General features: G+C 56.6%; 58 protein-coding genes (2 of these 58 cut by a window edge). 34 read left to right on the top strand and 24 right to left on the bottom strand.

Annotated elements, in window-relative coordinates:
- The 3 genes from DFP90_RS05705 to DFP90_RS05695 form a co-directional block, all read left to right on the top strand.
- Window positions 1-2097 carry the 3' portion of an aminotransferase class III-fold pyridoxal phosphate-dependent enzyme gene (locus tag DFP90_RS05705; RefSeq protein WP_115935408.1) on the top strand. The gene continues 939 nt to the left of window position 1, outside the view, so only the last 2097 of its 3036 coding nucleotides appear in the window; the start codon falls outside the window, past its left edge; the stop codon is at window positions 2095-2097.
- 37 nt (window positions 2098-2134) lie between these two features.
- On the top strand, window positions 2135-2821 hold the full coding sequence (locus DFP90_RS05700; RefSeq protein ID WP_115935407.1) for a fumarylacetoacetate hydrolase family protein: 687 nt from the start codon (window positions 2135-2137) through the stop codon (window positions 2819-2821).
- Window positions 2822-2894: 73 nt separating this feature from the next.
- Window positions 2895-4316 carry an MATE family efflux transporter gene (locus DFP90_RS05695; RefSeq protein ID WP_115935406.1) on the top strand — a complete coding sequence of 474 codons (1422 nt, stop codon included), beginning with the start codon at window positions 2895-2897 and terminating at the stop codon, window positions 4314-4316.
- Between the two features lie 19 nt (window positions 4317-4335).
- Here the strand turns inward: DFP90_RS05695 and DFP90_RS05690 are convergent, their stop codons facing one another.
- The 3 genes from DFP90_RS05690 to DFP90_RS05680 all read right to left on the bottom strand — a co-directional run bounded on the left by DFP90_RS05690 (window position 4336) and on the right by DFP90_RS05680 (window position 7328).
- A complete protein-coding gene (locus DFP90_RS05690; RefSeq protein WP_115935405.1) occupies window positions 4336-4989 on the bottom strand; it encodes a PAS domain-containing protein in 654 nt (217 codons plus the stop codon).
- Window positions 4990-5078: 89 nt separating this feature from the next.
- The gene (gene msrP, locus DFP90_RS05685) at window positions 5079-6047 is read right to left on the bottom strand and encodes a protein-methionine-sulfoxide reductase catalytic subunit MsrP (RefSeq protein WP_115935404.1); all 969 of its coding nucleotides are present in this window, start codon (window positions 6045-6047) and stop codon (window positions 5079-5081) included.
- 108 nt (window positions 6048-6155) lie between these two features.
- Window positions 6156-7328 (bottom strand): MFS transporter, encoded by a 1173-nt coding sequence (locus DFP90_RS05680; protein WP_181905205.1) that lies wholly within the window; start codon window positions 7326-7328, stop codon window positions 6156-6158.
- Between the two features lie 126 nt (window positions 7329-7454).
- Between DFP90_RS05680 and DFP90_RS05675 the strand changes: the two genes are divergently transcribed.
- The 5 genes from DFP90_RS05675 (at window position 7455) to DFP90_RS05655 (ending at window position 10821) form a co-directional block, all read left to right on the top strand.
- Entirely contained in the window at window positions 7455-7943 is a 489-nt protein-coding gene (locus DFP90_RS05675; protein ID WP_115935402.1) for an Lrp/AsnC family transcriptional regulator, read from the top strand.
- Window positions 7944-8059: 116 nt separating this feature from the next.
- The gene (locus DFP90_RS05670; RefSeq protein WP_218044574.1) at window positions 8060-9160 is read left to right on the top strand and encodes a class I SAM-dependent methyltransferase; all 1101 of its coding nucleotides are present in this window, start codon (window positions 8060-8062) and stop codon (window positions 9158-9160) included.
- 55 nt (window positions 9161-9215) lie between these two features.
- Window positions 9216-9812, top strand: coding sequence for a hypothetical protein (locus DFP90_RS05665; RefSeq protein ID WP_115935400.1), 597 nt, complete (start codon window positions 9216-9218; stop codon window positions 9810-9812).
- Window positions 9813-9836: 24 nt separating this feature from the next.
- On the top strand, window positions 9837-10361 hold the full coding sequence (locus DFP90_RS05660) for a DUF4269 domain-containing protein (RefSeq protein WP_115935399.1): 525 nt from the start codon (window positions 9837-9839) through the stop codon (window positions 10359-10361).
- A 97-nt stretch (window positions 10362-10458) separates the two neighbouring features.
- Entirely contained in the window at window positions 10459-10821 is a 363-nt protein-coding gene (locus DFP90_RS05655; RefSeq protein ID WP_115935398.1) for a DUF4112 domain-containing protein, read from the top strand.
- 6 nt (window positions 10822-10827) lie between these two features.
- On the opposite strand, the gene DFP90_RS05650 is transcribed toward DFP90_RS05655, so the two are convergent.
- From DFP90_RS05650 to DFP90_RS05625, 6 genes are all read right to left on the bottom strand, one after another.
- Window positions 10828-12849, bottom strand: coding sequence for an elongation factor G (locus tag DFP90_RS05650; RefSeq protein WP_115935397.1), 2022 nt, complete (start codon window positions 12847-12849; stop codon window positions 10828-10830).
- Window positions 12850-13168: 319 nt separating this feature from the next.
- Window positions 13169-13378, bottom strand: coding sequence for a hypothetical protein (locus tag DFP90_RS22665; protein ID WP_147300941.1), 210 nt, complete (start codon window positions 13376-13378; stop codon window positions 13169-13171).
- 91 nt (window positions 13379-13469) lie between these two features.
- Window positions 13470-13811 (bottom strand): nuclear transport factor 2 family protein, encoded by a 342-nt coding sequence (locus tag DFP90_RS05640; protein ID WP_181905203.1) that lies wholly within the window; start codon window positions 13809-13811, stop codon window positions 13470-13472.
- Window positions 13812-13825: 14 nt separating this feature from the next.
- Entirely contained in the window at window positions 13826-14722 is an 897-nt protein-coding gene (locus DFP90_RS05635) for a trypsin-like peptidase domain-containing protein (protein ID WP_115935394.1), read from the bottom strand.
- A 31-nt stretch (window positions 14723-14753) separates the two neighbouring features.
- Window positions 14754-15170: a DUF350 domain-containing protein gene (locus tag DFP90_RS05630; RefSeq protein WP_115935393.1), complete on the bottom strand. Its 417-nt coding sequence runs from the start codon at window positions 15168-15170 to the stop codon at window positions 14754-14756.
- Window positions 15171-15282: 112 nt separating this feature from the next.
- A complete protein-coding gene (locus DFP90_RS05625) occupies window positions 15283-16491 on the bottom strand; it encodes a pyridoxal phosphate-dependent aminotransferase (RefSeq protein ID WP_115935392.1) in 1209 nt (402 codons plus the stop codon).
- A gap of 168 nt (window positions 16492-16659) precedes the next feature.
- Here DFP90_RS05625 and DFP90_RS05620 point away from each other — a divergent pair, with 168 nt between their 5' ends.
- Complete coding sequence (locus DFP90_RS05620; RefSeq protein WP_115935391.1) at window positions 16660-17496, top strand: EamA family transporter; 837 nt, start codon at window positions 16660-16662, stop codon at window positions 17494-17496.
- Window positions 17497-17566: 70 nt separating this feature from the next.
- On the opposite strand, the gene DFP90_RS05615 is transcribed toward DFP90_RS05620, so the two are convergent.
- Both DFP90_RS05615 and DFP90_RS05610 read right to left on the bottom strand, forming a co-directional pair.
- Window positions 17567-20311, bottom strand: a complete 2745-nt coding sequence (locus DFP90_RS05615; protein ID WP_115935390.1) for a methyl-accepting chemotaxis protein — start codon at window positions 20309-20311, stop codon at window positions 17567-17569.
- A gap of 217 nt (window positions 20312-20528) precedes the next feature.
- Entirely contained in the window at window positions 20529-21248 is a 720-nt protein-coding gene (locus tag DFP90_RS05610; protein WP_115935389.1) for a sulfite exporter TauE/SafE family protein, read from the bottom strand.
- 120 nt (window positions 21249-21368) lie between these two features.
- On the opposite strand from DFP90_RS05610, the gene uvrB reads away from it, so the two are divergent.
- The 9 genes from uvrB to DFP90_RS05565 all read left to right on the top strand — a co-directional run bounded on the left by uvrB (window position 21369) and on the right by DFP90_RS05565 (window position 30327).
- Window positions 21369-23540 carry an excinuclease ABC subunit UvrB gene (gene uvrB, locus DFP90_RS05605; protein WP_115935388.1) on the top strand — a complete coding sequence of 724 codons (2172 nt, stop codon included), beginning with the start codon at window positions 21369-21371 and terminating at the stop codon, window positions 23538-23540.
- A gap of 80 nt (window positions 23541-23620) precedes the next feature.
- Window positions 23621-24385, top strand: a complete 765-nt coding sequence (locus DFP90_RS05600) for an SDR family oxidoreductase (protein WP_115935387.1) — start codon at window positions 23621-23623, stop codon at window positions 24383-24385.
- A gap of 418 nt (window positions 24386-24803) precedes the next feature.
- Window positions 24804-26693: an excinuclease ABC subunit UvrC gene (gene uvrC, locus DFP90_RS05595; protein WP_181905202.1), complete on the top strand. Its 1890-nt coding sequence runs from the start codon at window positions 24804-24806 to the stop codon at window positions 26691-26693.
- Window positions 26694-26764: 71 nt separating this feature from the next.
- Window positions 26765-27316 (top strand): CDP-diacylglycerol--glycerol-3-phosphate 3-phosphatidyltransferase, encoded by a 552-nt coding sequence (gene pgsA / locus DFP90_RS05590; protein WP_115935385.1) that lies wholly within the window; start codon window positions 26765-26767, stop codon window positions 27314-27316.
- A 47-nt stretch (window positions 27317-27363) separates the two neighbouring features.
- Window positions 27364-27891, top strand: a complete 528-nt coding sequence (gene mobB / locus DFP90_RS05585) for a molybdopterin-guanine dinucleotide biosynthesis protein B (protein ID WP_115935384.1) — start codon at window positions 27364-27366, stop codon at window positions 27889-27891.
- Window positions 27875-29149: a molybdopterin molybdotransferase MoeA gene (locus tag DFP90_RS05580; protein WP_115935383.1), complete on the top strand. Its 1275-nt coding sequence runs from the start codon at window positions 27875-27877 to the stop codon at window positions 29147-29149. The genes mobB and DFP90_RS05580 overlap by 17 nt, the downstream gene beginning before the upstream one ends.
- Window positions 29146-29397, top strand: coding sequence for a molybdopterin converting factor subunit 1 (gene moaD, locus DFP90_RS05575; RefSeq protein ID WP_115935382.1), 252 nt, complete (start codon window positions 29146-29148; stop codon window positions 29395-29397). Before DFP90_RS05580 ends, moaD begins: the two co-directional genes overlap by 4 nt.
- A gap of 7 nt (window positions 29398-29404) precedes the next feature.
- Window positions 29405-29860 carry a molybdenum cofactor biosynthesis protein MoaE gene (locus DFP90_RS05570; protein WP_115935381.1) on the top strand — a complete coding sequence of 152 codons (456 nt, stop codon included), beginning with the start codon at window positions 29405-29407 and terminating at the stop codon, window positions 29858-29860.
- A gap of 2 nt (window positions 29861-29862) precedes the next feature.
- The gene (locus DFP90_RS05565; RefSeq protein WP_115935380.1) at window positions 29863-30327 is read left to right on the top strand and encodes a GNAT family N-acetyltransferase; all 465 of its coding nucleotides are present in this window, start codon (window positions 29863-29865) and stop codon (window positions 30325-30327) included.
- Between the two features lie 2 nt (window positions 30328-30329).
- Here DFP90_RS05565 and DFP90_RS05560 read toward each other — a convergent pair whose 3' ends face one another.
- A complete protein-coding gene (locus DFP90_RS05560; protein WP_115935379.1) occupies window positions 30330-31214 on the bottom strand; it encodes a LysR family transcriptional regulator in 885 nt (294 codons plus the stop codon).
- Between the two features lie 101 nt (window positions 31215-31315).
- Here DFP90_RS05560 and DFP90_RS05555 point away from each other — a divergent pair, with 101 nt between their 5' ends.
- Window positions 31316-31792, top strand: a complete 477-nt coding sequence (locus DFP90_RS05555; protein WP_115935378.1) for an OsmC family protein — start codon at window positions 31316-31318, stop codon at window positions 31790-31792.
- Here DFP90_RS05555 and DFP90_RS05550 read toward each other — a convergent pair.
- Window positions 31789-32280, bottom strand: coding sequence for a YqhA family protein (locus tag DFP90_RS05550; protein ID WP_115935377.1), 492 nt, complete (start codon window positions 32278-32280; stop codon window positions 31789-31791). The two genes, DFP90_RS05555 and DFP90_RS05550, sit on opposite strands and share 4 nt — an antisense overlap.
- A gap of 85 nt (window positions 32281-32365) precedes the next feature.
- Complete coding sequence (locus DFP90_RS05545; protein ID WP_115935376.1) at window positions 32366-33268, bottom strand: branched-chain amino acid aminotransferase; 903 nt, start codon at window positions 33266-33268, stop codon at window positions 32366-32368.
- 250 nt (window positions 33269-33518) lie between these two features.
- Between DFP90_RS05545 and DFP90_RS05540 the strand changes: the two genes are divergently transcribed.
- The 4 genes from DFP90_RS05540 to DFP90_RS05525 all read left to right on the top strand — a co-directional run bounded on the left by DFP90_RS05540 (window position 33519) and on the right by DFP90_RS05525 (window position 37808).
- Complete coding sequence (locus tag DFP90_RS05540; RefSeq protein ID WP_115935375.1) at window positions 33519-34019, top strand: MarR family winged helix-turn-helix transcriptional regulator; 501 nt, start codon at window positions 33519-33521, stop codon at window positions 34017-34019.
- A 62-nt stretch (window positions 34020-34081) separates the two neighbouring features.
- The gene (locus tag DFP90_RS05535; RefSeq protein WP_115935374.1) at window positions 34082-34774 is read left to right on the top strand and encodes a response regulator; all 693 of its coding nucleotides are present in this window, start codon (window positions 34082-34084) and stop codon (window positions 34772-34774) included.
- 12 nt (window positions 34775-34786) lie between these two features.
- Window positions 34787-36103 carry a sensor histidine kinase gene (locus tag DFP90_RS05530; RefSeq protein ID WP_115935373.1) on the top strand — a complete coding sequence of 439 codons (1317 nt, stop codon included), beginning with the start codon at window positions 34787-34789 and terminating at the stop codon, window positions 36101-36103.
- Window positions 36104-36374: 271 nt separating this feature from the next.
- Window positions 36375-37808 carry a TIGR03013 family XrtA/PEP-CTERM system glycosyltransferase gene (locus DFP90_RS05525; protein WP_181905201.1) on the top strand — a complete coding sequence of 478 codons (1434 nt, stop codon included), beginning with the start codon at window positions 36375-36377 and terminating at the stop codon, window positions 37806-37808.
- Window positions 37809-37858: 50 nt separating this feature from the next.
- Here DFP90_RS05525 and DFP90_RS05520 read toward each other — a convergent pair whose 3' ends face one another.
- From DFP90_RS05520 to DFP90_RS05500, 5 genes are all read right to left on the bottom strand, one after another.
- On the bottom strand, window positions 37859-38194 hold the full coding sequence (locus DFP90_RS05520; RefSeq protein ID WP_115935371.1) for a tRNA-binding protein: 336 nt from the start codon (window positions 38192-38194) through the stop codon (window positions 37859-37861).
- Window positions 38195-38382: 188 nt separating this feature from the next.
- On the bottom strand, window positions 38383-38856 hold the full coding sequence (locus tag DFP90_RS05515) for a phasin family protein (RefSeq protein ID WP_115935370.1): 474 nt from the start codon (window positions 38854-38856) through the stop codon (window positions 38383-38385).
- Between the two features lie 219 nt (window positions 38857-39075).
- Window positions 39076-39903, bottom strand: coding sequence for a pyrroline-5-carboxylate reductase (gene proC / locus DFP90_RS05510; RefSeq protein WP_115935369.1), 828 nt, complete (start codon window positions 39901-39903; stop codon window positions 39076-39078).
- A gap of 46 nt (window positions 39904-39949) precedes the next feature.
- Complete coding sequence (locus DFP90_RS05505) at window positions 39950-40453, bottom strand: type III secretion system chaperone family protein (RefSeq protein WP_115935368.1); 504 nt, start codon at window positions 40451-40453, stop codon at window positions 39950-39952.
- Window positions 40454-40720: 267 nt separating this feature from the next.
- Window positions 40721-41014 (bottom strand): accessory factor UbiK family protein, encoded by a 294-nt coding sequence (locus DFP90_RS05500; protein WP_115935367.1) that lies wholly within the window; start codon window positions 41012-41014, stop codon window positions 40721-40723.
- Between the two features lie 157 nt (window positions 41015-41171).
- Between DFP90_RS05500 and rfaD the strand changes: the two genes are divergently transcribed.
- The 6 genes from rfaD to DFP90_RS05470 all read left to right on the top strand — a co-directional run bounded on the left by rfaD (window position 41172) and on the right by DFP90_RS05470 (window position 47113).
- The gene (rfaD, locus tag DFP90_RS05495; protein WP_115935366.1) at window positions 41172-42155 is read left to right on the top strand and encodes an ADP-glyceromanno-heptose 6-epimerase; all 984 of its coding nucleotides are present in this window, start codon (window positions 41172-41174) and stop codon (window positions 42153-42155) included.
- Window positions 42156-42198: 43 nt separating this feature from the next.
- A complete protein-coding gene (lgt, locus tag DFP90_RS05490; RefSeq protein WP_115935365.1) occupies window positions 42199-43014 on the top strand; it encodes a prolipoprotein diacylglyceryl transferase in 816 nt (271 codons plus the stop codon).
- Window positions 43014-44102 (top strand): class I SAM-dependent methyltransferase, encoded by a 1089-nt coding sequence (locus tag DFP90_RS05485; RefSeq protein WP_115935364.1) that lies wholly within the window; start codon window positions 43014-43016, stop codon window positions 44100-44102. Before lgt ends, DFP90_RS05485 begins: the two co-directional genes overlap by 1 nt.
- A 106-nt stretch (window positions 44103-44208) precedes the next feature.
- Entirely contained in the window at window positions 44209-44997 is a 789-nt protein-coding gene (gene pgeF / locus DFP90_RS05480) for a peptidoglycan editing factor PgeF (RefSeq protein ID WP_115935363.1), read from the top strand.
- A gap of 3 nt (window positions 44998-45000) precedes the next feature.
- On the top strand, window positions 45001-46152 hold the full coding sequence (locus tag DFP90_RS05475; RefSeq protein WP_115935362.1) for a M24 family metallopeptidase: 1152 nt from the start codon (window positions 45001-45003) through the stop codon (window positions 46150-46152).
- 94 nt (window positions 46153-46246) lie between these two features.
- A complete protein-coding gene (locus tag DFP90_RS05470; RefSeq protein ID WP_147300939.1) occupies window positions 46247-47113 on the top strand; it encodes a hypothetical protein in 867 nt (288 codons plus the stop codon).
- Window positions 47114-47142: 29 nt separating this feature from the next.
- Here DFP90_RS05470 and DFP90_RS22790 read toward each other — a convergent pair whose 3' ends face one another.
- Window positions 47143-47310: a hypothetical protein gene (locus tag DFP90_RS22790; RefSeq protein WP_181905200.1), complete on the bottom strand. Its 168-nt coding sequence runs from the start codon at window positions 47308-47310 to the stop codon at window positions 47143-47145.
- 4 nt (window positions 47311-47314) lie between these two features.
- Entirely contained in the window at window positions 47315-47524 is a 210-nt protein-coding gene (locus DFP90_RS05465; protein WP_115935360.1) for a hypothetical protein, read from the bottom strand.
- 172 nt (window positions 47525-47696) lie between these two features.
- Between DFP90_RS05465 and DFP90_RS05460 the strand changes: the two genes are divergently transcribed.
- The 5 genes from DFP90_RS05460 to ychF all read left to right on the top strand — a co-directional run bounded on the left by DFP90_RS05460 (window position 47697) and on the right by ychF (window position 52881).
- Window positions 47697-49070 carry a glutamine synthetase family protein gene (locus DFP90_RS05460; protein ID WP_115935359.1) on the top strand — a complete coding sequence of 458 codons (1374 nt, stop codon included), beginning with the start codon at window positions 47697-47699 and terminating at the stop codon, window positions 49068-49070.
- Window positions 49071-49278: 208 nt separating this feature from the next.
- Window positions 49279-50214, top strand: a complete 936-nt coding sequence (locus DFP90_RS05455) for a ribose-phosphate pyrophosphokinase (RefSeq protein WP_115935358.1) — start codon at window positions 49279-49281, stop codon at window positions 50212-50214.
- Window positions 50215-50337: 123 nt separating this feature from the next.
- Window positions 50338-50994: a 50S ribosomal protein L25/general stress protein Ctc gene (locus DFP90_RS05450; protein ID WP_115935357.1), complete on the top strand. Its 657-nt coding sequence runs from the start codon at window positions 50338-50340 to the stop codon at window positions 50992-50994.
- Between the two features lie 12 nt (window positions 50995-51006).
- Entirely contained in the window at window positions 51007-51726 is a 720-nt protein-coding gene (pth, locus tag DFP90_RS05445; protein WP_115935356.1) for an aminoacyl-tRNA hydrolase, read from the top strand.
- A 54-nt stretch (window positions 51727-51780) separates the two neighbouring features.
- Window positions 51781-52881: a redox-regulated ATPase YchF gene (ychF, locus tag DFP90_RS05440; RefSeq protein ID WP_115935355.1), complete on the top strand. Its 1101-nt coding sequence runs from the start codon at window positions 51781-51783 to the stop codon at window positions 52879-52881.
- A 13-nt stretch (window positions 52882-52894) separates the two neighbouring features.
- Here ychF and DFP90_RS05435 read toward each other — a convergent pair whose 3' ends face one another.
- From DFP90_RS05435 to DFP90_RS05425, 3 genes are all read right to left on the bottom strand, one after another.
- Window positions 52895-53512, bottom strand: a complete 618-nt coding sequence (locus DFP90_RS05435; RefSeq protein ID WP_115935354.1) for an FMN-binding negative transcriptional regulator — start codon at window positions 53510-53512, stop codon at window positions 52895-52897.
- Between the two features lie 115 nt (window positions 53513-53627).
- Complete coding sequence (locus tag DFP90_RS05430) at window positions 53628-55436, bottom strand: bifunctional diguanylate cyclase/phosphodiesterase (protein ID WP_115935353.1); 1809 nt, start codon at window positions 55434-55436, stop codon at window positions 53628-53630.
- Window positions 55437-55627: 191 nt separating this feature from the next.
- Window positions 55628-55727, bottom strand: the final stretch of a protein-coding gene (locus tag DFP90_RS05425; protein ID WP_115935352.1) for a succinate dehydrogenase iron-sulfur subunit. 695 nt of this gene lie beyond the right edge of the window; the window shows 100 of its 795 coding nt (coding positions 696-795); its start codon lies beyond the right edge, outside the window; it ends in the stop codon at window positions 55628-55630.

The following is a 55727-nucleotide window of genomic DNA, read 5'->3' as shown; positions in this document are numbered from 1 at the left end:
TATGAACTGCTGCGCCGCTTGAAAGATGTAAACCCCCATCTGGTGCATTTCCGCCTGCGGGATGCCTGCGGGCTGGAACCGGTACCGGGCAGCCGTGCTGTCCGGGACTGGCTGGAATTGAACGGTGGCGATTGTGCACTGGTCTGTCCGTTGATCCCGGGCAAGGACCCGCTGTGGATCTTTGATTTGGATCCCGGCCAATCATCCACATCCCAGAGCCACGACCCCGCCGGGTGGTGGGCGCAGATTGAACGCGAAATGAAGCTGCGTGGTGCCAAGGCGGCTATTGGTCGCTATCTGGAGGACCGGTCTGTCTATACCTCGGACAATTTTGCCGCCGACGGCAGGGAACGGCGTACCGTCCATATGGGGATCGATATCTTCATGCCGCCCGGCACCCCGGTTTTTGTCCCGCTGGCGGGCAAGGTGGTCCATTTTAATGACAATGTGGAGGAGTTGGATTACGGGCCGGTCATCATTCTGGAGCATGAGACGGATACAGGTGCAAAATTTTGGACCAAATACGGTCATCTCACCCGCGACAGCCTGCCGGGGCTTGCCCTGGGCCAGAGGCTTGAGAAAGGCGAGGCCTTCGCCCGGATCGGGCCGTTCCCGGAAAATGGCAACTGGCCGCCGCATCTGCATTTCCAGATCCTGACTCATCTGTTGGATATGGGCACGGATGTTTTCGGCGTTGCGCCAAAATCCACCCTGGATATCTGGGAGAGCATCGCCCCCGATGCCAACCTGATCCTGGGGATCAGCGAGGATTGTGCCGGACGGGTGGCCCGGGCCGATGATTATCTCATCGACAAGCGCAAACGGCATTTAAGCCGCAATCTCAGCTTATCCTATGCTGATCCGTTGAAAATAGTGAAAGGCCGGGGCCAGTATCTTTACGATGAAGCGGGGAATGAATGGCTGGATATGGTCAACAATGTCTGCCATGTGGGCCATTGCCATCCCCGCGTCGTCAAGGCGGGCCAGGAACAGATGGCTGAATTGAATACCAATACCCGCTATCTGCATGACAATATCGTACGCTATGCCAAGCGATTGACTGCCACCTTCCCGGATCCTTTAAATGTCTGTTTTCTGGTCAATTCCGGCAGCGAGGCCAATGACCTGGCGATCCGCCTGGCACGCAATTACACCGGATCGCGCGAGATGCTGATCGTGGACCATGCCTATCATGGCAACCTGTCATCCCTGATCGATATCAGCCCCTATAAATTCAATGGACGGGGCGGGGAAGGCTGCCCGGATCAGACTCATATCTGCACCATGCCCGATGGTTATCGCGGGGCCTATAAATACAGCGCACCGGGCATGGCGGAAGCATATGCGGCGGACGCCCACCGACATCTGGAAAAATTGCGCGTCCAAGGCAGGAAACCCGCCGCCTTCATCGCGGAATCGATCCTGGGCTGCGGTGGTCAGGTGATGCTGCCCGACGGCTATTTGAAGGACGTATATGCCGCGGTCCGGGCCGAAGGCGGGCTTTGCATCGCCGATGAGGTCCAGGTCGGATTTGGCCGGGTCGGTCATCATATGTGGGGTTTCGAGCTGCAAGGCGTGGTGCCTGATATCGTGACGCTGGGCAAGCCGATCGGCAATGGCCATCCCATGGCGGCTGTGATCACCACCCCGGAGGTGGCCAATGCCTTTGTCACCGGCATGGAATATTTCAACACCTTTGGTGGCAATCCGGTTTCATCCGCCATCGGGCTAGCGGTTTTGGATGTGGTCCGGGACGAGCGGTTGCGCCGCAACGCCCTGGATGTGGGAGAGCAGATGCTTGTCGGAATGCAGGCCATGGCGCAGTCGTTTGATTTGGTGGGCGATGTACGCGGTGTTGGCCTGTTTCAGGGAATGGAGCTGGTGCGCGACCGCGGCAGCCTGGAACCGGCCGACCGGGAAGCCTCCGCTGTGGTGGAAGAGATGAAAAAGCGGGGCATTCTGCTCTCCACTGACGGGCCATTGCATAATGTCGTCAAGATCAAGCCGCCCATCTGTTTCAATGCAGGCGATTGCGATCGCTTCCTGACGGGGCTGGAAGAAAGTTTGCGTCTTGTCTCCGGCCGGTCCTGGTCCTAAACCAAAGGGATCAGATTGTTCAGGCAGGAGTGTTAACATGCAATATGTAGTGGAACCGGCGGAGCCGACTGTTTTGCCGGTGCGCGGCCAGGACGGGATGTTCCCGGTTCATACGGTCTATTGTGTGGGGCGCAATTATGCCGCCCATGCCATTGAAATGGGCCATGACCCGGATCGGGAGCCGCCATTTTTTTTCCTGAAACAGGCCGATTGTATTTTGCTGCCGGGTGAGGATTTTCCCTATCCGCCGCAAAGCGCGGATGTGCATCATGAAATGGAATTAGTGATCGCACTGGATGGCGGCGGCACCGACATTCCGGTTGATGAAGCGCTGGATCATGTTTTTGGCTATGCGGTCGGGCTGGATATGACTCGGCGTGATCTGCAGGGCCAGGCGAAGAAAGCCGGGCGCCCCTGGGAAGCAGGCAAGTCTTTTGCCCATTCCGCCCCCTGTTCCGAGATAGTGCCCGTGGAGATGTGCGATCATCCCGAAGCGGGTGAGATCTGGCTGGATGTCAATGGCGAGCGACGTCAGACCGGTGATCTAAACCAGTTGATCTGGAAACTGCCGGAAGTGATTGCCGAATTGTCCAGCCTGTTCCCGCTGAGGCCGGGGGACCTGATTTTCACGGGTACACCGGCGGGTGTCGGCCCGGTGCAGCCTGGGGATGTCCTGTCTGGCGGGGTGGCGGGGATTGGGACCATCGAGCTCACGGTTGTGTAGAAAAGACAGGCTTGAAGGGGCTGGTTTACGGCCCCATTTACCCGGTCGGGGATGAAACAGGGGACATAACGAGATGGCGGAAAAGAAGACGGATGGAACGCCGGGGGGCGTTTTTGTATCCGGGTCCACCATGGGCCATGTGATCCGGATGACCGGCACAGGGTCGATTGGCATGCTGGCGATCTTTGCCGTTGATTTCATCGACATGTTTTTTCTGAGCCTGTTGGGCGAGGCGGAGTTGGCGGCGGCCATCGGGTTTGCCGGTTCTATCCTGTTCTTCACCATGTCGGTCAGTATCGGCCTGGCCATCGGGGTGAGCGTGATGGTGTCGCGTATGCTCGGCGCGGGAGATAGCGCAAAAGCTGGCCAATATACCGTCAGCGGTTTGGTGCTGGGTGTTCTCCTGTTGGTCCTGCTGGCCATCGTCACCTGGCTGCTGGTGCCGGTCCTGCTGGAGATGCTGGGGGCATCGGGGCGCACAGCCGATTATGCCCGGCGTTATCTGAATATCCTGATCCCGTCCATGCCCCTGATGGTGGCGGCGATGATGGGCGGGGCGTTGCTGCGGTCGTCCGGTCTGCCGAAATTTGCCATGTATTCGACCTTGCTGGGGGCACTGGCCAATGCGGTCCTGGATCCGCTGCTGATCTTCACCGCCGGCTTGGGGATCGAAGGGGCGGCCCTGGCGTCAGCGATTGCTCGCTTTGTCATGTTCGCGGTTGCGATTGTTGCCGTCTGGCGCGCGACCGACCTGATGCGGGCCTGGAACCCCGCGGGATTTTTCGGGGATATGCGTGACATTGCCCGGATTGCGGGGCCGGCTGTTCTGACCAATGTGGCAACACCTATCGGCAATATCTATGTGATGGCGGCGGCAGCGGATTTTGGCGATTCGGCGGTTGCGGGCATGTCCATTGTCGGGCGCATCATCCCCTTTGCCTTTGCCGCGACTTTCGCGCTTTCCGGTTCGATCGGGCCGATTGTGGGGCAGAATATTGGGGCGGAGCGGATTGACCGGGTACGCTCCACCTTGAAGGATTCGTTGATCTTCATCGCGGGATATGTGGCGGTGGTCTGGCTGATCCTGGCGCTTTTGGCCGACCTGGCGGTGACATTTTTCAGCGCCACAGGTGTTTCAGCCGACGTGGTGCGGCTTTTCTGTCTGGGGATTGCGGGCAGCTTTTTCTTCAACGGCGCGCAATTTGTCGCGAATGCGGCGTTCAACAATCTGGGCCGACCCATGTTGTCGACCCTGTTCAATTTTGCAAAGGCGACCATTGGGACCATTCCCTTTGTGTATGCGGGGGGGCTGATATGGGGGCCGCAGGGTATTCTTGTTGGTCAGGCATTGGGGGGCAGCCTGGTGGCTATGGTGGCGATCTTTATGATGTTCGGGGTGGTACGGCGCCTGGAACGGGAAGGCATTGGGGCCTTGAAACCGGCGAAAAGAGTTTGGCGCATTCCCTTTTGGCCGCAATCCTCGCCGCGTGTTTAGAGGCTGTCTGGATGTCGTTTTAACCGTCCAGGGGCTGGCGGTCGGTGGCAAAAATCCCGATCATGATCCGCTTGACTTTATCCCCTTCCATCAGGGGCAGGATCAGGCGGTCCCAGGCGCTGAGATTGATGTTCAGGGCGGGGGTATGCAGGGAATAGAGCGGTTCCGGCCGTAGGCAGATTGCCCGGTAATTGGCGATGAAATAATGCCTGAGCGGGGTCCAGATCGTTTTCAGATCCTTTCCGGTCAAATCTTCAACGGTCTTGCCGATTTGGGAGCCGTAGAGCCGGACGTGAAAATTCTCACCCTCATCGCATACATCGGTCAGGATTAAATGGCCTAATAATTTGACCAAATGTAGAGGGTCCACATCCTCTGGTGACGGGGCCGGTCTGTCACCTTTGGTCTCTTGCCACCATTGCATCAAAAGGGAAAATTCCGGGTGTGGCAGTTCGTCGGGGTCGGGATTCCAGATCAGTTTCGGTGGCGGACTGCCCAGTTTTTTCAAAAGGTCATCGCAGGCGGCCATATCGCCCGATGCCAGGCTTCGTGCGGTTTCCCAAAGGCTTTCATCCCTGATGAGCGGTTCCTGCAAGGGCGGGCGGAACGGTTTCTCTTGTTTGAGGTCGCCGGACAGCGTTTGCCGGGCGTCGGCTTGCCGGTTTTGTGGCACTTATTGTCCCCAGAATGTGATATGCGGCGTTATTTTAGCGGTTTCCCCCCGTGCCGTGAAGGCAAATATATTACACTTGTTCAACAATGCTACATAAACAGTCGCTCGTCTTTGAGGCCTGTGTATAGATGGGCGACCTGATCGCCATAGCCGTTGTAAAGCAGGGTTGGCACACGCTCGTTCGTGCCCAGGACCCGCTCGCTGGCCTGGCTCCACCGTGGGTGGGAAACCTCCGGGTTCACATTGGCCCAGAAACCATACTCGCGGCCCTGGATCTGTTCCCAGAAGCTTTTTGGCCGTTGGTCTGAAAAGGTGATCCGGTTGATGGATTTGATGGATTTGAAACCATATTTCCATGGCACCACCAGGCGGATCGGCGCGCCATTTTGTTTCGGCATGGCCTTGCCGTAAATTCCGGTCCCGATAAAGGCAAGCTCATTGGTGGCTTCTTCAATGGTCAGCCCTTCAACATAGGGCCAGGGATACCAGAAAGCGCTTAGGCCCGGCATGGTTTCCTCGTCTGCCAAAGTTTCCATCACCACATATCTGGCACTGCTCAGCGGTTTGGCGAAATCCAGCAACGCTTTCATGGCAAAACCGGACCAGGGCACTGCCATGGACCAGGCTTCGACACAGCGATGGCGATAGAGCCTCTCCTCCAACGGCATTTTGCGGATCAGGTCATGGGCATCGACGGTGATTTCCTGCTCGACCAGGCCGTCGATCCGCAATTGCCAAGGGGCGATTTCCAAGCTTTGCGCGAGTGGGGCCACATCCTTGCTGCTGCCAAATTCATAGAAATTCACGTAATTGAGCGCATGTTTCTCGTCTGTCAGCGGCCGGTCCAGCGCATAGCTGCTATTGCGTTTGGCGGGGTAGAGATCCGCGCTGGGGGAAGGGGCCGCTGCCCGGGCCAGGGGGGCGATCAAGCCGGCGGCGGGCAGCAAGGCCGTGCCGAGCCCGAGTGTTTTGATGATCCGGCGTCGGTTATGGAAGACCGTTTCATCGGTTGCGCAATGTTCTGGCAGATACCAGCTGGGGGGGCAACTGGTCAGCATTACATCCAATCCTTCCTAATGTCGTCTGACACTAGGTTTTAGAACGGAAGAGTGCGTTTCCCCAACTCAAAGCTCCGTGAGGTTGGGCAGGCAGTTTTGTTGGCCAGGTTAATCCGCGCTATTCAATGCCGATGGTATGGAGGGGCGAAGCCGAAGGGCAAAGCCGATCAGCACCGGCAAAACCATCAGCACAGTGGCGAGCCCGCAGAGCATGGCAAACCCCTGAGTTTCATAGAGTGGACCAAAGGCAAAGGCCCCGGCGCTGGCAGCCAGATAGGTGACCGCGCTATTGAGGCCGAGCACGATGCCCCGCTTGGAAGGATGCAGGGCGGACAGGCTGCCGACCACCAGATTAAGACCGAAATGATTGGCCGCGCCCCAGAGCGCTGTCAGGATCAAAAGAGCGGCGAAGGATCCTGAAAAACCGGCCATCAGGGCATAGGTCAGGGTCACCATCCCCATAACCCAGGGCATTAGACTTCGGGTGCCATGACGGTCGATCAGGCTGTCGCCCAGGCTGGCCAGGGCAAAACCGGTACCATAGGTGATCGCAATCAACCCGCCGGCTCGCAATGGCAGGTTGAGTGTATGGTGAATGTGGTCGCCGATGAATGCATAGGTACCGTAAAAAGTGACCATGAAGAAAAAGCAGATCGTCAACAATGCCGGCACACCAGGCAGGCCAAAGGCCCGGAGGGGAAATTGCAGGCCAATATCGGATCGCTCGGACTTGGGGGGGCGGGACAGGAAGACAATCAGGCCGCAGAGCAAGGCTAAAATGCTCAACAAGCCGAAAACGAGGCGCCAATGGATCAGATCGGCCAGAAGAGACGAGAGTGATACGCCGGCCACCAGGCTCAATGTCCAACCCACCAAAACCCGGCCGAGGATTTTGCTTTCCTGACCTTTGGGCGCAATTTCGGCAGCATAGGCATAGATGGCGGGCAATCCGATTCCAGCGGCCAGCCCGGCCAGGCTCTGGGCGATGATCAGGCCGGATATGCCCGGTGTAACGGCGCTTGCGGTAAAACAGCTTGCGAGCGCGATCAAAGCGCCGAAAAGTGCGCGCTGGACTCCGATGCGGTCGATCAGTGGGGAAAGGGTCAACGCCCCAAGCGCTGTGCCCAGACCATAGCCACCGGCGGCATAGAGGGTGGTGGAAGTCGATCCGCCCAAATCCGCCGCGATGCTGGGGGCGATAGGCCCCAGAGCCAATGAATTGGCACCGATAATACCGACTGAAGCGGTCAATATAATGGTCGTGGCACGAAGAGATAGCATATTCACTCTCATATTCATGGAATTATGTTCAGTATTTTTCCGATTATGATTAATTTAATTTTGATATAAAGGGTGATAAGCCGATCTTTGTTAAATACAGATGCTATTCAGCAGAAAGGGTGGAAAATGCGTCCCTTGGACGATTTTGACCGAAAAATATTAAGTGCGTTGGTTGAGGATGCCAGCCAGAGCTATGCCCAGATGGGGGAACAGGTGGGGTTATCGGCGCCAGCGGTGCATGAACGCGTCAAGCGTATGAAAAAAGATGGTGTGATCCTGGGCACCACCGTCCGGCTGAGCGGTGACGCGGTGGAAAAGCCGCTTTTGTCTTTTGTTCAGGTCAGCACCCGTGGTTGGGGTAAAAGCCAGCGCCTGATGGCGTTGACCCGCTTTCCGGAAGTGGAGGAAATCCATGCGGTTGCGGGCAGTACCTGTTTGCTAATGAAGGTGCGCACCCGGGACTCCCAAGCATTGGAATCGTTGCTGGGGCAGCTCTATATGACGCCGCAGGTGGTTTCCACCAGCACCTTTGTTGTCCTCTCCACCTATCTGGAACGGCCAAACCAGGCCGGAGTGACGGAAAGCTGGCCTGAAATTGTTTTTCCAGACGTCTAATTTTGGGCGCGAGCAGAGGATTGGGCAAATGATTTCAAATATTTGAAGACCATGTTATGCTTGGCTTCCAGCCGCCTGGCGGCACGCCCGAGAGAAATGGATCAACAGCACATTCCATGAAAAAGATCCTGGGGAAAATGGCTTCTAAGCTGAAAACCGAACGATCGGAAATGGTCGTTGAAGGCGGTTCCATCGGCGTGCGCAAGAAGCTGATGGCCTGGTGGCGCGGGGCGGATCTGGTGGTTCGCAGTGGCGAGGATCGGGCGCGCAAGGTCAAGATCCGGAAGCCGGTTGGCAAGGAACCGCCACCGGGCGGCAAGGGGGGAACCGCGAAACAGGGACAAAGTGCGAAGGCTTCCGGCGGTCCTTCAGCCAAGGTCAAAGGTTCCGGCGGTGCAGCGCCTAGACCCGACCCCAACCTGCCCAAGGCCAGACGCCTGACGCCCAAGGAACTGGGGGAGGCGGAAGAAGGCCTCAAGGATGACAAGTCACCCATTCAAAATCTTGATGATGGCGCCTTGATGACGCATCTGTGGGGGGCGGCCTCGCGCACGCCGGGCGGCATCAATGGGGCGATCGAGATCTTAGAGCCGATCATTCAGGGCATGGACCCGCATAAAAAGGTCTTGGATGTGTTTGCCGGTGACGGGCGGCTGAATAAATTCCTGGAAACCTATCATCAGGCGGATTGCACCGGTTATGAGGTAAGCCAGAATCTGGTCGACAAATCCAGCGGCAAGGTCCGGCATTTTGATCCGAACCGTGCCAATTTCGGTGAAGAGCAATATGACTATGTCTGTGCGGCGGAAGGCATGCAGGATATTGAGGAAAAACAAAAAGTGCTCCAGGCGATCGCCAATTCCATGAAAGTGGGCGGCAAGATGGTTCTGGTGGATGCGCTGACACAATCCTCGGAAGGCCATGCGCCCTATATGGCGCGCCTCGACGGGTTCCTGGCACCGGTTCTCTCGGCACGGTTTTATAAAAAAATCCTTGAAGAATGCGGGTTGAAGGTGATCGGCACCAAGAATATCACCCGTGACTATCAGACCCGCATCACCAACGGCTGGGGCAAGGCCACGAAGCTGTTCCAGGACCGCAGCATGGACAGCGCGTCCAAGAAGTTTCTGAATGAACAGGCAACCCATCATTTTGACCGGCTGAAAAGTCTGCAGGAGCAGGAAGCCAAGATGATCCGGCTGGAGATCATGAAATGACAAAGAACCTTCTCAACAGGCATCAATCCAGGGGGCAGCGCCCCGGGGAGGCAGCATGACCACGGACAATCCAGATCTCGAGCGATCTGTACTGGCGCTTTATGAAAAGGTGTTGGGAAAACCGGCGGAGTTGAACGAGCTTTTCACCCTGGATCATTGCGTCCGGGCGATCGAGCTGGAATTTGACCGCCAGAAGGACGATACAAGGCAGATGCTCCGCGTGCAGAAAACCGAAACCCGGATCATTCAGAAACTGGTGGAAAGCCTGCTGGCGGCGGATATCTCCAGTGACCGCGCCGATGTGATCCGGGATTGCCTGGAAAAAGCGCTGGAACAATGCACGCGCATCATCGATCAGTCGCCTCTGAAACTGGGGCTCTATGACAGCGGTGATACCAGCGCTCAGTTAATTGATGTCATCATCTCCGCGGTGGCCGACCCCTCCCTTTATGACGAGTTTCAGGGCGGACGCACCTTGAGCGAATGGCAGCAGGATGCCATGCTGGCAGCGCTGAATGAAACCGGCTTTGACCTGGTCGGTGAATATGACATTTATAACGAGATCAACCTGGAATCCCTCAAGGCGGAACTGAATATCGCCAACGCCATGATCGAAAAGCTCTATCAGCGTGTTTATGAAAAGATGGACTGACAGAACGCGCGCCTTCGTTGAAGAATGAAACAGCCCCATATCCTTGTATTGCAGGAGACTCGCCTGCTTGACCGGCTGGCCCGGTTTTCACCGGTCCTGATCGGCACTCCGCCGCTGGGCATTGATATCCCGGGCAGTGATATTGATGTTGCCTGCTCCTCCGGCTCCCTGTCGGCCTTTTCGGACTACGTGACAGATGTGTTTTCCTCAGAGGCCGGTTTTGCCATTCGAACGCCAGGGCATATTGATCCGCCCGCGGTGGTGGCCACTTTCATCGTCCGTGACTGGGAAATCGAGTTATTCTGCCAGTCCTTGCCAACAGACCGGCAGATGGGCGTGCGGCATTTCCGGATTGAACAGCGTCTGCTGGATCTGGTGCCAGGCCTTCGGGCGGAAATCCGGGAACGGAAATTGTCGGGCCAGAAGACCGAGCCCGCCTTTGCCGATCGGTTACGATTGGCGGGTGACCCCTATCAATCCCTGTTAACACTGGAAACAATGACGGATGGCGCTCTGGTCGAGTTGGTTGAGCGGTCAGCCGGGGCATAGCGGAGGGCGGCCAAACAAGGCTGGTCGCAGATGCCATTGCATCCGGAGAGGATCATCCCAATCTAACTGTGGTGGGAAAAATGATGGAAGGGGCGGCATGGCATCCCAGTTGAAACGGCTTGAAAGAACCCGGGCGGTGGCGGAATGGCTCGACCGGCGGTTCCGCATTCCGCTGACCCCGTTCCATATTGGCATGGACGGTTTGATCGGCTTGATACCCGGTTTTGGGGATACGGCCATGCTGGCCTGTTCGCTCTGGATCCTCTACCAGTCGCGCCGGGCCGGTGCGCCTTTATGGTTAATTTTTCGCATGGCGATCAATATCGCGATCGACTGGCTGATCGGCCTTATCCCCTTGGTAGGTGACTTTTTCGATATCGCCTGGAAGGCCAATCTCAAGAATGTCCGGCTGTTGGAGCGCTATCTTGAAACAGCCGGACAGGATTTCCTGCCCGGCTGATGATGTTCAATCCCCCTGCCGCTCCGTGATCGCCTGATCGGCCAGGCGGCCGGTCAGTTCGCTCAAATGGGCGAAATCCCAGTCGAACCAGCCGACCCCCTGGGTTTGGGAGCGGATCTCGATGATCAGGTCCTGCATCTCGCTTTGCGGCAGATAGGCCGTGACCTCATCCCAGCCGGTCCAGCCGGATTTGGCGTCAAAGCCCAGTATCTGGCCGCGCCGTTTGGACAGGATCGTCTGCGCGTTGGAGGTGAAATCATTGGGAACGGAAATTTTGACCTCATAGATCGGTTCCAGCAGGACCGGGTCGCATTGCGGGGTGCCCTGGCGCATGGCCTGGGCGGCGGCCTTGCGGAAGGACATATCGGAACTGTCCACATTATGATGCTGGCCGTCGGTCAGAGTGACGGCGATGTCAACCACCGGAAAACCCAAAGGGCCCCGAATAAGGAAATCCTTCACCCCATGTTCGACTGCGGGGATATATTGCTTGGGTACTGAACCGCCGACGATCCGGTTGTCGAAGGAAAAGCCGCTGCCGCGCGGCTGGGGTTTGATCTCCAGATGCACATCGCCAAATTCTCCATGGCCGCCCGATTGTTTCTTGTGCCGCGCATGCTGGGAGATGGATGCACGTATGGTTTCCTTATAGGCCACCTCCGGCTTTTCCTGATCAATTTCCAGGTGATATTGCCGGACCAGCTTTTCCAGCTGAATCTTCAGATGCTGTTCGCCCTGGCCCCAGACCAACAGCTGGTGGGTACTGTCTTCCGTTTCGGTGGCCAGGCTGGGATCTTCTTCCGCCAGTTTGGAAAGGCCGGTGGATAGTTTGACCTCATCTTCATGTTTGGATGTGGCGATGGCGGTGGCATAGACCGGTTTGGGCGCGTCGGGCCAGAGCATGGCATCCTTCAGGACGCCGCTTGCCCCGATCACATCGCCGGTCCGGACCGGGTCCAGTTTGGCGATGGCGACAATATCACCGGCCCTGGCCTGGGTGGTTTTGTCCAGGTCATGGCCGGTCATAAGGGCAAGCCCGGCCATTTTCAAATCGCCCATCATGTCGCCCTCTTTGAGCGTCCCGCGCCAAATCCGAGCAAGCGAGATCTTGCCCATATGGGGCAGATGGTGGGTCTTGAAGACCTGGGCCAAAGGCTGTTCCTTGGATGCGCCCAGCCGATCGGCGGTGGCTTCCACCCCCGGACAATCATGGCGCAGCATCTTCATTAGGCGGATGATGCCGTTGTTATGTTCTGCGGACCCGAGGAAGACCGGCACGATCAGGTCATTGCCCAGATCCTGTTCAAACTGTTGAAAAATCTCTTCCGGTGAGGGGGTGACATCCTCCAGTAGTTTTTCCAGCAGGCCATCGTCGAAATCAGCGAGCTTTTCCAGCATCTCCTGACGGGCATCGGCTTCGCGGTCGAGCATTGAATCCGGCATCTGGATCAGTTTCGAGGGCTTGCCTTCTTGAAAGGCGTAGGCGCGTTCTGAGACCAGGTCCACATAGCCGGTGATTTCTTCATTCTCCCGGATCGGGACTTCGCGCAGGACCAGCGGCCGTTCAGAGACCGCCTGTAACCCTTCCAGGATCTCGGCGATCGGTAGGGTGGTGTGATCCAATTTGTTTAGGAAAATGGCATGGGGGATGCGGTTGGCATCCAGGAAATGCAGCAGCGGGGCCAGGGTCATCACCTTGTCCGGCTGGGCCTCGCAGACGACGATGGCCATGTCGGTCACCATCAAGGCGCATTGCGCTTCATAGGAAAACTCGATGGAGCCGGGACAGTCGATGATGGTCCAGTCCTGGCCCATATGGTTGGTGCGCGCCAGATTCATCTCGATGCTCATACCGTGGGCGCGTGCTTCCGGGGCGGGGTCACCGACGCTGTTGCCATCCTTGACGGATCCGCGTCGGTGAAGACTGCCACTGGCATGCAGCATGGATTCCATCAAAGTTGTTTTTCCGGAGAGATACGGGCCGACAAGTGTGACGACCCGGGGGCTGGTGAGAGCACTTCCCGGCATGAGGACCTCCTTCCTTAAGGATGGTCCGTGGTCGGTTCCTGGTCCGTTTTACCGGCGTGACGATACTGGGTTTTTCTGGTCAGCCCCGTTTTACGGGCTGGCGGCTGATACCGTTCATAGAACGATATCTGTTAACGGCCGGTACTTGCGGGCCCTGTCCGGCGACACGCACCATCGGTTGATATGACAGTCGGTCGCGCCTCTTGATCGGGCGATTCATATCCGGTGGCACTGGATGCCGACCGGGGAATTAATCGTTGCAAGGGATGGGCTGAATCGCAAGAAAAAAGAATCGGCCAAGATGAGGCGGGTGGCGCTATTAACGTCTAATCACGTCGCGCCCGGCAGATGTGATGCTGGTTTTGTTAAAGCCGGCCCCGAAGCGTTTATGCGTAACCCAGCCTTTTCGCTCACATTCCTGCAGGGTGCGTTCCAGGATAGTGCCGTCCAGATCATCGGCAACGGCGATATCGCCGGACATGACGAGAAGCTCGAGAAGAAGGCGCTGCTGGGGAAGGATATCAGACACCGGTCACCCGCATGATTGTTGGTGTTTAATCGATCTTGATAAAAGAATATCGCAAAATCATACGCTTGAATAGATCAGTCGGGGGCGGTTTTCAGATATCCTCGCGAATGAAGCGGACCTTGCGGATCTTAGTGCCTTCGGTTTCATAAATGGCGATCACCTCGACTGGTCCGTCATCAGACAGGCCGAGGATCTCCTCATGATCCACGACCACATTGCCAATCGTGATCCGATGTTTCACCCAGGCTTTTAGCTTGGGATTGGAAAAGCGCCTTGCATAAAGTTTGCGGAATTCTTCCATGCCGCTGAGCATCTGCGTGCCACTGACCAATAATTCCGCGGTGACGTGTTCATGGAAGCAGGCACAGAAAGCCTCAAGGTCGTGGGCATTGTAGGCATCCAGCTGTGCCTGGGCGATTTCTTCCGGTGTCATGCTTTTCCCTATTTTCATTCAGCGACGCAGGCCACTTGGGTGACGGCCATTTCATCCCGGGCCTGTTGTCCGACCGCATCAAAATTAATTTTGTCGATGCTGGCCTGCCAGAGCTTTCTGCTGCTGCCGGGATGTGTCGGATGACGGCCTCTGGCCAACATGTCACGCATTGTGTCGGGGGTCGTGGTGATGATGCGTCCCCGGCGTTTGGAGCTGGCCACTGTGACACCGATCACCTGGCCGTTTCCATCCAGAACGGGCCCGCCGCTGATCCCGCCCAATGTGCCGGTAAAGGCAGGTCGGCGTTCGCTCGATGCCCAAACCAGGGCCTTTTCCCGGGTGCTGTAGCGCCCGTCACTGCGCAGACGGGTCTGGCCGATCAGAAGAGAGCGCACCGCCGCCGGTTTGCCTTGGGGGTAGCCGAAGTGATAACCGCTCAGGCCTGCATCAAAGCGACCATCCTTGATTTCCAGCCGGGGGCCGCTGGATTTGCTGGTTATGATGCCGATGTCCGCATTGGGGTGCCATTTGAAATCGTCGGCGCGGGTGAAACGGCGTTGCTGGCCAGGCACATCCCTGCCGATGGCCAGGCCGACCTTGCTGCAGCCGTCGATCACATGCCGGGCGGTGATCCAGACCCCGTCCTCGCCCACGGCAAAAGCGGTGCCGACCGCATTTTGACGCGGTCCGACCCGCACGGCCACCTCGCCCATGTCATCCAGGGCCGGCCAGGTTTCCCGGCCCGTTTCCGACGAGGGCGGCGGTATAGGGGCCGGGTTGACCACCCGGGGCTTGGGCAGCGGGCCATGGGGCATGGGCTGTGACGTTTCCGGCATTTGCGGCAGGAAATAAAGATAGCCGATACCAATCAGGCCCCATGCACCAATGATCAAAAAGGAATTGCGTTTCATCTGATCTGGAGTTCCCCGGTTGCGGTGCGGATCAGCCGGCCACAGCCGGGGCCAGGATGATGGCGGTGGCAAGCTTGATGGCGCTCATCACCAGGGCGGCGGCGCAGTCTCCCTCCTCAATCCGTTTGGGGATTTCCTTGAACAGATGATCGGCAATCCAATAAACGGTCAGGGTGACCAGCAGGGCAACCGCGCCCCACATCAGGATCTCCACCGGATGCACGCTGGGCGACATGGCGGCGGCCAGCGGGATGGCGATGCCAAGAATGCCGCCGCTCAATGAGATGGCGGCCGCCATATTGCCTTCCTTGACCAGCTTGATTTCCGGATAGGGTGTAACCCGGACATAGATGGCGATACCGGCGGCCAAGATGGCCAAGGTGGTGCCATAATGCATCAACAGATTTGGCAAGCCATTCAGGAAGGACATCAGTAGGGCGTCAAACATCGGATCTTAATACTCGCTGTCGGGACAAAAAAGAAGGAGGCCCGAATGGACCTCCTTCTTCATAACAGGACATGCGACGGATCGCCAAATGTCAGTTTTGCCAGTGCCGCAATCAGGTCAGCGCGTCGACCGCCCGTTTAATGCGGGCACAGGCTTCTTCCAGCAGATCTGTAGCGGTTGCGTAGGAAATGCGGAAATGCGGGGAAAGGCCGAAAGCCGCCCCCTGAACGGCGGCAACGCCTTCCGCTTCCAGGATGTAGGAGACAAAATCCTCATCCGTTTCAATCACTTTGCCATCCGGTGTCTTCTTGCCCAACAGGCCTTCAACGCAGGGATAGACATAAAAGGCCCCTTCCGGTTTCAGGCAGGTGATGCCTTCAATCGCATTCAGCTTTTCCACCACCAGGTCGCGGCGCTGGACAAAAACCTTGTTATGTTCCGCGATGAAACCATGGTCACCGTTCAAGGCGGCGACACCCGCCCATTGCACAAAAGTTGTGGCGGAGGTCGCGGACTGGCTCTGCAGCATGCTCATCGCCTTGATCAGGTCTTTGGGACCTGCCGCATAGCCCAGGCGCCAGCCGGTCATGCAATAGGCTTTGGACAGTCCGTTCAGGGTCAGGGTCCGGTCAAACAGGCGCGTCTCGGCCTGGGCGATGGTGGTAAATTCAAAACCGTCATAGACCAGAAATTCATACATATCATCGGTCATGACCCAGACATGTTCATGCCCCGGTTCCAGCAGGACGGCGGCCAAAGCCTTCAACTCGTCCGCGGAATAGGTGGAACCGGTAGGGTTCGACGGGCTGTTCAGGATCAGCCATTTGGTTTTCGGCGTGATTGCGGCGCGCAGCTGGTCCGGGGTCAATTTGAAGTTATTATCCTGGGCGCAGTTGATGATGACCGGCTTGCCGCCAAACAGCGCGACGATATCGGGATAGCTGACCCAATAGGGGGCGGGGATCAGAACTTCGTCGCCATCATTCATGGTGGCGGTCAGCGCGTGATAGATGGTCTGTTTGCCGCCGCAGCCGACGGAAACCATGTCCGGCGTGTAATCCAGGCCATTGTCGCGCTTCAGCTTGTCACAAATGGCCTTACGCAGTTCCGGGATGCCGGCCGGGGCCACATAGCGTGTCTTACCCTCGTCCAGGGCCTTTTTCGCGGCCGCGGTGATATGGGCGGGGGTGTCGAAATCCGGCTCGCCGGCGCTCAGGCCGATAACATCGCGTCCGGCGGCTTTCAGCTCAGCGACTTTGGCCGTGATGGCGACAGTGGGGGAAGGACTAACATTGGACAGGCGGTCGGCCAGAATGGACATGACGTTTCCTTTTTCTCGGGCATTCTTGTGCAAGAACGGTTGTCGGAGAGGCGGCGCAACAATACAGTCCCGCCCGCAGCGGTTCAACGCAGCAACGCCCGCTATTTCGCCATTTTCGGCACAATTTCTATGCTGATCAGGCATCAGTTCACCCTGGAAAGCGCATAAATGACCCTGACCGTCACCCTGATACTGCTCATTTCCGCGGTTGTGCATGCCTCCTGGAACGCCTTGTTGAAGGTCAATGGTGATCGGGTCGCCATGCTGGCGGTCATGTATGGCACGATGGGTGTCATCTGTGCGGCGATCATTCCATTCACCGCGCCAATGACGGCGGCGGCCTGGGCCTGGTTGGTGCCGGCGGCTTTGCTTCATGTGGTTTACAAGCTGGGCCTGATCAAAATGTATGAGCATGGCGATCTCAGCCTGGCCTATCCCGTGGCTCGCGGTGTGGCCCCGGTAGCGGTTCTGATCCTGGCGCTGCTGCTGGCGGGTGAGGAGCCGACCGCTAATCAGCTGATCGGGGTCGGCCTGGTCTGCATCGGCCTGATGGGGTTCATCAGCCGCAAGGCAAATGCCACGATCCGCGGACTTGGCTATGCGGCCCTGACCGGTTTGATCATCGCGGCCTACACGGTATTTGACGGCATGGGCGTGCGCGCGGTGGAACAGGCGGCGACTTTTGCCGCATGGGTATTGCTGGGCGATGGCCTTGGTACCGTGGCCTTGGGGTTTTATTTTCATGGCCGAAAACTGCCGGGGCTTTGCCGGGACCTGCTGCCAAAGGCGGTGCCGGCTGGGGCCATTGCCGGGCTTGCCTATGGCGGGGTACTCTGGGGGCTGGGGCAGGCTAATATGGGCGGGGTTTCCGCGATCCGGGAAAGTTCGGTCGTGTTTGCCGCCCTGATCGGAACCCTGTTGATGGGCGAGCCCATGGGGACGCGCCGGATCGCGGCATCGGTGATTGTGGTGGTTGGCATCGTGATCCTGAGTTGGCCAGCCTAGCGAACATCCAGGAAAAGAAAAAGCCGGGAAGAAATCTTCCCGGCTTTGGTCACGATATTGTTGGAACGGCTTAGTTGGAACCGCGTACATTGGAAAGGAACCGGTCTACTTCCTGGCCAAGGGCGCTGGCCTGACCGGCCAGTTCCTCGGCCGTGTTCAACAGGTCATTGGCAAAACCGCCGGTTTCACCGGCCGCCTTTGTCACGGTGGTGATGGTTTCGGACACTTCCTGAGTACCGGCGGCGGCCTGGCGCACGTTATGGCCGATTTCCTGGGTAGCAGAATTCTGCTCCTGGACGGACCGGGTGATTTCCAGCGACATGTCGGACACTTCCTTGACGGTCACAGTGATCTCCTGGATCGCATTGACCGCATCCCCGGTGGCCCGCTGGATGCTGCTCACCTGTTGCGAGATTTCCTCAGTCGCTTTGGCTGTTTGGTTGGCCAGGCTTTTCACTTCGTTGGCCACAACCGCAAAGCCTTTGCCCGCGTCCCCGGCCCGCGCTGCCTCAATGGTGGCGTTCAAGGCCAGCAGATTGGTCTGTTCGGCAATGTCGGAAATCAAGTTCACGACCTCGCCGATCTTCTGGGCGGCCTCCGCCAGGCTGGATACCTGATTGGAGGTATGCTCGGCCTCTTCGCCCGCCCGTTTGGCCACATCGCTGGAATGGCTGACGCGCTGTTCGATGGTCTGGCTGGTATTGATCAGTTCTTCCGTGGTGGAAGCGACTGTCTCCACATTAACCGAGGTTTCTTCTGCGGCCGCTGCCACTGTGGTCGCATGGCTGGAGGTATTGTTGGCCAGGTCCGACATGGCCTGAGCGGCTTTGCGCATATTGCCTGTGGCGCTGGCCACCTGGTCGACAATGCCTTTCACGCTACCTTCGAAATCATCGGCCAGTTTGCGCATGGCGGCTTGTTTCTCGGCTTCGGTCCGGGCCTCTGCCTCGGCCTGTTCGGCCCGCATTTGCTCCATCTCCCGGCCATTGTCGCGGAAAACACGGACCGCATCGGCCAATTGAGTGATCTCATCCCGGCCTCCGCGTGGCAGGCGCACGGTCAGGTCGCCATCGGCGATGGTCTGGGTGATACCGGTCAGGCGGATCAGACGGGCGGCCACATTGCGCCCGACATAAAGCCAGGCGATCAGAACGGAGACCACTACGCTGACGATGGCCGCGATGATCAGTTTCTGGCGGCCTGAATTCAACACACTCTCAGCTTCCTGAGACAGGACATTGGTATCCTGCAGAGAGGTGGAAACAAAATCTTCCAGCTCTGCCACGATCCGGTTGGACAATTCGGCATTCTGGGTCAGGATCGCTTCCGCATCGGCGACAGCGGCCAGTTCGGATTTGCGGACACTACCGATGCTGTTGTCACCGGCCCGGTAGGCGGCCAGTTTGTCAAAGAGGGGTTTGACCTTGCTTGCCGCATCCTTATCGCGCATTTCGTTGAGATTTTCCTGCGCGTCTTTCCAAGCCTGATCGAACTCTGTTGAAAAAGCTTCAATTTCGTCGCCGGTTTCGGCTTTTCCCTCTTTCAACAGCAGCGAGGCCATATTATCCGCTGCCGCGGCGGCCTCCATCAAATCACGGGTCTGTTCCGCGCCGTTGAGGACCAGAGTGGTCAGGCCGTTGTCGAGCGCGGTCCTAAGATCGCGTCCGCCGCTCAGGAGGGCGCCTCGGGAAACACGGATCTGTTCATCCAGTGCGCCCATCAGTTTGGGTTTGAGCGCATTCAGCTCTTCCAAAAGGTTTGCGATCGCCTTTTCGTCTTCGTCCGTATTGCCGCCATTGGCCTGGGTTTCGAGAATTCTGCGTTTAATGGATAGGATGCTTTCGCTTTCACTGCCCAGGTCCACCAGCCGTTTCAGGCTCTCCTTCAGCGCTTCGTCCTGAATGGTGAGCAGGGCGGAAGACAGCGACAGGCTGGAAATCATGTAATTGATTTCGTGGGCTTCCAACGCCGTGATGTCCGGAGCCTCGGCAGCGAGCAGCAACACATAATAGGCGTTGGTTGCCTTATCCTTGAGCGAGAAGGTCTCGGTCAGGATGGCCGATGTGCCAGTGGTCAGCTGCATGGTTTCGTTGCCTGAGCTTTCCGCCAGTTCGGTGGCGGTCTTGGCCATCCATTCACCACGTTCATTAATCATCGGTTGCAACAGCTTTTGCAGCTCCACACGGGTCTTTTCAATTTCGAGCGAGAGGCTGCGCCGTTTCTGGCCTTCATCAATCCGGGCCTGAACCAGGTTATTCTGGTTTTCCAGGTTGCCGCCGACTTCATCCAGCAGTTTTTGCAGGGAGGCGGTTTTTTCGGGATTGACCTCGCGGTCCAGCAGTTGGTTCAGCAACCCTTGCAACACGCCCAGGCGTGTGGTCATGTCGTTGTAGACCGCTTCGCGTTGGGACTGGTTTTGCGCGGCATTCAGTTCCGGGGCGGCTGACGCGAGGGCCAAGCTGTCGCGGGACAGTTCCTGGGCAACCGACATGGTCGGGACCCCGTCGCGGGTCACGCTCAGCAAACCGTCTTCGATATCGTTAAAAGAAGTGATGCCAAACAGGCTGGTCAAGACCGCAAGGCCGGCGATGACGGCCATGGCTGCCATCAGCTTGAATTGGATCCGGTGCCAAAATGCGCTGTTTCCGGAGGCCTTGGTTTCTTCATTTCCGGAAGGTGCCATTACGGCTTCTTCGTCTGTGAAAGAATCCCCCAAACGGAGCTCTGTTTCGGCTTGTTCGTTTGTCACCGGATCAGGTTGCTCATTGGTGCCAAGAGACTCTTCCGCCTCGGCGCGGCTCGATTCTGCGTTCATACTGTTTCCCTTCAGCGACCGCTACGGCGGTGCTTGCCTCCTTTATTCATGACCTTTTTAAGGCCTTCTTATCACCCTCGGACATATCCTAGCGGTGCTTGGTCCAATTTGCGTCAAATAATTGTATTGGACCGACATATTTCTGGGAATGGTATCTTTCCCATCCGGTCGGCCGGTTCCCCATCCGTGCCAAAACCGGGAAATGATCATATTTTTTCTATGTTACCAAAAGGCTAACGGCAACGACCAACAAAATCAGGCGCAGGCCGATCTTGAATTGCTGTCCAGATATCCGTGTCAGCAGATGGCGTCCGGCAAGGGTCGTGACCACGCTGACCGCCAAGAGGGCGAATGCGGGTAGCAAATGCTGTGGGCCGAACAGGCCCGACAGGCTATAGGAATACAGCTTTCCCGCATTGGCGAGAACGGAGGTCGCGGCCATCACGCCGACAAAGGATTGCCGTTCGAAACCGGCGCGGTCCAGGAACAGGGCCTTGATGATATTGCCGGTGCCGATCAGCCCGGACAGAAATCCATAAAGACCCGAAATACCGATCACGGCGGGCAGTTTAGGGGTGAAGGACGGCCGGCTTTTCAGAAACTGCAGCAGGATATGCAGGATCACAATGGCTGCCAGTCCGCGCCGCAACCAGTCAACGGGCACTTGGACCATTAATTCAGCCCCAAGCCAGGCAAAGGGCAGACTGACCAGGGACATCTGGATGGTGAGGCGCCAATCGATGTGGCGGCGGTGGATCCAGCTTTTGTTCAATGTATTGGCGGCAAAGATGATTGTCGAAAGGGCAATACATTCCTGTATCGGCAAAAACAGTGCGCCCCCTGCAAGCAGGATGATGGCTGTTCCAAAACCGAAGACGGCGGAAATCAGGGAGCCGGCTGCCGCCAAGAGAACGAAGAGCAGATGGGCTTCACTCATGGGGTTTGAATTTTTGAGAACATTTGGATAACATTTTGGGGTTGCCACCGGGCGAGGGTGCCATTAACTGAAAAGAGACAGTATCGTTTCCGCCCGGACCGCACCAGCAGGAAAGAAACCATGACCGCCACAGGCGAAATCCTTATCCCAACCAAACTGGAACGGCCACTGACCGAAGGTGGCAAGGCCTTTGACCTGCAGTCGGATTTTAAACCGGCCGGCGACCAGCCCAATGCGATCAAGGAATTGGTGGCAGGCCTTGGCAATGGTGAGCGCGATCAGGTGCTGCTGGGGGTGACGGGGTCGGGCAAGACCTTCACCATGGCCCATGTGATCCAGACGGTGCAGCGCCCGGCGGTGATCCTGGCACCGAACAAGACGCTTGCGGCCCAGCTTTATGGCGAGATGAAATCCTTCTTTCCCAATAACGCGGTGGAATATTTCGTCTCCTATTACGACTATTACCAGCCGGAAGCCTATGTGCCGCGCACGGATACCTATGTGGAAAAGGAATCCTCTCTCAACGAACAGATCGACCGGATGCGCCATTCCGCCACCCGCGCCCTGTTGGAGCGGGATGATGTGATCCTGGTGGCCTCGGTTTCCTGCATTTACGGTATCGGTTCGCCGGAATCCTACAGCCAGATGGTGATCCCGCTTTCGGTCGGAGACGAGGTGGAAACCCGCGACATGATGCGTCAGCTGGTGGAACTGCAATATAAGCGCAATGACAATAATTTCGTGCGTGGCACCTTTCGGGTGCGCGGCGATACGCTGGAAGTTTTTCCGGTCCATCAGGAAGACCGCGCCTGGCGCATCTCCTTCTTTGGCGATGAAGTGGATGCCATTGATGAATTTGATCCCCTGACAGGGGAGCGCGCCGCCGGCCTGGAGGAGGTGCGGATTTATGCCAACAGCCATTATGTAACACCGCGTCCGACCCTTCAGCAGGCAGGCAAACTGATCAAACAGGAATTGAAGCTGCGGTTGGCGGAGTTAAATGACCAGGGCAAGCTGCTGGAGGCACAGCGCCTGGAACAGCGCACCATGTTTGATCTGGAGATGCTGGAGGCAACCGGTGTCTGTGCCGGCATTGAAAACTATTCCCGTTACCTGACAGGCCGCAATCCAGGGGAGCCGCCGCCGACCCTGTTTGAATATCTGCCCGATGACGCGTTGCTGATTGTGGATGAGAGCCATGTGACCGTGCCGCAGGTGGGGGGCATGTACCGCGGTGACTTTGCCCGAAAGTCGACCTTGTCCGATTATGGCTTCCGCCTGCCGTCCTGCATGGATAACAGGCCGCTGAAGTTTGAGGAATGGGAAGCCATGCGCCCGCAGACGGTTTTTGTTTCCGCCACGCCGGGTGATTGGGAAATGGACCGGACGGGTGGTGTCTTCACCGAACAGCTTGTGCGCCCGACCGGCCTGATCGATCCAGTCTGTGTGATCCGGCCAACTGCCAGCCAGGTGGATGACCTGTTGGAAGAATGCCATCAGATGGCGGCCAAGAATAACCGGGTGCTGGTCACGACCCTGACCAAGCGTATGGCAGAGGATCTCACTGAATATATGACCGAGGCGGGCCTGCGGGTGCGCTATCTCCATTCCGATGTGGATACGCTGGAGCGGATCGAAATTATCCGGGATTTACGGTTGGGTGCGTTTGATATTCTGATCGGGATCAACCTTCTGCGTGAAGGGCTGGATATTCCTGAATGCGCGCTTGTTGCCATCTTGGATGCAGATAAGGAAGGGTTCCTGCGGTCCAAGACATCGCTGGTCCAGACCATTGGCCGCGCAGCGCGGAATGTCGAAGGGCGGGTGATCCTTTATGCGGACAAAATGACGGATTCGCTGGAATATGCCATTGGCGAAACCAACCGCCGCCGGGAAAAGCAGCAGGCCTATAATGCCGAACATGGCATCACCCCCGAAAGCGTCAAGAAATCCATCGGCGATATTCTGGATAGTGTCTATGAAAAGGATCATATGACGGTTGAAACCGGCAATCCGGAGCTGGGCCATCTGGTGGGCATGAATCTGAAGACCTATCTGGAAGAGCTGGAAAAACGCATGAAGGAAGCGGCGGCGGATTTGGAATTTGAAACCGCAGCCGCCATGCGCGATGAGCTCAAGCGGCTGGAAGCCTATGATCTGGACATGCCAGCCGATGCGGCACCGATTGAAAGCTCGATTGCGGTCAAGATCGGCAATATGCCGACCGGAGTGCTGCCCCGGGGCAAAAAATCCAAAGGCCGTAAACCGCACGGGAAGGGCCGGCGTAGATAACCGCGGAAATAATGCCGGGACAGAGCCGGCGAATCCTGTTTTGCTGCCGGCCAGTTGCACTGAATAAAAGATGAAGCCGAATGACTGAAAAGAAATGCGCACTTGTGACCGGGGCCGGATGCCGTATCGGGCAGGCGATTGCCCTGGATCTGGCAACGGCCGGATATCGGGTGGCGGTTCATTATAACGGTTCGGCGGAAGGGGCGGAAAAAACTGTCACCGCTATTCGTGACCAGGGCGGTGAAGCTTTGGCCTTTCAAGCCGACTTTTTGGCCGAGGACAGTGCGGGCACGCTGTTAGAGCAGGCAACCTCGGCGATGGGGGCGGTCACGCTTTTGGTCAATAATGCCTCTTTGTTTGAGGATGATCACTGGGACACGGTGAGCCCGGAAAGCTGGGACCGGCATATGACGGCCAATTTGAAAGCGCCGTTTTTCCTGATGCAGGCCTTTGCCGAAGCACTTGGCAAAGATTTGCCCGGTGCGATCGTGAATATCATTGACCAGCGGGTCTGGAATCTCACGCCCAATTACATGTCCTACACCCTGGCGAAATCGGGCCTGTGGACCCTGACCCGGACCATGGCTTTGGCGCTGGCACCCAAGATCCGGGTGAATGCGGTCGGGCCGGGACCGACCCTGCCGAATGTCCGTCAGATCGGGGATGATTTTGATGAACAATGGCGCCATTTGCCGTTGCAGCGGAAGACCGAGCTGTCGGATATTTGCCAGGCGGTCCGGTTTCTGGCCGGGGCCGGATCGATGACCGGGCAGATGATAGCAGTTGATGGCGGAGAACATCTGGGATGGGCACAGCCGGAGAATGGTTTTGTCCCCAAGGAATGATCATGAAACGGGGGTGCAGAAAAAATTCCCTGATCCATATTGACAGGATAGACCCCTGTGATTCCAAGGGGTTTAAGAAGAATCCCGTCTCACTTTTGCACAACGTGCTCCTTCCGTTCTATTTTAGTGCCGCTGAGTATAAATTGAGAGGTCGTTTAACATAATCGTCATCTTGAAATTTATTTAAAATGTTTATTTTCAATAACTTAGAAAAAAGTGGTTAAAATTTAGGCAGTTTGCTTTAAAGGCAAGGAATCCCTTGGAGTCGGATGTTTGTCACCCCGTTTTCCATAAGGTTATCCACAGAGATGGTGGATTGTTATTCCGGTAGAATATACTTGACAGGATTCACAGTGAGAAGCGCTCCTATTTAGGTAAGGCACGTTCCGTAATTCGAATGAATGAAGATCAAATCACCATGCGTACCCAACCCCCCGCCGGAGGACGGCTAGCCACCGGGGTTGAGGTTATCAAACGCTATTTAGCCAAGCTTGGAACCTCGCCCGGGGTCTATCGCATGCTGACCCATGCCGGTGACGTTTTATATGTCGGCAAGGCCAATAATCTGCGCAACCGGGTGGCCAGCTACACCCGGCCCGCCAAGCTGCCGATCCGGATCCAGCGCATGATCGCCCAGACCGAAACGATGGAATTCATCGTGACCCATACCGAGGTTGAGGCGCTGCTGCTGGAAAACAATCTGATCAAGAAGCTGAAGCCACGCTACAATGTGCTGCTGCGCGATGACAAAACCTTTGCGGATATCCTGATCACCGGAGACCATGATTATCCCCAGGTGATTAAGCATCGGGGAAGCCGCGATCAAAAAGGGGATTATTTCGGGCCCTTTGCCTCGGCGGCGGCTGTGAACAGGACGATCACCGCCCTGCAGCGGACCTTCCTGTTACGCAATTGTTCCGATGGTGTTTTTGCCCATCGGACCAGACCCTGTCTGCAATATCAGATCAAACGCTGTTCCGCGCCCTGTGTGGATTTCATCAGCCGCGAGGATTATGCGGTCACCGTGGCCCAGGCCAAGGCCTTCCTGCAGGGACGCGGTTCGGAAATCCATGCGGGACTGGCCAAGAAAATGCAGGAAGCCAGCGATGATCTCAATTTTGAAAAGGCGGCGGAATATCGTGATCGTATCCAGGCGCTGGCCCAGATCCAGTCCCATCAGGATATCAATATGGCAGGGGTCAGCGATGCGGATGTGATGGCGCTTTATTTCGAGGGCGGCCAGACCTGTATCCAGGTTTTCTTTTTCCGGGGCGGGCGCAACAACGGCAACCGGTCCTATTTTCCAAGCCACGACAAGCAGGTGGAGCCGGGCACGGTTCTGGCTTCTTTCATCGGGCAGTTTTACGATAACAAACCGTCGCCGCCGCTGATCCTGACAAATGTGCTCCCAGATGAGCAGGCATTGTTGGAAGAGGCGCTGTCGCAGCGGGTTGGCCGGAAGGTCCAGATCATCAAGCCGGCACGCGGTGACAAACGCAAGATGCTTGATCATGCGCTGAACAACGCCAGGGACGCGTTGGGCCGGAAGCTGGCGGAAAGCGCCTCCCAGCGGAAATTGCTGGACGGTTTGGCGGAAAAACTCCGGCTTGATACCGTGCTCAACCGGGTCGAGGTCTATGATAACAGCCATAATCAGGGCAGCAGTGCCATTGGCGCGATGATTGTGGCCGGACCTGATGGATTCATGAAAAACGCCTATCGAAAATTCAATATCAAAACCGCTGGCAAGGCGGTGGGTGAGCATGGCGGCGATGATTATCAGATGATGCGTGAAGTGCTGACCCGCCGGTTCTCACGCGCGATCAAGGAAAATCCCGACCGGGATGATGGCAGCTGGCCGGAGCTGGTGATTGTGGATGGCGGAGCCGGTCAGTTGGCGGTTGCTGAAGAGGTATTTGAAGAGCTGGGCCTGACCGGTGAGATTGCCTTGCTGGGGGTGGCCAAGGGACCGGAGCGCAATGCAGGGCGCGAACGCCTGCACCTGCCGGGAAAGGCGCCGTTCATGCTGGAGCCGCGTGACCCGGTTCTCTATTTCATCCAGCGGCTGCGCGATGAATCCCATCGCTTTGCCATCGGCACGCACAGGACCAAACGCAAGAAAGATATGGCGGTCAATCCGCTTGATGAGATCCCCGGTATCGGAGCCAAGCGCAAGAAGGCCCTGTTGATGCATTTTGGTTCAGCCAAGGCGGTCACGCGCGCGGGGCTGGCGGATTTGGAAAAAGTGGAGGGGATCTCCCAGGCGGTGGCGAAGAAAATCTATGGCTTTTTCCACCCGGACAGTTGATCAGGCCGTTGCAACAGCCACAGTCAACCGCTACAAAACACAGGAATTACTGTATCCGGGACCGAAGTTATATGCTGACCAGCCTGCCCAATCTGCTGACATTGATGCGGATAATCGTCATCCTGCCGATCGTCATTCTGTTTTTTTATGACGGTCCCCTGGTGCGCTGGACGATATTTGGGCTGTATGTTCTGGCCGGGATTACGGATTATTTTGACGGGCTGGCCGCACGCTCAATGAATCAGGTTTCGAAACTGGGGCGGTTCCTGGATCCCATCGCCGACAAATTGTTGGTGGCATCCATTATTCTGATGTTGGTCTTTAAGGGCGATATCGCCAGCTATCATGTGGTGGCCGCCCTTGTGATCCTGTTGCGGGAAATTACTGTTTCAGGCCTGCGTGAGTTTCTGGCCGAGGTTCAGGTCGGTGTGCCGGTGACCAAACTGGCCAAATGGAAAACCACCATCCAACTGGTGGCACTCGGCTTCCTGGTGGTCGGATCGGCCGCGCCCGCAACCCTGCATGCCCCGCTGATCGGCTTGTCCCTGCTTTGGGTGGCGGCCGTTCTCACGGTGGTGACGGGCATGGATTATCTTTGGGCCGGTTTGCGGCACATGAAATGAAGAAAGGGCGGGCAGTGTGGCCCGGCCGGTGATCGGAGAAGCATGGCATGAAAGTGTTTGGCCTGGCCGGATGGAGCGGCAGCGGAAAAACCACCCTGGCGGTGAAATTGATCCAGGAATTGATATCCCGTGGCCTGGAGGTCTCCACCGTCAAACATGCCCATCATAATTTTGATGTGGATAAACCGGGAAAGGATTCTTTTGAGCATCGCCAGGCGGGCGCGTCGGAGGTCATGGTTTCCTCAGCGAATCGCTTTGCCCTGATGCGGGAATTGCGCGGCGCGCCGGAACCGAGCCTGGAGGAATTGATCGCGGTGATGAAACCCGTGGATCTGTTGCTGGTCGAAGGGTTTAAATTCGGTAGCCATCCGAAACTGGAGGTTTACCGGCCCAGCACCGGCAAATCGATACTGGCGGAAAAGGACCCCCATATTGTTGCGGTGGCATCCGACGAGGACTGCCAAGTGGATGGCCGGCCGGTGCTGGATCTGAATGATGTGCCGACGATCGCGGATTTTATCATGGACCATATGGCCTTGCAGGCCGAGGACGGAAATCGTGGCGCAGCTGAGTGACGATTGCTTTCAGGCTGGTGACGCGCTTCAGCCGCTGGATCAGGCGCTGGCGCGGCTGTCGGCAGGACTTGAGAGTGTGGTGGCGGTGGAAACGGCGGAACTTCTGGCAGCTCAGGGGCGAACCCTTGCCGAAGATGTGATCGCGGTACGCAATGTGCCGCCCGTGGATAATTCCGCCGTGGATGGCTATGCGGTTTATCATGCAGACCTGAACGCGGATGAAGAAACCCGGCTGCCGGTTGTCGGGCGGGTTACAGCCGGTCACCCTCTTGAAGGAGCGGCGTGTCCGGGCCAGGCGGTAAGGATCTTCACCGGGGCCCCTATGCCCTTGGGGCCTGATACCGTCATGATGCAGGAGGATTGTGACGAGGCGGAAGGATTTGTCCGCATTCGTCCCGGCATCAAGAAGGACGCGAACCGGCGATCGGCTGGAGAAGATGTTCAGGCCGGTCAGGTCATCCTGGCCAAGGGCATGAAGATCGGGCCGGCAGAGATCGCTTTGCTTGCGGCACAGGGCCTGACATCGGTGACGCTTTATAAACCTTTGAAGGTCGCGGTTGTCTCCAGTGGGGATGAAGTCTTTGATCCCGGTTCGGAACTGCCGGAAGGCGGCATCTTTGATGCCAACCGCCATATGGTGATGGCGATCCTGTCATCCTTTGGCTGTGCGGTTACGGATCTGGGCATTCTGCCCGATCAGCCGGAAAAAATCCGGGACGCTTTGTCCGGCGCGGCGCAAACGCATGATCTGCTGGTGAGTTCGGGCGGCATGTCTGTCGGTGAGGAAGATCATTTCTGTTCGGTGATTGAAGAGTTGGGCCGTTTGGATTTCTGGCGCCTGGCGATCAAACCGGGCCGTCCGGTGGGGCTGGGCCAGATTCGGGCGCCGGGGAACCGTCATGTGCCGGTGATCGGACTGCCGGGTAATCCGGTTGCGGCATTTACAACACTGCTTCTGCTCGGCCGCGCGGTTATTTTCGGCCTTTCCGGCCGGGCGCAGACGGCAATGCCGCGGTTCAAGGCACCGGCGGGGTTTGACTATAAGAAAAAAGAGGGGCGCCGGGAGTTTATCCGGGCACGGTTGGTGCGTGATGCGCACGACCAGGTGATTGCTGTCCATCGATATGGTGGCAGCGGGGCTGCAATCCTCTCTTCCCTGTCTGGCGCGGATGGTTTCATTGACTTAAGCGAAGAGATTACCCACGTAAAGGAGGGAGACATGGTCCGTTTCCTGCCGTTTAAGGAGCTATTAGCATGAAAGTTCTCTATTTTGCCTGGCTGCGTCAGAAAATCGGCGTTGGCGAAGAGCAGCTGGATGTGCCGGATACGGTGGCCACTGCGGGGCAACTGGTGGACTGGCTGGTGGCTCGCGGCCAGGGCTATGCCGATGCCTTCCAGGACATGACTGCCATCAAGGTAGCAGTGAACCAGGAATTCGCCGATTGGGATGCGGCGGTAACTGCGGGTGATGAAGTGGCGTTCTTCCCACCGGTGACCGGGGGCTGATGAAGCAATGGCGGTCCGGGTGCAGCGTGAGGATTTCAATATCGGCAGGGAACTGGATGCCTTAACAGAAGGCAATCCGGGAATCGGCGGGCTTTGTTCCTTTACCGGGTTGGTGCGGGATATCCATGGGGATGCGGGTGTTTCCGCCATGACTTTGGAACATTATCCGGGCATGACGGAAAAAATGCTGCTCGAGATCGAAGCGGAAGCCAATCAACGCTGGCCTCTGGAACAGACCCTGATCATTCACCGTTATGGGCGATTATTGCCCGGCGACAGAATTGTGCTGGTTGCGGCGGCCAGCGCCCATCGGGAGGCGGCGTTTGAGGCCTGCCATTTTCTGATCGACTGGCTGAAGACCAAAGCGCCTTTCTGGAAGGTGGAAGAAGACCGTTCAGGCGAGGAAAACTGGGTTCAAGCGCGCGCGAGCGATGATAGCGCCGCGGAGCGATGGAATAAATAGACATGTTGGATTTGAAGATAGTCGAGGCCGGTCCCCATCATGCGGATCTGGTGGCGATCAAAGCTTATGAATTGCTGGACGAGCTTTATCAGGGCAAGCCGCCTGTGACCGATGAAGAAGTGCGCCAGACCTGTCATCAGCTGTTTGAGGAAGACCCGACCTTTACCGCCCTTCTGGGCTATGGGCCCGGCAACAAGCTGGTGGCGATGGTCACGGTCACGGAGATCATGGCTCTGTTTGCCAAGGGGCGTTTTGGCCTGATTATGGAGTTTTTCGTCGATCCCGCTTGCCGCTCGCAAGGGGTGGGGGAATGCATGATTGAAGAGGCGCGTGCATTGGCCAAACGTCGGGGCTGGTCTTGTCTGGAATTAAACTCACCGGGCGGGGAGAGTGGCAAACGGGCGACCAATTTTTATGTGCGCCAGGGCTTTCAGGAAATCGGCCCGATGATGCGGCTTAATCTGTAACATTAGGCGATATGGGGGTCTGCTTCCGCCTGTGAGAGCAGGAAACGCCAGGCCAGATCCACTTTGGCGCTGTGGCGCAAATCCATATGGGCGGTCAGATAAAGCGGCCTGCCCGGCAGCTCTGTTTGAGGCAGGACGCGTTCGATGCCGCCGATCGCCTCCGCCAGGTAACAAGGCAGGGCGGCGATGCCCAGACCGGCTTTCACAGCAGACGCCTGTGTCAGGGCGGAATCGCTGCGCATCCGGAAGACAGTATTAGGCAGCCGATCCAGCATCCACTGCATATCAGGCATATGGGCGTAGCGGTCGGTATGGCCGGCAAAGGCATGTTTGCTCAAATCGCTTTCCCGGACCGGTTCACCGTTTGATTTCAGATAACCCGGACTGGCAAAAAGACCGTAACGCAGTTTCCCGAACGGACGGGCGATCGCGGACGGATCTTCCGTCCGGTTGAACCGCAAAGCCAGATCTGCCTGGAGGTCCGCCAAATCCACCAATCGGTTTTCCGGCCGGATTTCAATGGTCAGGCTGGGATAGTCTTTGGCCAGGGCAGCCAGCCGCTGCGGTAACCAGAAAGCGCCCAGGCCTTCGGTGCTGGTGATGGTCACGGTGCCGCTCAACTGATTGTCATGGGCGGCGATCCGCCTCTTAATGGCCTGGGCCGCTTCGGCCATGCGGCCTGTGTCCTTCATCAAGGCCTGGCCCAGTTCGGTCAATTTCCACTGCCGCCCTAGCCGCAGGAAAAGATCCTGCCCCAGATTATGCTCCAAGGCGGCAAGACGCCTGCCGACGCTGGGTTGGGTCAGGCCAAGAACCCGGCTGGCGGCGGTCAGATTGCCCTGTTCGGCAATCGTGCGAAATATGCGAAGATCATCCCAATTGTCCATTCATGCAAATATGCATGAAAAGAATGCAAAATCTACGAATTTCTTTGATGTTGAGTTTCTGGTACCTGTAGCCCCGGTTCACAAATTAAGGAGCACGATCCATGGGAAAAACTCACAATTATCAGGCACAGGTAACCTGGACCGGGGGCTGGACCCATCCGGAAAAGCGCGATTACCGCAGCTATTCCCGGGAGCATCTTATCGAGATTGAGGGCAAGGCCCCGATTCGCGGAGCGTCCGACCCGAGTTTCCTGGGCGATCCGACGTTGCATAACCCCGAAGAGATGTTGGTCGTCTCGCTCTCGACCTGCCACTTGCTGTGGTATCTGCATCTTTGCACGGTGAATGGTATTGAAATTCTTGACTATGTGGATCGGGCGGAAGGCACAATGGCTGAAACGTCGGACGGGGGCGGCCATTTCACCGCTGTGGTCCTGCATCCTTCCGTGACGATTAAGGAAGGGGGAGACCCGCAAAAAGCAATGGACCTCCATAAGGAAGCCCATGCCAAATGCTTTATCGCCAATTCGGTGAATTTCCCGGTCAGTCATGCACCGGAGATCCAAGTCGGGGCTTAATGCCCCGCCTTGCGGAAGATCCAATAAACCCCGGCCAGGATGGCGGCGCCGATCGGAATCACCAGCAATTCCCAATTGATCTGGTCGATCAGGATGACCTTCAGGAAGATCACGGCCAGCATCACCACAATGATTTCCAGCAGGGTGGCTTTCAATTCCGTGGTATTGCCCACATGCCACCAGGGCTTTGCGCCATTATGTTCTTCTTCCGCGTCGGGTTCGAGAATGAAGATCCGGATGATTCCGACCGCGAAAATGAGCAATACCAGGGCAAACAGAAAAGTATCGACCGCTTCGACAATGCCAACCAAGGCGCGTTCGCCATCAGCCAGATGCGAGAAATGCTCCGGCGGGGGCGTCTGATGGAAGAAATTGCTGATCGCCTTATAGGTCTTGAATGCGCCCAGATAGAAAAGGAAGGCTGACCCGGCAAAGGAACAGATCGATGCCAGCAGGCTTAGATAACGCAGTTTTAGGATATGCTTCATAGAATGTCGGCTCAGCAATTAAGAAAAACACCGGCCCATGATAGGGCCGGTGTTGTCATTTGCAACGGATTGATCTTAATGGGGCTTATTCAGCCGCCTGGGCGGTGCGACCCGCTTTGCGGACCTCCGCGTCATAGGCTTCCATCAAGGTTTTGCAGCAGGTGGCTGGGGTAAATCTATAGTCGCCGATCGACTGAATCGGGGTTACCTCCACAGCGGTACCGGTCAGGAAGGCTTCGGAAGCCCCGGCCATTTCTTCCGGCTTGATATGGCGCTCGACGATCTCGTAACCGTTGGCACGGGCCAGATCAATAACGGTGCGTCGGGTGATGCCGTCGAGGAAGCAATCCGGTTTCGGCGTGTGCAGCTTGCCGTCTTCCATCAGGAAGAAAATGTTGGCGCCGGTGGCCTCGGCAACATAGCCGCGATAGTCCAGCATCAGCGCATCGTCAAAGCCTTCGCGCTCGGCCTTATGTTTGGAAAGCGTGCAGATCATATAGAGGCCGGCCGCTTTCGAATCGGTCGGCGCGGTGTTCGGTGCCGGGCGTGCCCAGTCGGATATTGCCATCCGCAGTCCCTTCATGCGGGCTTCCGGCGTGAAATATGCCGGCCATTCCCAGGCGGCAATGGCGACATTGATCTTGGACTGCTGGGCGGAAACCCCCATCATTTCAGAACCGCGCCAGGCGATCGGGCGCACATAGCCGTCGACGATGCCGTTTTTGGTAACCACATCCCGGGTGGCCTGGTCCAGCTCATCCGCGCTATAGGGCACTTCGAAATCCAGGATCTTGGCGGATTTGATCAGGCGGTCGGTATGTTCGCGTAGCTTGAAAATATGATTGAGATAGACCCGCTCGCCTTCGAATACTGCGGATGCATAATGCAGCGCGTGGCTCAGCATATGCAGTTTCGTATCCCGCCAGGGAACCATTTCACCGTTCAGCCAGATAAAGCCGTCCCGGTCATCGAAAGGAATGAGCGCCATGGTCGCGTGCTCCGGTTAACAAGTTGCTATCATTATGCCAGTTAAAGCTGGTATAACTCTCTAATCAAACGGTAATGGAATCAGAGCCTTATAAAAGACTCGGAAATAATATTACCAAAACAAGGGTTCAAAAAACACAATATGTCAATCGAGACCCGGTTGCGGTGTAACATCGTGAGGTATATATGTCAATATAACTGACATAGTTTCTTCATACCCGTTTTTTTTGCAGTTACGTTAGAGCAGATCCATGACCTTGATGAAATCCGGCGCCAATCCCTTGTTTCTCCGTGATGAAGAATTGCGGCAGGGCATAGAAATGCTGTTCTTTGCCTATCGGGACTTTACCGCGGAGCCGGATGCGATCCTCGCCGAGCGGGGCTTGGGCCGCGCCCATCACCGGGTGATTTATTTTGTTGGCCGTTATCCCGGCATGACGGTTTCTGATTTGCTGAGCATCCTGAAAATCACAAAACAATCGCTGAGCCGGGTGCTCAGCCAGTTGGTCCGGGAAGGCTATATTCACCAGGATCAGGGCGTGGAAGACCGGCGCCAGCGTCTACTTCGGCTGACGGACAAGGGCGCACAGTTGGAAAAAGAGCTTACCGAGAACCAGAGGCAGCGGATCGAACGCGCCTTTCGGGATGCGGGCGCCGAAGCGGTGGATGGCTTTCGCAAGGTGATGCTGGGGATCGTCAACGCGGCGGAGGATCGCGATCGTTTTGATGCGGCCATACGAAAACGCCGCTGACGGTGTTCTTTTTAGTGAAGTTACAGATTTAAAAGAATTTTTTGCGGGATATACTGCTCTCTATGATGGATGAGGTACATATTCTGGTTGTGGATGATGACACGGAAATCCGTGATCTTCTGCAACGGTTTCTGAGTAAAGAGGGTTTTCGGGTCACCACGGCGGCGGATACGCAGGAAGCGCGGGAGAAAATGCGCGCCTTTCAATTCGACCTGATGGTTGTGGATGTGATGATGCCTGGTGAAAGTGGCCTGGAATTCACCCGTTCACTGCGCGCAAACAGCGCCGTCCCCATTTTGATGCTGACGGCCATGACCGAGACGGAAGCCCGGATCGAAGGGTTGCAGGCCGGGGCGGATGACTATCTCCCCAAGCCGTTTGAGCCATTGGAACTGGTGCTGCGTATTCAAAGCATTCTGCGCCGGGCGCAGCCTGCATCGGATGATGTGGAGCAGGCGGATACAATCAGGCTTGGCAATGCGGAATTCGACCTGACGCGGGAAATGCTGTTGCGCGGGGATCTGCCGGTCAAGCTGACCACCACAGAAACAGCCTTGCTGAAGGCTCTGGCAACCGCAGCCGGGAGGATCATGAGTCGCGAGGAATTGACTGAGACCTGTCAGATCGATGGGGGAGACCGGACCGTGGATGTCCAGGTAACCCGGCTTCGCCGCAAGATTGAAGAGGACCCAAAGGTTCCAAGATATTTGCATACCGTGCGCGGGCGCGGCTACGTTTTGCGGCCGGACGGATAGGGTGGCAGGGCAATGAAAGTCAGGCATTATGTGAAGCGCGTGTTGCCCCGCAGTTTTTACGGGCGGTCGCTCTTGATCATTGTGATGCCGCTGGTGCTGCTGCAGTTGGTGTCAGCCTGGATTTTCTATGATCGCCATTGGGACCGAATCACCTGGCGGCTGGCCACAACCATCGCCGGCGATCTGCAATATATCACCGAGCAGATGCGGGATGCGCCGGACAAGATTCCCGAGATATTTGCCCAGGCCCAGCACTCCATGGGACTGAGTTTGATTCTGCAGCCGGGTGAGATCCTGCCCAACGAACGGCTGATGGATGATGGACTGATCGACCGCATGCTGGCACAGGCTCTGGAAGAGCGTATAAAACGCCCGTTTCAGATCGACAGCTCCTCTTTCCAGGAAGAGGTGATCATCGATATCCAGCTGGCGGATTCGGTTTTGACCGTTGTTGTACCGGGCAAACGCCTGTTCAGTTCCACGACTTACATCTTCCTGATGTGGATGATCGGCACTTCTTTGGTGCTGTTTGCAGTGGCTTCCATCTTCATGCGGAACCAGGTCAAGCCGATCCGGCGTTTGTCTGATGCGGTGGACCGGTTTGGCAAGGGCCGGGACCCCGGCAGCGATTTTAAGCCCGAAGGGGCGGCTGAGGTCCGGCTGGCTGCGGCAGCCTTCAACCGGATGATGCACCGAATCCGGCGCCAGATCCGACAGCGCACGGATATGCTGTCTGGCGTTAGCCATGACCTGAAAACGCCCCTGACCCGGATCAAGCTGCAGCTGGCTCTTCTGGAACAGAGCCCCGAGACCGAAGCCATCAAGGGAAATGTCTCGGAAATGGAAAAAATGATTGAAGGCTATCTTACTTTTGCTCGGGGGGAAGGGGGAGAGCCCTCGGTTGAAACGGAAATTACTGCATTGGTTTCTGAAATCGCGCATAAGTGGAAAATGGGCGGTGTGAGTATAGACTGTCATGTGGAAGGATCGATCATGGTTTGGCTGAAGCCTGAAGCCTTCAGTCGGTGTATCGACAATCTGATTTCAAACGCGAATCGTTATGCCGGGAATATTTGGGTGACAACGGGCAGGCGCGGCGACTTCATCGAGGTGACGGTTGATGATGATGGTCCTGGCATTCCGGAAGATGAACGCGAAAAAGTCTTCCGGCCTTTCTATCGGCTGGACCGGTCGCGCAATCCAAAAACCGGCGGCACCGGATTGGGGCTGGCGATTTCACGCGATGTGGTGCGCGTTCATGGAGGGGATCTTCTGCTGGAGGATTCACCGCATGGAGGCTTAAGGGCTAGGGTCAGATTACCGATTTAGTTAAAATTCGTTAAGCAATAAGTCGTTGATAAAAAACGAAACACATCGGTTTCAGTTGAAAAATTTGCAGTTTAGCTAAAATTACATCTATTTTTTTCCATTCGGACTGTGCTATAACTCCACCCGGATGGGGATCCATTTTATTGCGATTAAGGGCCGCTTGTAGGTTCTAGCCTAATTGGGCTAAGGAATTTGTGTGCGGTGCAATAAAATTTTCGTCTTCATATTATATATGAAGGGGCAGTCTACGGGACATGAGATAGGCTGTGAGATGATAAAACTATTCAACCACCATATTTCATTGCATGCGATTCTGCTGGCTGCAACCGAGGTCGCTTTGCTGATTGTGGGTGGGTTCCTGCTGATGGAACTGATGCCAATTCATGTGGGGGCGTCTTTGGTGAATGACGGGGGCGAAGTGCTGGTCGCCAGTCTACCCTTGGCTGTCTTCCTTGTTGTCTGCTCTGTCGGACTATATTCGCGCCGGGTGATCTTCCATAACGGTTTTCAAGCCAGTCAGTGGGTCACGGTTTTTGCCCTGATGTCGGGCGTTCTGGGGATCGGCCTGTTTGTTTTCTGGTGGTCCTTCATGCCGGAAGAGCGTTTTCCGTTTTCTTTCTGGGCGGCCACTGTTGCAATGTATAGCGGGATTGGTTTGGGCCTGCGTTTTGCCTTTTCCCAGGTTTTCCGTGATAGCGAGATTTTCCGTAAACGTGTTGTGGTGCTGGGCACCGGTCCGCAAGCGCAGAAGATTTTCCGGGGCAGCCTTGAAGACAAAAAAGCCAATGTGAATGTTGTCGGCTTTGTCGGCCTGGACGGCCAGGATAGTGGCCCGGTCCGGCCTCTTCTACCCGATCTGCTGCATAACAGCCGCTATGCGTTGGCTGATTATGCGCAGGAAAATAACATTGACGAGATTGTGGTTACGCTGGCGGACCGCCGGCGTCCGGAAGGCGGCCTTGGCGGCGGTCTGCCGGTTTGGGAAATGATGGACTGCAAATTGCGCGGCATCCAGATCACGGAGTTTGATTGCTTCTGGGAGCGGGAGTTTGGCAAGGTTGAACTGAGCACGATCCGCCCCAGTTGGATTATTTTCTCCGACGGTTTCCAGGTGAGTGCCGTCAAGCGCGTCATGAAGCGTGCGTTTGATCTTCTGTTTTCTTCTCTGTTCTTGCTGGCGACCCTGCCGGTCCTGCTGCTGACGGCTCTTGCGATCAAGCTGGACAGCGCCGGTCCGGTTTTCTACAGCCAGAAACGTGTGGGCCTGAATGGCAATCTGTTCCCGGTGCTGAAATTCCGTTCCATGCGTACAGATGCAGAAAAGAACGGTGCGCAATGGGCGTCAAAATCCGACTCGCGCGTGACCCGTGTCGGTAAATTCATCCGCAAGACCCGCATTGATGAGATTCCGCAGATCCTCAATGTCTTCCGTGGCGAGATGAGCTTTGTCGGGCCGCGTCCCGAACGCCCGGATTTCATGGAAGAGTTGGAGCGTGAAGTGCCCTATTACAGTGAGCGCCATCGGGTGAAACCGGGCATCACGGGTTGGGCTCAGATCAATTATCCCTATGGAGCAACCATCGAGGATGCCCGGCAGAAACATTCCTATGATCTCTATTACCTGAAAAACATCAGCATTTTTCTGGATCTGGTGATCCTGGTACAGACCGTGCGTGTTGTGTTGTTTGGCGAAGGTGCGCGCTAAGCGCCTTCTGCATATAAGATCAGAACTAAATGACCGGAACGGCCAGTGGCTTAATGAAGCCTCTGGCCGTTTGGCACTTTATGGCCCGGCGCGATCAGGGAGATGGCACCGGCTTCGTCGGCAAAGCCCAGGGTCAGGCATTCGGACATGAATTTGCCGATCTGTTTGGGCGGGAAATTGACCACGGCACAAACCTGCCGGCCAACCAGGCTGTCCACATCATAGTGATCGGTGATCTGGGCGGATGTTTTGCGTTCGCCGATCTCTGGTCCGAAATCGATCCAGAGCTTAAGTGCTGGCTTGCGGGCTTCCGGATAAGGTTCGGCCCTGATCACGGTACCGACCCGAATATCCACTTTCAAAAAATCATCAAAAGTTATGGTCATTTTTGCCTCTCGCCGGTTGCAAGCTTCTGTGGGGTGGCATCTTGCCCGGCGATAGGACAAAAGAAAAGGCCGGTTGGAAACCGGCCCCAGGATAGTTGGAAAGAAAAAGGCCGGTTGGAAACCGGCCTGTAAGAACTCCGAAGCGGGAAAAACTGGGAGGGTGCAACGGAGGGTACTAACCGTGATGGTTACTTGGATACTTTCAGGCTGGCCTTGAAGGCATCAATGTTGGCACCGGTACGGGCCTGCAGGATGTTCATGGCTTCCTTCTGGGATTTGATCACCGTGTCGGACGCTTTTTGCATGGAGGTGGCGGCACGCTCGATGCTTTTCTTGGCCAGATCGGCCTGTTTGCCCAATTTATCTTGGGGAGCTTCCGTTTCAGCCAGGGCTTTCCAGGCGTCGGTGGTTTCACTGATCATTTCACGGATCACACCAACCTGCTGGTCCATGGCGTCTTTCATGCCGTTGAAAGCTTTGCTCTGTGCTTCGGCAAGAGCTTCCATATTTTTGCGCTGTGCTTCGGCATATTCTCCAAAGTCAAACGTCGGTACATTATAGCCATTCATCATGTCGCCGAAATTTTTCGGCATGAACGGGTTCAGCTCGGTATTCAGGAACGGGTTATTTTTTACATCAAAGAATGGGTTGGATTGCGCCATTTTGGACCTCCGTGGCGTGCATCGGTTAGCCAATATACGAAACCGGTACCTGTAATGTAGGTGGTATGTTGCGCTGCGTCAACAACTATATTGCGTTGCAGCATAATGAAATTGTCAGGACTTGCTGAGATACAATAGAAAGCGGGATGTACCTTTAGGGCACATCCCGCATCTTAAAAAAGCAATATGACAGCAATATGTCGGCTGTTTCTCAGCCCTTCAGCCGGCCAATTCCTTTGACCGGGCCGTGGCTGCGGCGATGGCTTCGACCATCAGGTCGGGCAGGCCGTCCCCTTGGCGCATCAGAACTGCGAGGGCCTCCTGGGTCGTGCCATTGGGGCTGGTGACATTCTTGCGCAGCTGTGCGGGGTCATCCTCGCTGGCCAGGGCCAACTGTCCCGCACCGGCAACCGTTACCAGGGCCAACCTGGCGGCCATATCGTCCGACAGGCCAGCGGCAATCCCCGCCTTGGTCATGGCTTCGATCAATAGGAAAACATAGGCGGGCCCGCCGCCGGAAAGGGCCGTGACTGCATCGATCAGCCCCTCATCCTGAACCGACATGGCCTCGCCCACACTTTCCAGCAGGGCAAGACAGAGGGCGAGCTGGTCGGCGGTAATATTCCGGTTCGGACAGCAAACCGTTATGCCTTGGGAAATCGCGGCCGGAGTATTGGGCATGGCGCGCACGACAGCGGCCGCTCCGCCTAGATGGTTTTCAAAAAAGCCGATGGTCTTGCCGGCGGCGATCGATAGGAAAATGGTGTCCGGTCCGGCGAAACGTTTGTAAGAATCGATGGTGTCATCCATCTGCTGGGGTTTGACCGCCAGAATGATGACTTCGGGGTTCAGATCGTCGGGCAGGTCATCAACTGTTGCAAAACGGCTAACATCATGTCCCTTGTCCAGGAAATCGCCGCCGCCATAGGGGTCGACAATGACAACGCCCCCTTTGGTGATGCCGCTTTTCAGCCAGCCATCAAGCATCGCGCCGCCCATCTTGCCGCATCCGACAAGCACCAGTGGGCGGGAAACCGTCCCCGTCATGTGATTATTCTCCGTTATGAATGTACCATTCACCCCGGATGAAGGATCAGGCTTCTCCGACGCAATCCAACAGCGCGGCGGACACGGCTTCTTCCGGGCTATGTCCGCCCCAGAGCAGGAATTGGAAGGCCGGATAAAAACGCTCGCACTCCGCCAGGGCGATGTCCATCATATCCTCGAGCAATTCGACACTCAAGGATTGCAGGCCCCGGGTCGGGATGGTCTGGCGGTAAATCGGGGTGCCTTCCTCCGAACAGCGGTCGAAATGGCCCATCCACATCTTTTCATTGATGAGGGCCAGAAGATCGGCCAGGCCTGTGCGTTTCTCACGCGGGATCTTCATGTCGAAAGAGCATGTGAAATAGAGCGCGTGCAGATCCTCGCGCCAGGCGAAGAAAAGCCGGTAGTCACACCAGCCACCGGTCGTTTCTACCACGATTTCGTCGGTTTCGGACCGGTCGAAAGGCCAGTCATTCGCCATGAACATCGCTTCGAGAATATCCAGTGGATTAGGGACGGAGTGGATGGTGTCGAGTTGCGCAAAGGACATTTGTTTTTCCCCTACTTGGTCTGTTTACGACCGGTCCCGCCTGTGAAGCGGCCACGCAACTAATTCTAGTGCCAGACCCGAGATCTGGTGTGCGGGCCGTTTTTCAATACAAGAATTAGCATGCCACAGGCCTGAATCGGGAACAAGCGGCTTTTTCTGCAATTCGTATTAAACTTTTCGAAAAACGACATGGCGTCCGGATGGATGTCCGAACGCCTTGTAATGCGTGGCTTTTAGGGAATATAGGCGTTTTGCGCCGGGAGCGGGTCAGTCCGCTTTTGCCGGCTTGGCGGCCCGTGTTTTCTTGGCGGTCGGTTTCTTCTGGGCGGTTTCCAACGCCTCGATTCGCGCAAGCAGGGCCTCATTTTCAGCCCGTGCCTTGATGGCCATGGCCTTCACAACCTCAAATTCCTCGCGCGGCACCAGGTCCATTTCAACCAGGATCTTTTCCAGCCGGTCCTTGACCAGGCCTTCCACTTCGCCTTTCAGGCCGGAAAAAACGCCGGTGGCACCGTTGGCGACACGGGCAACATCATCAAGCAAGCGGTTTCGGGTCTGCATAAGGGATCTCCTGGAAACGGAATGGCTCTGCCCCTGATATAGGCTTTCTCATAGTGCAGTGCAACGGTTGCGATTGATATCAACGCCGCCTATAAGAAGGTCTCTTTGGTTTGATATTTTCTTTTGAGATCTTTGCGAGACCTGAAAGGGGCTTTCCATGTATCTGGTGACCGGCGGCGCGGGCTTTATCGGTTCAAACATTGTTGCAGAGCTGCATGCCCGGGGGCTTGGCCCGGTTGCCGTATCCGACCGGCTTCGGTCGGGGGAAAAATGGCGGAACCTTGCCAAACACCCGATCTGCGCCCTGGTGGATCCGGATCATGTCATGGATTGGCTTGCGGGCGAGGGCAGGGATACCCAGGTAATTTTCCATATGGGGGCCTGTTCGTCGACCACGGAAACCGATGCGGATTTCATCTGGCGCAATAATGTCGATTTCACCATGAAGCTGTGGCATTGGTGCGCGGAAAACGGCCGCCGTTTGATTTATGCGTCTTCGGCTGCGACCTATGGTGACGGCAAACAGGGGTTTGATGACAATCAGGATCTGGCGACGCTTGATGGCTTGCGGCCGCTTAACCCCTATGGTTGGTCGAAACAGGTGGTGGATTGCCAGGCGGTGCGGCTGGCGGGAGAAGGCAAGGCACCAAAACAATGGGCGGGCCTGAAGTTTTTCAATGTTTATGGTCCCAACGAGTATCACAAAGGTGGCCAGCGTTCCGTGGTGGCCCAGTTGTTTGATCAGATCCGTGAAACCGGCGGTGCCAAACTGTTCCAATCCCATCACCCCGATTACGCGGATGGTGGCCAGATGCGCGATTTTGTCTGGGTCGGTGATTGTGTGAATATGATGCTTTGGCTGGCGGATAATGAAACTGTCAGCGGGGTGTTCAACTGTGGCAGTGGCAAGGCCCGCAGCTTCCTGGATCTGGCCAAGGCGACTTTTGCCGCCATGGGAGAGCAGGAAAATATCTCCTTCCGGGAGACGCCGGAAAACATTCGCAAGCATTATCAGTATTTTACGGAAGCCAATATGGCCAAGATCCAGCAGGCCGGCTATGCCGCCAATGGCGTTTCCCTGGAAGAGGGGGTTGAACGTTACGTGCGCGATTATTTAATGCAGGAAGACCGTTTCCGGTAATCCGGTATTTTTTGTCAAACCGAGTTCCAGACAGGCTGCATCCATGGACTATTTCACTTTCCCGAATATTGATCCCGTCCTGCTGGATCTGGGTTTTTTCCAAATCCGCTGGTATGCGCTGGCTTATATATCCGGGCTGGTTTTCGGCTGGTGGTACTGTATGCGGCTAGCCCGCTCAGTGCCCAATAACATCACCGTCAAACAGGTGGATGATTTCATGGTTTGGGCGGTGCTGGGCGTGATCCTGGGCGGACGGCTGGGTCATGTATTCTTCTATTATCCAGGGCACTATCTCGCCAATCCGATCGAGATCTTCAAGGTCTGGGAGGGCGGCATGGCCTTCCATGGCGGTTTGCTGGGGGTGATCGTGGCGATGCTGGTCTTTGCCCGGAAAAATAAATTCAGTGTCTTTGCGTTGTCCGATCTGGTGTCCGCCGCGGTGCCGGTGGGAATTTTCTTTGGCAGGATTGCCAATTTCATCAATCAGGAATTATGGGGCCGGGTCACCGATGTGCCATGGGCGGTGATTTTCACTCATCCCAACGCGGGCGGCCTGCCGCGCCACCCAAGCCAGCTTTACGAAGCCGTCATGGAAGGTTTGATCCCCTTCGTGGTGCTGTTCATTCTGACGCATGTCTTCAAGGCACGTTTCCGGCCGGGGCTTTTGACCGGTACTTTCTGTGCCCTTTATGGGCTGGCCAGGATAACCGGTGAAACCTTCCGGGAAGAAGAGATCCCGATCGATTTCCTGCCCTTCATGACCTACGGCCAATTGCTCAGCCTGCCGATGCTGCTCTTTGGATTGTTCCTGATCGGCTGGGCGTTGAAGCAGCCGCGTTTGGTGGAGAAAAAAGCCTGATGACGGGCCTGATGGACCTGATTAGACGCAGGATCACCCTGGACGGTCCTATGTCGCTTGCGGATTACATGGCCGAATGCCTGGGCCATCCGGAGCATGGCTATTACATGACCCGGGACCCGTTTGGTGTGGCTGGCGATTTCATCACAGCCCCGGAAGTCAGCCAGATGTTTGGTGAATTGCTCGGCCTGTGGCTGGTGGAATGCTGGAAACAGCGCGATTGTCCGGGCAATATCACGTTGGTCGAACTGGGGCCGGGCCGGGGCACCTTGATGGCGGATATGCTGCGCGCGGCCCGCATGGCCCCTGATTTCCTCGAGGCCCTCACGATCCATTTGGTGGAAACCAGCCCGGTTCTGCGCGGGCATCAGGAAAAAACGCTGAAAAACCATACAGTCACCTGGCATGACAGCATGGACAGCGTGCCGCAGGAAGGCGTGCTATTTGCCGTGGCCAATGAGCTGTTCGACGCCCTGCCGATCCATCAGCTGATGATGACAGAGACGGGCTGGCGCGAACGCATGATCGGGCTGGATACCGAGCGGAGCCGGTTGGTCTGGGGGCTGTCGCCCGGCGTGCCGGGATTGATCGCCCAGATGAATCCGCGTCTTTCCGGCGAGGCAAATCCCGGCGATATAGCAGAGATTTGTCCGGCGGGCCTGGGATTGGCGCGCGAACTGGGGCGGCGGATCAACGAAACTGATGGGGTCGGTCTGTTTATTGATTATGGGTATGTAAAATCCGCCTGTGGCGACAGCCTGCAGGCCCTGAAAGGCCATCAATATACAGATCCCCTGGCGGAACCGGGGGAGGCCGACCTGACCGCCCATGTGGATTTTGAAAATCTGGGCCTGTCTTTCCGGCTGACGGGCGCACGCCCGGCACCGGTCCTGACCCAGGGGGAGTTCCTTGGCCGGCTGGGGCTTGCCATGCGGGCGCAGTCGCTGGCCCGCAATGCGGATGCGGCCCGGATTGAAAACTTACAGGCGGCTTATGACCGCCTGGTCGGGCCGGAACAGATGGGCGAGCTTTTCAAGGTGCTGGGTGTGGGGAGCCGGGATCATCCGGATCTGCCGGGCTTTGACTGAGCAGCATTGCCCGGGCCTGATAACAGGGCCTCATAACAGGGCTTGATCACACGCGGATGAATGGGCAGGCTGCTGGTGATAACCCAGACTTGAAAAGGCCGCTCTGATGACCGCAACCCATGCGCATTTTCTGACTGAAACCAACCTGCAGGAATGCGAAGGCGTTCGCCATGGGTTTTTCACCCGCAAAGGAGGCGTGAGCGAAGGCATTTACCAGGGCCTTAATTGCGGACCGGGTTCTGATGATGATCCGGACCATGTGCGGGAGAACCGCGCCCGTGTCGCCCGGGCGATGCAGGCGGACCCCGGTGATCTTGCCACTCTTTATCAAATTCATAGCGCGGATGTTGTTACTGTCGATACGGTCTGGGACCGCGTGGATGCGCCCAGGGCTGATGCCATGGTGACCGACAGGCCGGGTATTTTATTGGGAATCCTGACGGCTGACTGCGGGCCGCTGCTATTCGCCGACCGGAAGGCGGGTGTGGTGGGCGCAGCCCATGCGGGTTGGAAGGGCGCGCTGGGCGGGGTCGGTGGTGCCACCATTGACGCGATGGAGACGCTGGGCGCGGCGCGGGAGAATATTGTGGCCGTGCTGGGCCCCTGTATCGCGCAGGAGTCTTATGAGGTTGGGCCGGATTTCCCCCTGCCGTTTCTGGAACAGGATCCCGATAACGCCCGTTTTTTCAAATCGTCCTCCCGGGCGGGCCATCATATGTTTGACATGGCAGGCTATATTGTCAGCCGCCTTCAGGCGGATGGCATCGGTCAGGTTGAGGCTCTCAACCGGGATACCAGAGAGGCACCGGAACTGTTCTTCAGCTATCGCAGGACCACGCTGGCGGGCGAGCCGGATTATGGCCGGCAGATTTCAGCCATCATGTTGGAGGGATAGGTTATGGCCATTCATTTTACGGAATCGGAGCTGGCGGCCAGACGCGCGCGCGTATGCGAGCAGTTGGCAGCCGATGGCCTGGACGGGCTTTTGATCTTCCGCCAGGAAAGCATGTATTACCTGACCGGCTATGACACATTCGGTTATGTCTGGTTCCAATGTCTCTATTTGGGGACGGACGGCGAGTTCTTTCTGTTGACACGGGCGCCGGATCTGCGCCAGGCCCAACAGACCTCCGTTATCCAGGATATCCGTATCTGGGTCGATCGGCAGGGGGCTGATCCAGTGGCAGAGCTGAAGGATATGCTGGCGGACAAGGGGCTGTCCGGCAAATCAATCGGCATTGAGTGGGAGGCTTATGGCCTGACCGCCAATAACGGCCGCAGGTTGGAGGCGGCGCTGGATGGATTCGTCACTCTTAAGGATGCCTCTCACCTCATCAGTGGTTTCCGGCTGGTCAAGAGCGAGGCGGAACTGGCCTATGTGCGCCGCGCCGGTGAATTGAGTGATGCGGCGCTGGGTGAGGCGAAGCGTCTGGCCGGTGCCGGTGTTGATGAGGGGGATATCCTGGCGGCCATGCAGGGGGCGATATTTGCCGGGGGCGGGGATTATCCCGCCAACGAATTTATCATCGGCTCTGACCGTGATGCCTTGCTCTGCCGGTATAAAAGCGGCCGGCGGGTCTTGTCCGCGCAGGACCAACTGACCTTGGAATATGCCGGGGTCTACCGGCATTATCATGCGGCGGCCATGAATACCCTGATCATCGGTCAGCCGGACCCCGCCCATGAAGAGATGTTCCAGGTCGCCCATGACGCGTTACAGGGGTGCGAAGCGGCGTTGACGCCCGGCCGTCCGATCGGCGAGGTGTTTGATGCCCATGCCCGGATCCTCGATCATGCGGGCTATCAGAAACACCGGCTCAATGCCTGTGGTTATTCACAAGGCACCACATTCTCGCCAAACTGGATGGATTGGCCGATGTTGTATGAAGGCAATCCGGTTGTGGCGATGCCTGGCATGGTGTTTTTCATTCATATCATCATTGTGAATTCTGAAACCGGCCTGGCCCAGACGTTGGGGCGTACCTCTATTGTCGGGGACTTGAAATCCGAACCCGTTTGCCATAGCAATCCGGAATTGATCGTCAGATAGGAAACGGTTGCCATGCCGCATCTCATTCAATTATTCGCTATTATGTTGCTGGGGCTGTTGGTCGGCTGTGTCGTTCTTTTGTAATTGGCGGATTGTGGCACTGCTGTTGCTGGCGGTGTTGATGCAGTCGGGATGCGGTAAGCTTCCCAGGCCCTTTCAAACACAGGAACTAGAGGAAAAGCAGGCCAATAATCTTCTGGCCATTCGGTCCGGGCGAGGGGTTTTGGTGGCCGTGCCGGAAGGTGCGCCTGATGATCTCGTGGCCCAGGGGCTGGCGGAAGATCTAAAAGAGGGTTTGCACCGCCTGGATGTTCTGGCCAGCACCGATGCGGAAAAGGTTCATAATCTGATCCTGAGCGGTCTTTTGGACCATGATGGTCAGACCGTGCGCCTGGCCTGGGTTCTACGCGACTATAATGACATCACCCGTGGTAAAGGTGTGGTGGCGGCCAAGGCTGGTGATGCGGATTGGCGGCAGGGCCGCGAGGGCCTTCTGGAGGACTTGTCCGGTCAGGTGGCTGCCAAGGTGGCACAGATCTTAAAACCGGCCGCCTATGAGGCGGCCAGCAAGGCGGTTGAGGTTAAACAGGCGCGGGTCGCCGTGACCGAGGTTATTGGCGCGCCGGGTGATGGCAACTTGTCGCTGGCGCGCTCCCTGCGGCATCACCTGCGAACGGCGGGACTGCCCTTCACCGAGGATAGCGGCCAGGCCGCGGTGCATGTCTCAGGCATGGTTTCCCTGGAGCCGCTGGATGGTCGAACCGATGCGATCACGCTGACCTGGATTTTTTCCAAACCGGAAGGTGGAGAACTGGCCCGGATCAACCAGTCCAACCAGATCCCGCACGGTTCCCTGGACGGGCGCTGGGGCGATACGGCGTTCGAAGTGACTTCAGCCCTGGTAGCTGCGGTGCGCCAGACCTTGGTTATGCTGCATGAGCAATCCAGTCTTTCTCGATAACATCTGAAAATCAGTGAATGGCTGTCAAGTCAGCGCCGTTTTTCATTCATCCAATTGCGTAAGACGGCGGTGAACCGTTCCGGATGTTTGTCCAGCAGGCGGTGAATCTTCCGCCAGGTGGAGGCCTCCATCTTACCCTCGATGCCTTCCAGGGTGATGCGGCTGTCGGTTTCCTTGTTTTCCGGTCGGTCGGTCATGAGGTCACAGCCGGTGCCGGTTCAAAATGGGGTGATCCTGCATCCGGATCAGGGTGCAGCCATCATAGGCACTTTCCGGTGCGGCCAGATGCGGCCGGTGCTGCAATTGGAACTGGTTCAGGTATTTGTTTTCGTGGCCTTGGGGCCAGCGCAGCTCCCGCAGAAGATTCCTGCCCTCTTCAGACAGTTTTTGGGGTGCATTTTTTCTGCCCATGATCACCTCGTGGCATGCTGTGGACAATTATCGATAGTATCATATTTTTCTTGGGAAGTCTTATAGGTTGCCTGCTGGTGATGTGAGGGGCTTGTCCGTCCGCGGAGGCATGGCCTAGTCTCTGAAAAGCGTATGGCGCAAATATCGGTAATCAGGTGCAAGGTGATACAACATGTCTTCCGGACTGTCGGACCAAGAAATCAACGAATTCCTGAAGGATCATGGGGCGGAGCTTGGCCATCTGGATGCGGTGGTGGTTGATCTCAATGGCATCGTCCGGGGAAAGCGCTATCCCATGGACCAGGCGGCCAAGCTACTCTCGGAGGGGATGAATTATCCGACCGCCGCTTTCACTCTGGATGTGACCGGAGATTGCGCCGACCCGCTGGGCAACGGGTTTTCCGACGGCGATCCCGATGGAGTGGCGCTGCCGGTTCCTGGCACTTTGGGGGTCCTGGACGGAGCGCACGGGCGTTCAGGCATGGTTCTGATGACCTCCTTTCACCGCGATGGCCGGGTGAACCGCCTGGAACCCCGCCAGGTGGCGGCCGGTGCGTTGGAAAAATTCACGGAAAAAACCGGCATGACCCCGATGGTGGCGTTTGAGCTGGAATTTTTCCTGTTTGATGAAGAACGGGACGCGGAGGGCATGCCGCACCTGCCCGATATTCCGGGAGGGGCGGGTCGGAAATGGCTGCCGCAGGTGTATGACATCATGGAGTTGGACCGTTACCAGCCGTTTTTTTCCGATCTCTATCGTTCCTGCGAGGGGATGGGCATCCCGGCGACGGTGACGATCTGTGAATTTGCACCGGGCCAGTTCGAGGTCAACCTGGCCCATCACGCCGACGCGCTGGTGGCGGCAGACCAATGCAGCCTGTTTCGTCATCTGGTGAAAATGGTGGCACGGAAGCACGGGCTGCAGGCCAGCTTTCTCTCGAAACCTTTTATCGACCAGATCGGCAGCGGCATGCATCTGCATATCAGCCTGCCCGACGGCCAGGGGCGCAATCTTTTTGACCCCTCGGCCTTTCCGGAAACGGCCAAGGCATCCCTGGCCCATGCGGCGGGGGGCTTGCTCGATACCATGGCCGACGGCATGGGGATTTTTGCCCCCAACCTGAATGCATTCCGCCGGTTCCAGCCCAATGCCACGGCGCCGGTCGGGCGCAGTTGGGGCCATAACAACCGGTCGGTGGCGGTGCGGGTGCCGCTTTGTGAAGATTCGTCCATGCGGCTGGAACATCGCGTGGCCGGTGCTGATGCCAATCCCTATATGGTTCTGGCCGCAGTGTTGGCAGGAATCGATTATGGATTGGCCCATCAATGTGACCCTGGCGTGCCGGTTACGGGCAATGCCGGGGAAGCCACGGATACAGGCCTGCCGTTGAATTGGCGTGACGCGCTGGAAATCCTTGGCCAAAGCACCGTTATGAAAGAGTATCTGGGTGCCGATTACCTGCCGGTTTATTGCGCGATCAAGGAAGCGGAACGGGAAAAATTCATGGCGACCATCTCACGGCAGGAAATTGACTGGTATTTGTGATAAAAGTGATCGGTGAAACGATAAGATTAGCAATATGACAGATTCTTGACGGAATCGGTCCCAAGTCCGTTTACAGGGACAAAGACCCCTGTTATAGAAAGCGCGTTTCAAGGGTGCCGGAACTATCTTTGGCCCCTTAATATATTGAGATTGACCCTGATGTGAGGGGTCCACTTGCGATACAGCTACTATATAAAGAGCGGTCGAAATGAAAATCCTTTCCGGTAATGCAAACCAGCCGTTGGCAGAGGCCATTTCGGCCTATTTGAACGTACCCCTCACCAAAGCGGCGATCCGCCGGTTCTCCGATATGGAGATTTTCGTTGAGGTCCTGGAAAATGTCCGCGGCGAAGATGTCTTCATCGTTCAGCCGACCAGTTTCCCGACCAACGACAATCTGATGGAACTCTTGGTGATGATCGACGCGCTCAAGCGCGGCTCGGCCCGTCGGATCACCTGCGTGATGCCTTATTTCGGTTATGCCCGTCAGGACCGTAAAACCGGCCCGCGTACGCCGATCTCGGCCAAGTTGGTGGCGAACCTGCTGGAAACGGCCGGAGCGGACCGCGTGCTGACCATCGACCTGCATGCGGGTCAGATTCAGGGCTTCTTCGATATTCCAACCGACAATTTGTTCGCTTTGCCCGTCCTCTGCGAGGATTTCAAAAAGCATGTGAACAAGGATGACAAGCTGCTGGTGGTTTCCCCCGATGTGGGTGGTGTTGTCCGGGCGCGTGCCATGGCGAAACGCCTGGATGCGGATCTGGCAATCATCGATAAGCGCCGGGAACGTGCTGGTGTTTCGGAAGTGATGAACATCATTGGTGAGCCGGAAGGCCGACGTTGTGTGCTGGTTGACGACATTGTCGATTCCGGTGGCACGCTGTGCAATGCGGCGCAGGCCCTGATCGACAGTGGCGCAAGCTCTGTCAGCGCCTATATCAGCCACGGGGTGCTCTCCGGTGGCGCGGTTGCGCGGGTGGCTTCTTCCCCGCTTGAAATGCTGGTCACCACCGATTCCATCATGGCCACCGAGGCGATCCGGGTGTGCCAAAACATCCGTCAGGTTTCCATCGCGCCGCTGTTGGCGGAGGCGATTAAACGCATTTCGGAAGAAAAATCTGTTTCCTGCCTCTTTGAATAGGTGTATAGAGGCGCGCGAATTCGGTGAGAGGCTCTGATCTGAACAAGATCGGGGCCCTGCCGTTTTGATGAGGTGACACCCCTGGAGGTCACCTCGGTTTGATACCAAAATTAGGAGCTTAAAATGAGCGAAACTTCTACGATCCCCGCTAAACAGCGGGACCGGGCCGGTAAGGGGGCAGCTCGGGCCACGCGCCGTGAAGGCCTGGTTCCGTGCATTGTCTATGGTGCCAACAAAGAGCCGAACATGATTTCCATGGACCCGCGGGTCATTTGGAAAAGCCTGGAAAGCGGCCATTTCTTCTCCACCGTTTACACCATTGAGGTTGAAGGCGGTTCCAAGGAGCAGGTTCTGGCACGTGATGTTCAGTTCCACCCGGTCACCGACCAGCCGTTGCATGTGGACTTTGTCCGCGTTTCCGCGAAAACCCAGGTTCATGTGAATGTTCCGGTTGTTTTCGTGAATGAAGAAGACTGCGTTGGCGCGAAAGAAGGCGGCATCATCAACGTGATCCGTCACGAGCTGGAACTGGTCTGCTCCGCAGGCAACATCCCGGCCGAGATCGAATTTGATATGACCAAAATCGCCATCGGCGACACGGTTCGTATCTCCGATATCGAACTGCCGAAAGGCGTTGAGTCCGCGATCACCGACCGTGACCCGGTTGTTGTGAACGTTGTTCCGCCGAAGACGGCTTCTGCTGAAGCTTCTGAGGATGAAGAAGACGGTGCTGAAGAAGCTGCAGCTGAAGAAGCAGCTGAAGAGGCAACCGAGGAATAAAAAGTCAGATCGATGCTGTTGCTTGTCGGATTGGGCAATCCAGGCCCCAAATACGAAAAGAACCGGCATAATGTAGGCTTTATGGCGGTGGACGAGATTGTCCGCCGCCATTCCTTTGGCCCCTGGAAAGCGCGCTTTCAGGCGCTTGTCGCCGAGGGGCGGATCGGAACCGAAAAGGTTCTGGCGATCAAACCCACAACTTACATGAATGAATCAGGCCGCGCCGTTGGCGAAGCGATGCGCTTTTTTAAGCTCGAGCCGGCTGATGTCACCGTCATTTATGACGAGCTGGATGTGGCGGTGGGGAAAATCAAAACCAAACAGGGCGGCGGTCATGGCGGACATAACGGCCTGCGCTCGCTCGATGCCCATATTGGCAAGGATTATTGGCGGGTCCGGATTGGCATCGGCCATCCCGGCGACAAATCAAAGGTCCACAGCCATGTGCTGGGGGATTTTTCCAAGGCCGAATGGCCGACAATTGAAAACATGATTGATGCGGTTTCCAAAGCAATTCCGGATTTGCTGGTGGATGGCATGAGCCAGTTCATGTCGAAGATTGGCCTGATTTTGAAACCGCCGCAAAACCAGAAGCGTGAAAAAGCGGCAGCAGAACCGGATCAGGTGCCGGCGACAGCGAAAAAGCCGGCAGACAAAGCGGGCGGCGCAAAAGACATGTCTTCGGCCTTCGCAGCAGCCTTTGCCAAGGCGCGCGAAAAGCTGGATAAGTGATTAATGTTATTCCGGCCGGATGATCCGGGCCGATGCAGATAGGGAAAAGAGAAGATGGGTTTTAACTGTGGTATTGTCGGCCTGCCGAATGTGGGCAAATCCACCCTGTTCAATGCCTTGACCCAGACACAGGCGGCCGAGAGTGCGAACTATCCCTTCTGCACGATCGAGCCGAATACCGGTAAGGTTTCCGTGCCGGATCCGCGCCTGTTCAAGCTGGCCGAATTGGCGGGCTCGCAGAAGACTATCCCGACTCAGCTGGAATTTGTTGATATTGCCGGTCTGGTCAAAGGCGCGTCCAAAGGTGAAGGGCTGGGCAACCAGTTTCTCGGCAATATCCGTGAGGTCGATGCCATCTGCCATGTGCTGCGCTGTTTTGAAGATGGCGACATTACACATGTGGAAGGATCGGTGGATCCCATCCGGGACGCAGAGACCATCGAAACCGAATTAATGATTTCCGACATGGAAAGCCTGGAAAAACGCATTGCCAACATGGGCAAGCGTCTGCGCGGTGGTGATAAGGATGCCAAGGCAGAGATGGAGCTGATGGAAGCGGCTCTGAAACTGCTACAGGACGGCAAGCCTGCCCGGATGCTGGATGTCTCCGCAGAAGAGCGCCCGCGGTTCCGCAGCCTGCAATTGCTGACGTCCAAGCCGGTTCTCTATATCTGCAATGTTTCCGAAGATGATGCGGCCACCGGCAATGCGCTCTCTCAAAAGGTTGCTGAAATGGCAGCGGCCCAGGGTGCGGGCAGCGTTCATATCTCAGCCGCCATTGAAGCGGAAGTGGCGCAGTTGGAAGATGAAGAGGAAAAACAGGAATTCCTGGCCGATCTCGGTCTTGAAGAAACCGGCCTGGCCCGCGTGATCCGCGCCGGCTATGAGCTGCTGGACCAGATCACCTTCTTCACCGTCGGCCCGAAAGAAGCCCGGGCCTGGAATGTGAAGAAAGGGGCCAAGGCTCCACAGGCTGCGGGTGTTATCCACACGGATTTTGAGCGCGGCTTCATCGCGGCGGAAACGGCGGCCTATGACGATTATGCAGCGGCTGGCAGCGAAGCGGCGCTAAAGGATGCCGGCAAGATGCGTCTGGAAGGGCGTGACTATCTGGTCAAGGATGGGGACGTTTTCCACTTCCGTTTCAACGTTTAAGGGGCGGGCTGGATCAATCTTCCAGCCTTTCCATCCAATTTAGCATGGCGCGATCGTCCGGGAAGGGGGATTGCGCCATTGCTTTTTTCAGGTTTGCTTTTGCTGTTTCCGGCTTGTTCTGGCCCAGTTTAAACTTCCCCTGCCAGCCGGTGATCGTCATTTCAAAGGCCACAATGCCGCGCATCATGCCGGATAGGAAAACTTCCGGCAGGGTCTCGGTGGACCAAGGGGAAGCCTGGCCCGCTTCATATATGGCTGTCAGCTTATCCAGGATTTCCCTGCTCTGGCCGAGGGTATTGACGGGCTCCGGCCGGCCGGTGACATGGACGGAAAGATAGTTCCAGGTCGGGACCTGATTTCCCACACCGTACCAGGTCGGGGAGACATAGCCATGGGGACCATGGAAAATGGCGGTGCTGGGGGCGTCCGGAAAGATTTTCCAATGGGGATTGATCCGCGCCATATGACCCACCAGGCGATCCTGCCCATCCAGGATCATCGGCAGATGGGTGATCTGGACGGGTTCTTCCTGATCGGGGCTTGGTGTAACCAGGGTCGCGAAAGGATGATCGTGTATGACCTGCCGCAACAGATCCCGGTTTGGCTCGTTGAAATGCTTTGGTGTGTACATGATTTACCCTGATGCAAAAGGACGGCGATGCTAGACGCTGCATGGCGGCGGCAACAGAGCCAAACCGGTGCGATCCTTGACGGAAATGGCAGGGATGATCTTATCCGGCTGTTTTTTAAGACGTTTCGGCGCCTGGTTGTATGCCATGTTCCAGGAAGGTGGTGGCGACTTCTTCGGAAACAGCCGGGGCATAAAGGAACCCTTGGGCGATCTGACAGCCCATTTCCTTGAGGAGGGTCAGTTGTTCAAGCGTCTCCACCCCTTCGGCAACAGCATTGAGATCGGCATTTAGGGCCATCCCGATCACGGATCGGGTCAGGAAATCGGAGGTGGGATCCCCGGAGAGGGTTTTGATGAAGCTGCGGTCGATTTTAAGAGTTTTGAGCGGCAGTTTTGAGAGATAGGTGAGGCTGCCGTAACCGGTGCCGAAATCATCCACGGCCAGGTCGATTCCGGCCTCAACCAACCGGTCGATATTTCGGATGGTGATGGGATCATCATTGATCAGGCGGTTTTCCAGGATTTCAAACTCCAGATAGCCGAAAGGAAGCTCATAACGTTCCCGAAGATCGATCGCGGTATCAACAAACTGCTCCGATTGAATGAAGCGTGGCGGAATATTGACCGCGACGGAAAAGGGTTCAGGGGGCGAGAAGCGCTCGACCCACCGATGCAATGCGCCCATTGTTTCCTTCAGTGTCCAGAGGGTCAGCTCCTCCAAGAGGCCGCTATCTTCCGCCGCCTGGATCGTGGCGGGGGGCGGGATGGGGCTGCCATCCTCATCCCACCAGCGGATCAGGGCTTCGAAACCGCGGACTCGGTCGGTCTCGATACAGACCTTGGGCTGGTAATACATCTTGATCTGGCCCTCAGCCATCGCCTGTTCCAGGGTCCGCGCCAGTTTGAGCGCGGAATGGACCTGCAGCGAAGCGGGAAGCGAGGAATACGTCTCTTCTGATTGGGAAAAGACTTTGTCGACCATCAACATCAGGTCGTTGGCATCCTGGTGATAAGGGTGGTATTCGAACAGTTCCACCCTGGCTTTCGGCGCTATCTGGCCGGTGGATGTGGAGACGGGATCCAACAACTTTTCATTGATCAGGTCCATCAGGCCTTCTTCCACGGCGGTGCCGCCGGAAATTAGAAAGGCCAAAGTGTCGGGCCCGATCCGCCCGGCAACATAGCCATAGGCGGCAAGCTCTTTTTGGATGCGCGAACAAAGTTCGATCAAGACCAGATCCGCCGTCTGCACATTAAACCGCTGTTTCAGTGAGAATAAGAACGGCAATTGAATGGCAATCAGGTTGAATTGGCTGTTGGTATCCATCACCTCCCGCAGATTGGCCAGTTGGCGTTTGAAACTGTCGGAATCATAGAGGCTGGTGACCGGATCCAGGCCGGAGGTGACCCGGGCCAGCTGGCGACCGGCTTCGGTCTCTGGGGTCATGATCAATTCGGCACTGATGAAACCCGCCATTTCGCGCAGTTTCGTTTGGTCATTTTCATCAAATATTCTTGGTTTGGTGTCAATGATGCACAGGGTGCCGATGGGAAAACCGTCGATCGTGCTGAGAACAGCGCCGGCATAAAAGCGGATGTCTGGTGGCCCCAAGACCAGGGGATTGTCACAGAAACGGGGGTCTTCCAACGCATTCTCTACGATAAAAATCTGGGAAGGGGTCTTGATGGCATGATTGCAAAAGGAAACCTTCCGGGGCGTCTGCCGCGCTTCCAGCCCGCAATGGGCTTTGAACCATTGCCGGTCACTGTCAACCAGGGATACCAGAGCTATGGGGACTTGGAAGATCGTGCGTGCCAATTGAACGACCCGGTCAAAGCGGGCTTCTGCTGGGGTATCCAGAAGCTGGAGGTTATGAAGCGCTGAAACGCGCGCCTCTTCCCATATATCGTCATGGGTGATCATCTGTGTGATATCTGCCTGGCCGCTGTTAATAGGGGAGGATCTCTTCTTAACCCTTCACGGAAAAATGATTTCATGAAGAGATTAACTGGCGGTTAAGGCTTAGGGCTTTTCTTTGGAATCTTTCAAAAAAAAAGGTGAAGCCGACGGCTCCACCCCTTTTTTGATCATATTCCCGCCGGAAAAAGTGCGAGTTATCCCTGGCGTTCAATCATCAGTTTCTTGATCTCCGCAATCGCCTTGGCCGGGTTCAGGCCTTTCGGGCAGGTGTTGGAGCAGTTCATGATTGTATGG

Origin of the sequence: Aestuariispira insulae, from assembly GCF_003385955.1 — a bacterium.
Taxonomy (GTDB): Bacteria; Pseudomonadota; Alphaproteobacteria; order UBA8366; family Aestuariispiraceae; genus Aestuariispira; species Aestuariispira insulae.
Note: the sequence above shows the minus strand (reverse complement) of the source record. Positions and strands in the feature narration are given on the sequence as shown.

What these genes read in the sequence shown, in the direction of transcription:
- DFP90_RS05700 (WP_115935407.1), top strand. Translation starts at nt 2,135, where the DNA reads ATGCAATATGTAGTGGAACCGGCGGAGCCGACTGTTTTGCCGGTGCGC.
- DFP90_RS05695 (WP_115935406.1), top strand. Translation starts at nt 2,895, where the DNA reads ATGGCGGAAAAGAAGACGGATGGAACGCCGGGGGGCGTTTTTGTATCC.
- msrP (WP_115935404.1), bottom strand. Translation starts at nt 6,047, where the DNA reads ATGCTGACCAGTTGCCCCCCCAGCTGGTATCTGCCAGAACATTGCGCA.
- DFP90_RS05680 (WP_181905205.1), bottom strand. Translation starts at nt 7,328, where the DNA reads ATGCTATCTCTTCGTGCCACGACCATTATATTGACCGCTTCAGTCGGT.
- DFP90_RS05675 (WP_115935402.1), top strand. Translation starts at nt 7,455, where the DNA reads ATGCGTCCCTTGGACGATTTTGACCGAAAAATATTAAGTGCGTTGGTT.
- DFP90_RS05670 (WP_218044574.1), top strand. Translation starts at nt 8,060, where the DNA reads ATGAAAAAGATCCTGGGGAAAATGGCTTCTAAGCTGAAAACCGAACGA.
- DFP90_RS05665 (WP_115935400.1), top strand. Translation starts at nt 9,216, where the DNA reads ATGACCACGGACAATCCAGATCTCGAGCGATCTGTACTGGCGCTTTAT.
- DFP90_RS05660 (WP_115935399.1), top strand. Translation starts at nt 9,837, where the DNA reads ATGAAACAGCCCCATATCCTTGTATTGCAGGAGACTCGCCTGCTTGAC.
- DFP90_RS05655 (WP_115935398.1), top strand. Translation starts at nt 10,459, where the DNA reads ATGGCATCCCAGTTGAAACGGCTTGAAAGAACCCGGGCGGTGGCGGAA.
- DFP90_RS05650 (WP_115935397.1), bottom strand. Translation starts at nt 12,849, where the DNA reads ATGCCGGGAAGTGCTCTCACCAGCCCCCGGGTCGTCACACTTGTCGGC.
- DFP90_RS05640 (WP_181905203.1), bottom strand. Translation starts at nt 13,811, where the DNA reads ATGACACCGGAAGAAATCGCCCAGGCACAGCTGGATGCCTACAATGCC.
- DFP90_RS05635 (WP_115935394.1), bottom strand. Translation starts at nt 14,722, where the DNA reads ATGAAACGCAATTCCTTTTTGATCATTGGTGCATGGGGCCTGATTGGT.
- DFP90_RS05630 (WP_115935393.1), bottom strand. Translation starts at nt 15,170, where the DNA reads ATGTTTGACGCCCTACTGATGTCCTTCCTGAATGGCTTGCCAAATCTG.
- DFP90_RS05625 (WP_115935392.1), bottom strand. Translation starts at nt 16,491, where the DNA reads ATGTCCATTCTGGCCGACCGCCTGTCCAATGTTAGTCCTTCCCCCACT.
- DFP90_RS05620 (WP_115935391.1), top strand. Translation starts at nt 16,660, where the DNA reads ATGACCCTGACCGTCACCCTGATACTGCTCATTTCCGCGGTTGTGCAT.
- DFP90_RS05615 (WP_115935390.1), bottom strand. Translation starts at nt 20,311, where the DNA reads ATGAACGCAGAATCGAGCCGCGCCGAGGCGGAAGAGTCTCTTGGCACC.
- DFP90_RS05610 (WP_115935389.1), bottom strand. Translation starts at nt 21,248, where the DNA reads ATGAGTGAAGCCCATCTGCTCTTCGTTCTCTTGGCGGCAGCCGGCTCC.
- uvrB (WP_115935388.1), top strand. Translation starts at nt 21,369, where the DNA reads ATGACCGCCACAGGCGAAATCCTTATCCCAACCAAACTGGAACGGCCA.
- DFP90_RS05600 (WP_115935387.1), top strand. Translation starts at nt 23,621, where the DNA reads ATGACTGAAAAGAAATGCGCACTTGTGACCGGGGCCGGATGCCGTATC.
- uvrC (WP_181905202.1), top strand. Translation starts at nt 24,804, where the DNA reads ATGCGTACCCAACCCCCCGCCGGAGGACGGCTAGCCACCGGGGTTGAG.
- pgsA (WP_115935385.1), top strand. Translation starts at nt 26,765, where the DNA reads ATGCTGACCAGCCTGCCCAATCTGCTGACATTGATGCGGATAATCGTC.
- mobB (WP_115935384.1), top strand. Translation starts at nt 27,364, where the DNA reads ATGAAAGTGTTTGGCCTGGCCGGATGGAGCGGCAGCGGAAAAACCACC.
- moaD (WP_115935382.1), top strand. Translation starts at nt 29,146, where the DNA reads ATGAAAGTTCTCTATTTTGCCTGGCTGCGTCAGAAAATCGGCGTTGGC.
- DFP90_RS05570 (WP_115935381.1), top strand. Translation starts at nt 29,405, where the DNA reads ATGGCGGTCCGGGTGCAGCGTGAGGATTTCAATATCGGCAGGGAACTG.
- DFP90_RS05565 (WP_115935380.1), top strand. Translation starts at nt 29,863, where the DNA reads ATGTTGGATTTGAAGATAGTCGAGGCCGGTCCCCATCATGCGGATCTG.
- DFP90_RS05560 (WP_115935379.1), bottom strand. Translation starts at nt 31,214, where the DNA reads ATGGACAATTGGGATGATCTTCGCATATTTCGCACGATTGCCGAACAG.
- DFP90_RS05555 (WP_115935378.1), top strand. Translation starts at nt 31,316, where the DNA reads ATGGGAAAAACTCACAATTATCAGGCACAGGTAACCTGGACCGGGGGC.
- DFP90_RS05550 (WP_115935377.1), bottom strand. Translation starts at nt 32,280, where the DNA reads ATGAAGCATATCCTAAAACTGCGTTATCTAAGCCTGCTGGCATCGATC.
- DFP90_RS05545 (WP_115935376.1), bottom strand. Translation starts at nt 33,268, where the DNA reads ATGGCGCTCATTCCTTTCGATGACCGGGACGGCTTTATCTGGCTGAAC.
- DFP90_RS05540 (WP_115935375.1), top strand. Translation starts at nt 33,519, where the DNA reads ATGACCTTGATGAAATCCGGCGCCAATCCCTTGTTTCTCCGTGATGAA.
- DFP90_RS05535 (WP_115935374.1), top strand. Translation starts at nt 34,082, where the DNA reads ATGATGGATGAGGTACATATTCTGGTTGTGGATGATGACACGGAAATC.
- DFP90_RS05530 (WP_115935373.1), top strand. Translation starts at nt 34,787, where the DNA reads ATGAAAGTCAGGCATTATGTGAAGCGCGTGTTGCCCCGCAGTTTTTAC.
- DFP90_RS05525 (WP_181905201.1), top strand. Translation starts at nt 36,375, where the DNA reads ATGATAAAACTATTCAACCACCATATTTCATTGCATGCGATTCTGCTG.
- DFP90_RS05520 (WP_115935371.1), bottom strand. Translation starts at nt 38,194, where the DNA reads ATGACCATAACTTTTGATGATTTTTTGAAAGTGGATATTCGGGTCGGT.
- DFP90_RS05515 (WP_115935370.1), bottom strand. Translation starts at nt 38,856, where the DNA reads ATGGCGCAATCCAACCCATTCTTTGATGTAAAAAATAACCCGTTCCTG.
- proC (WP_115935369.1), bottom strand. Translation starts at nt 39,903, where the DNA reads ATGACGGGGACGGTTTCCCGCCCACTGGTGCTTGTCGGATGCGGCAAG.
- DFP90_RS05505 (WP_115935368.1), bottom strand. Translation starts at nt 40,453, where the DNA reads ATGTCCTTTGCGCAACTCGACACCATCCACTCCGTCCCTAATCCACTG.
- DFP90_RS05500 (WP_115935367.1), bottom strand. Translation starts at nt 41,014, where the DNA reads ATGCAGACCCGAAACCGCTTGCTTGATGATGTTGCCCGTGTCGCCAAC.
- rfaD (WP_115935366.1), top strand. Translation starts at nt 41,172, where the DNA reads ATGTATCTGGTGACCGGCGGCGCGGGCTTTATCGGTTCAAACATTGTT.
- lgt (WP_115935365.1), top strand. Translation starts at nt 42,199, where the DNA reads ATGGACTATTTCACTTTCCCGAATATTGATCCCGTCCTGCTGGATCTG.
- DFP90_RS05485 (WP_115935364.1), top strand. Translation starts at nt 43,014, where the DNA reads ATGACGGGCCTGATGGACCTGATTAGACGCAGGATCACCCTGGACGGT.
- pgeF (WP_115935363.1), top strand. Translation starts at nt 44,209, where the DNA reads ATGACCGCAACCCATGCGCATTTTCTGACTGAAACCAACCTGCAGGAA.
- DFP90_RS05475 (WP_115935362.1), top strand. Translation starts at nt 45,001, where the DNA reads ATGGCCATTCATTTTACGGAATCGGAGCTGGCGGCCAGACGCGCGCGC.
- DFP90_RS22790 (WP_181905200.1), bottom strand. Translation starts at nt 47,310, where the DNA reads ATGACCGACCGACCGGAAAACAAGGAAACCGACAGCCGCATCACCCTG.
- DFP90_RS05465 (WP_115935360.1), bottom strand. Translation starts at nt 47,524, where the DNA reads ATGGGCAGAAAAAATGCACCCCAAAAACTGTCTGAAGAGGGCAGGAAT.
- DFP90_RS05460 (WP_115935359.1), top strand. Translation starts at nt 47,697, where the DNA reads ATGTCTTCCGGACTGTCGGACCAAGAAATCAACGAATTCCTGAAGGAT.
- DFP90_RS05455 (WP_115935358.1), top strand. Translation starts at nt 49,279, where the DNA reads ATGAAAATCCTTTCCGGTAATGCAAACCAGCCGTTGGCAGAGGCCATT.
- DFP90_RS05450 (WP_115935357.1), top strand. Translation starts at nt 50,338, where the DNA reads ATGAGCGAAACTTCTACGATCCCCGCTAAACAGCGGGACCGGGCCGGT.
- pth (WP_115935356.1), top strand. Translation starts at nt 51,007, where the DNA reads ATGCTGTTGCTTGTCGGATTGGGCAATCCAGGCCCCAAATACGAAAAG.
- ychF (WP_115935355.1), top strand. Translation starts at nt 51,781, where the DNA reads ATGGGTTTTAACTGTGGTATTGTCGGCCTGCCGAATGTGGGCAAATCC.
- DFP90_RS05435 (WP_115935354.1), bottom strand. Translation starts at nt 53,512, where the DNA reads ATGTACACACCAAAGCATTTCAACGAGCCAAACCGGGATCTGTTGCGG.
- DFP90_RS05430 (WP_115935353.1), bottom strand. Translation starts at nt 55,436, where the DNA reads ATGATCACCCATGACGATATATGGGAAGAGGCGCGCGTTTCAGCGCTT.